At 51.9% G+C, this 57,671-nt stretch carries 52 protein-coding genes (1 of these 52 cut by a window edge); 25 read left to right on the forward strand and 27 right to left on the reverse strand.

Annotated features, from left to right (window positions below; genetic code table 11):
- The first annotated feature begins 70 nt into the window (after window positions 1–70).
- Together H8K47_RS07460 and H8K47_RS07465 are read left to right on the forward strand one after the other, a co-directional pair.
- The gene (locus tag H8K47_RS07460; protein ID WP_186880775.1) at window positions 71–640 is read left to right on the forward strand and encodes an RNA pyrophosphohydrolase; all 570 of its coding nucleotides are present in this window, start codon (window positions 71–73) and stop codon (window positions 638–640) included.
- Between the two features lie 22 nt (window positions 641–662).
- Window positions 663–1,163, forward strand: coding sequence for a CNP1-like family protein (locus tag H8K47_RS07465; RefSeq protein WP_186880776.1), 501 nt, complete (start codon window positions 663–665; stop codon window positions 1,161–1,163).
- Window positions 1,164–1,246: 83 nt separating this feature from the next.
- Here the strand turns inward: H8K47_RS07465 and proB are convergent, their stop codons facing one another.
- The 4 genes from proB to rplU all read right to left on the reverse strand — a co-directional run bounded on the left by proB (window position 1,247) and on the right by rplU (window position 4,599).
- Window positions 1,247–2,389 carry a glutamate 5-kinase gene (gene proB / locus H8K47_RS07470; RefSeq protein WP_186880777.1) on the reverse strand — a complete coding sequence of 381 codons (1,143 nt, stop codon included), beginning with the start codon at window positions 2,387–2,389 and terminating at the stop codon, window positions 1,247–1,249.
- 281 nt (window positions 2,390–2,670) lie between these two features.
- The gene (obgE, locus tag H8K47_RS07475; protein ID WP_186880778.1) at window positions 2,671–3,783 is read right to left on the reverse strand and encodes a GTPase ObgE; all 1,113 of its coding nucleotides are present in this window, start codon (window positions 3,781–3,783) and stop codon (window positions 2,671–2,673) included.
- Between the two features lie 195 nt (window positions 3,784–3,978).
- Entirely contained in the window at window positions 3,979–4,236 is a 258-nt protein-coding gene (gene rpmA, locus H8K47_RS07480; RefSeq protein WP_186880779.1) for a 50S ribosomal protein L27, read from the reverse strand.
- A 51-nt stretch (window positions 4,237–4,287) separates the two neighbouring features.
- Window positions 4,288–4,599, reverse strand: coding sequence for a 50S ribosomal protein L21 (rplU, locus tag H8K47_RS07485; protein WP_162020347.1), 312 nt, complete (start codon window positions 4,597–4,599; stop codon window positions 4,288–4,290).
- Between the two features lie 294 nt (window positions 4,600–4,893).
- Here rplU and ispB point away from each other — a divergent pair, with 294 nt between their 5' ends.
- From ispB to H8K47_RS07520, 7 genes are all read left to right on the forward strand, one after another.
- Entirely contained in the window at window positions 4,894–5,874 is a 981-nt protein-coding gene (gene ispB, locus H8K47_RS07490; protein ID WP_268974765.1) for an octaprenyl diphosphate synthase, read from the forward strand.
- A 227-nt stretch (window positions 5,875–6,101) separates the two neighbouring features.
- Window positions 6,102–7,829, forward strand: a complete 1,728-nt coding sequence (pilB, locus tag H8K47_RS07495) for a type IV-A pilus assembly ATPase PilB (protein ID WP_186880780.1) — start codon at window positions 6,102–6,104, stop codon at window positions 7,827–7,829.
- A gap of 14 nt (window positions 7,830–7,843) precedes the next feature.
- Window positions 7,844–9,070, forward strand: coding sequence for a type II secretion system F family protein (locus tag H8K47_RS07500; RefSeq protein ID WP_186880781.1), 1,227 nt, complete (start codon window positions 7,844–7,846; stop codon window positions 9,068–9,070).
- On the forward strand, window positions 9,070–9,933 hold the full coding sequence (locus tag H8K47_RS07505; protein ID WP_186880782.1) for a prepilin peptidase: 864 nt from the start codon (window positions 9,070–9,072) through the stop codon (window positions 9,931–9,933). Before H8K47_RS07500 ends, H8K47_RS07505 begins: the two co-directional genes overlap by 1 nt.
- Window positions 9,934–9,940: 7 nt before the next feature.
- Window positions 9,941–10,567 (forward strand): dephospho-CoA kinase, encoded by a 627-nt coding sequence (gene coaE / locus H8K47_RS07510; RefSeq protein WP_186880783.1) that lies wholly within the window; start codon window positions 9,941–9,943, stop codon window positions 10,565–10,567.
- A gap of 135 nt (window positions 10,568–10,702) precedes the next feature.
- A complete protein-coding gene (gene zapD, locus H8K47_RS07515; RefSeq protein ID WP_186880784.1) occupies window positions 10,703–11,458 on the forward strand; it encodes a cell division protein ZapD in 756 nt (251 codons plus the stop codon).
- Between the two features lie 27 nt (window positions 11,459–11,485).
- Complete coding sequence (locus H8K47_RS07520) at window positions 11,486–11,662, forward strand: DNA gyrase inhibitor YacG (protein ID WP_186880785.1); 177 nt, start codon at window positions 11,486–11,488, stop codon at window positions 11,660–11,662.
- An 81-nt stretch (window positions 11,663–11,743) separates the two neighbouring features.
- Here H8K47_RS07520 and H8K47_RS07525 read toward each other — a convergent pair whose 3' ends face one another.
- The 7 genes from H8K47_RS07525 to argJ all read right to left on the reverse strand — a co-directional run bounded on the left by H8K47_RS07525 (window position 11,744) and on the right by argJ (window position 19,419).
- On the reverse strand, window positions 11,744–13,303 hold the full coding sequence (locus H8K47_RS07525) for a sigma-54-dependent transcriptional regulator (protein WP_186880786.1): 1,560 nt from the start codon (window positions 13,301–13,303) through the stop codon (window positions 11,744–11,746).
- 17 nt (window positions 13,304–13,320) lie between these two features.
- Window positions 13,321–13,881, reverse strand: a complete 561-nt coding sequence (locus H8K47_RS07530; RefSeq protein ID WP_186880787.1) for a hypothetical protein — start codon at window positions 13,879–13,881, stop codon at window positions 13,321–13,323.
- Window positions 13,878–15,248 (reverse strand): D-amino acid dehydrogenase, encoded by a 1,371-nt coding sequence (locus H8K47_RS07535; protein WP_329604153.1) that lies wholly within the window; start codon window positions 15,246–15,248, stop codon window positions 13,878–13,880. Before H8K47_RS07535 ends, H8K47_RS07530 begins: the two co-directional genes overlap by 4 nt.
- On the reverse strand, window positions 15,229–16,332 hold the full coding sequence (gene alr, locus H8K47_RS07540; protein ID WP_230405080.1) for an alanine racemase: 1,104 nt from the start codon (window positions 16,330–16,332) through the stop codon (window positions 15,229–15,231). The genes H8K47_RS07535 and alr overlap by 20 nt, the downstream gene beginning before the upstream one ends.
- A gap of 537 nt (window positions 16,333–16,869) precedes the next feature.
- The gene (locus tag H8K47_RS07545; protein ID WP_186880789.1) at window positions 16,870–17,298 is read right to left on the reverse strand and encodes an NUDIX domain-containing protein; all 429 of its coding nucleotides are present in this window, start codon (window positions 17,296–17,298) and stop codon (window positions 16,870–16,872) included.
- Complete coding sequence (locus H8K47_RS07550) at window positions 17,291–18,169, reverse strand: ATP-binding protein (RefSeq protein ID WP_186880790.1); 879 nt, start codon at window positions 18,167–18,169, stop codon at window positions 17,291–17,293. Before H8K47_RS07550 ends, H8K47_RS07545 begins: the two co-directional genes overlap by 8 nt.
- 11 nt (window positions 18,170–18,180) lie before the next feature.
- Window positions 18,181–19,419, reverse strand: a complete 1,239-nt coding sequence (argJ, locus tag H8K47_RS07555; protein ID WP_186880791.1) for a bifunctional glutamate N-acetyltransferase/amino-acid acetyltransferase ArgJ — start codon at window positions 19,417–19,419, stop codon at window positions 18,181–18,183.
- Between the two features lie 254 nt (window positions 19,420–19,673).
- On the opposite strand from argJ, the gene H8K47_RS07560 reads away from it, so the two are divergent.
- Both H8K47_RS07560 and H8K47_RS07565 read left to right on the forward strand, forming a co-directional pair.
- Entirely contained in the window at window positions 19,674–21,731 is a 2,058-nt protein-coding gene (locus tag H8K47_RS07560) for a porin family protein (protein ID WP_186880792.1), read from the forward strand.
- Between the two features lie 221 nt (window positions 21,732–21,952).
- Window positions 21,953–22,411: a hypothetical protein gene (locus tag H8K47_RS07565; RefSeq protein WP_186880793.1), complete on the forward strand. Its 459-nt coding sequence runs from the start codon at window positions 21,953–21,955 to the stop codon at window positions 22,409–22,411.
- Window positions 22,412–22,591: 180 nt separating this feature from the next.
- Here the strand turns inward: H8K47_RS07565 and secA are convergent, their stop codons facing one another.
- Complete coding sequence (gene secA, locus H8K47_RS07570) at window positions 22,592–25,348, reverse strand: preprotein translocase subunit SecA (RefSeq protein WP_186880794.1); 2,757 nt, start codon at window positions 25,346–25,348, stop codon at window positions 22,592–22,594.
- A gap of 169 nt (window positions 25,349–25,517) precedes the next feature.
- Complete coding sequence (locus H8K47_RS07575; protein ID WP_186880795.1) at window positions 25,518–26,474, reverse strand: M23 family metallopeptidase; 957 nt, start codon at window positions 26,472–26,474, stop codon at window positions 25,518–25,520.
- Between the two features lie 61 nt (window positions 26,475–26,535).
- Here H8K47_RS07575 and H8K47_RS07580 point away from each other — a divergent pair, with 61 nt between their 5' ends.
- The gene (locus tag H8K47_RS07580; protein ID WP_186880796.1) at window positions 26,536–27,036 is read left to right on the forward strand and encodes a DciA family protein; all 501 of its coding nucleotides are present in this window, start codon (window positions 26,536–26,538) and stop codon (window positions 27,034–27,036) included.
- 37 nt (window positions 27,037–27,073) lie between these two features.
- On the opposite strand, the gene H8K47_RS07585 is transcribed toward H8K47_RS07580, so the two are convergent.
- Entirely contained in the window at window positions 27,074–27,625 is a 552-nt protein-coding gene (locus H8K47_RS07585; protein ID WP_186880797.1) for a cob(I)yrinic acid a,c-diamide adenosyltransferase, read from the reverse strand.
- A gap of 222 nt (window positions 27,626–27,847) precedes the next feature.
- Here H8K47_RS07585 and H8K47_RS07590 point away from each other — a divergent pair, with 222 nt between their 5' ends.
- Window positions 27,848–28,735 carry a LysR substrate-binding domain-containing protein gene (locus tag H8K47_RS07590; protein WP_186880798.1) on the forward strand — a complete coding sequence of 296 codons (888 nt, stop codon included), beginning with the start codon at window positions 27,848–27,850 and terminating at the stop codon, window positions 28,733–28,735.
- On the opposite strand, the gene H8K47_RS07595 is transcribed toward H8K47_RS07590, so the two are convergent.
- From H8K47_RS07595 to H8K47_RS07615, 5 genes are all read right to left on the reverse strand, one after another.
- Complete coding sequence (locus tag H8K47_RS07595; RefSeq protein ID WP_186880799.1) at window positions 28,698–31,010, reverse strand: putative bifunctional diguanylate cyclase/phosphodiesterase; 2,313 nt, start codon at window positions 31,008–31,010, stop codon at window positions 28,698–28,700. The genes H8K47_RS07590 and H8K47_RS07595 overlap by 38 nt on opposite strands.
- A gap of 558 nt (window positions 31,011–31,568) precedes the next feature.
- Window positions 31,569–32,483: an aldo/keto reductase gene (locus tag H8K47_RS07600; protein WP_186880800.1), complete on the reverse strand. Its 915-nt coding sequence runs from the start codon at window positions 32,481–32,483 to the stop codon at window positions 31,569–31,571.
- Window positions 32,480–33,142, reverse strand: coding sequence for a DsbA family protein (locus H8K47_RS07605; RefSeq protein ID WP_186880801.1), 663 nt, complete (start codon window positions 33,140–33,142; stop codon window positions 32,480–32,482). Before H8K47_RS07605 ends, H8K47_RS07600 begins: the two co-directional genes overlap by 4 nt.
- Window positions 33,143–33,221: 79 nt before the next feature.
- Complete coding sequence (locus tag H8K47_RS07610) at window positions 33,222–34,367, reverse strand: anhydro-N-acetylmuramic acid kinase (protein WP_186880802.1); 1,146 nt, start codon at window positions 34,365–34,367, stop codon at window positions 33,222–33,224.
- A gap of 121 nt (window positions 34,368–34,488) precedes the next feature.
- The gene (locus H8K47_RS07615; protein ID WP_186880803.1) at window positions 34,489–35,856 is read right to left on the reverse strand and encodes a M23 family metallopeptidase; all 1,368 of its coding nucleotides are present in this window, start codon (window positions 35,854–35,856) and stop codon (window positions 34,489–34,491) included.
- 325 nt (window positions 35,857–36,181) lie between these two features.
- Here H8K47_RS07615 and tyrS point away from each other — a divergent pair, with 325 nt between their 5' ends.
- The 3 genes from tyrS to H8K47_RS07630 are packed head-to-tail and all read left to right on the forward strand — an operon-like array spanning window position 36,182 to window position 38,490.
- Window positions 36,182–37,363: a tyrosine--tRNA ligase gene (tyrS, locus tag H8K47_RS07620; protein WP_408057864.1), complete on the forward strand. Its 1,182-nt coding sequence runs from the start codon at window positions 36,182–36,184 to the stop codon at window positions 37,361–37,363.
- Window positions 37,360–37,830, forward strand: a complete 471-nt coding sequence (gene dtd, locus H8K47_RS07625) for a D-aminoacyl-tRNA deacylase (RefSeq protein WP_186880805.1) — start codon at window positions 37,360–37,362, stop codon at window positions 37,828–37,830. Before tyrS ends, dtd begins: the two co-directional genes overlap by 4 nt.
- 3 nt (window positions 37,831–37,833) lie before the next feature.
- The gene (locus H8K47_RS07630) at window positions 37,834–38,490 is read left to right on the forward strand and encodes a histidine phosphatase family protein (RefSeq protein ID WP_186880806.1); all 657 of its coding nucleotides are present in this window, start codon (window positions 37,834–37,836) and stop codon (window positions 38,488–38,490) included.
- Between the two features lie 65 nt (window positions 38,491–38,555).
- Here the strand turns inward: H8K47_RS07630 and H8K47_RS07635 are convergent, their stop codons facing one another.
- Window positions 38,556–39,878: an NAD(P)/FAD-dependent oxidoreductase gene (locus H8K47_RS07635; RefSeq protein WP_186880807.1), complete on the reverse strand. Its 1,323-nt coding sequence runs from the start codon at window positions 39,876–39,878 to the stop codon at window positions 38,556–38,558.
- A gap of 322 nt (window positions 39,879–40,200) precedes the next feature.
- Between H8K47_RS07635 and dusB the strand changes: the two genes are divergently transcribed.
- The 6 genes from dusB (at window position 40,201) to ruvB (ending at window position 45,655) form a co-directional block, all read left to right on the forward strand.
- A complete protein-coding gene (dusB, locus tag H8K47_RS07640; RefSeq protein WP_186880808.1) occupies window positions 40,201–41,211 on the forward strand; it encodes a tRNA dihydrouridine synthase DusB in 1,011 nt (336 codons plus the stop codon).
- A gap of 126 nt (window positions 41,212–41,337) precedes the next feature.
- Window positions 41,338–41,571 (forward strand): helix-turn-helix domain-containing protein, encoded by a 234-nt coding sequence (locus H8K47_RS07645; protein ID WP_162021702.1) that lies wholly within the window; start codon window positions 41,338–41,340, stop codon window positions 41,569–41,571.
- Between the two features lie 47 nt (window positions 41,572–41,618).
- The gene (purH, locus tag H8K47_RS07650) at window positions 41,619–43,184 is read left to right on the forward strand and encodes a bifunctional phosphoribosylaminoimidazolecarboxamide formyltransferase/IMP cyclohydrolase (protein WP_186880809.1); all 1,566 of its coding nucleotides are present in this window, start codon (window positions 41,619–41,621) and stop codon (window positions 43,182–43,184) included.
- Window positions 43,185–43,218: 34 nt separating this feature from the next.
- Window positions 43,219–43,761 (forward strand): crossover junction endodeoxyribonuclease RuvC, encoded by a 543-nt coding sequence (gene ruvC, locus H8K47_RS07655; protein ID WP_186880810.1) that lies wholly within the window; start codon window positions 43,219–43,221, stop codon window positions 43,759–43,761.
- A 234-nt stretch (window positions 43,762–43,995) separates the two neighbouring features.
- Window positions 43,996–44,577 carry a Holliday junction branch migration protein RuvA gene (ruvA, locus tag H8K47_RS07660; RefSeq protein WP_186880811.1) on the forward strand — a complete coding sequence of 194 codons (582 nt, stop codon included), beginning with the start codon at window positions 43,996–43,998 and terminating at the stop codon, window positions 44,575–44,577.
- Window positions 44,578–44,614: 37 nt separating this feature from the next.
- Window positions 44,615–45,655: a Holliday junction branch migration DNA helicase RuvB gene (gene ruvB, locus H8K47_RS07665; protein ID WP_162021698.1), complete on the forward strand. Its 1,041-nt coding sequence runs from the start codon at window positions 44,615–44,617 to the stop codon at window positions 45,653–45,655.
- A 255-nt stretch (window positions 45,656–45,910) separates the two neighbouring features.
- Here ruvB and H8K47_RS07670 read toward each other — a convergent pair whose 3' ends face one another.
- Window positions 45,911–46,954 carry a porin gene (locus tag H8K47_RS07670; RefSeq protein WP_186880812.1) on the reverse strand — a complete coding sequence of 348 codons (1,044 nt, stop codon included), beginning with the start codon at window positions 46,952–46,954 and terminating at the stop codon, window positions 45,911–45,913.
- A 306-nt stretch (window positions 46,955–47,260) separates the two neighbouring features.
- Complete coding sequence (locus tag H8K47_RS07675) at window positions 47,261–48,403, reverse strand: porin (protein ID WP_186880813.1); 1,143 nt, start codon at window positions 48,401–48,403, stop codon at window positions 47,261–47,263.
- Window positions 48,404–48,791: 388 nt separating this feature from the next.
- On the opposite strand from H8K47_RS07675, the gene coq7 reads away from it, so the two are divergent.
- Both coq7 and H8K47_RS07685 read left to right on the forward strand, forming a co-directional pair.
- Window positions 48,792–49,424 carry a 2-polyprenyl-3-methyl-6-methoxy-1,4-benzoquinone monooxygenase gene (gene coq7, locus H8K47_RS07680; RefSeq protein WP_186880814.1) on the forward strand — a complete coding sequence of 211 codons (633 nt, stop codon included), beginning with the start codon at window positions 48,792–48,794 and terminating at the stop codon, window positions 49,422–49,424.
- 224 nt (window positions 49,425–49,648) lie between these two features.
- Window positions 49,649–51,304, forward strand: coding sequence for a methyl-accepting chemotaxis protein (locus tag H8K47_RS07685; RefSeq protein ID WP_186880815.1), 1,656 nt, complete (start codon window positions 49,649–49,651; stop codon window positions 51,302–51,304).
- Here the strand turns inward: H8K47_RS07685 and H8K47_RS07690 are convergent.
- On the reverse strand, window positions 51,273–52,550 hold the full coding sequence (locus tag H8K47_RS07690; protein WP_186880816.1) for a putative Na+/H+ antiporter: 1,278 nt from the start codon (window positions 52,548–52,550) through the stop codon (window positions 51,273–51,275). The two genes, H8K47_RS07685 and H8K47_RS07690, sit on opposite strands and share 32 nt — an antisense overlap.
- A gap of 53 nt (window positions 52,551–52,603) precedes the next feature.
- Window positions 52,604–54,889 carry a UvrD-helicase domain-containing protein gene (locus H8K47_RS07695; protein WP_186880817.1) on the reverse strand — a complete coding sequence of 762 codons (2,286 nt, stop codon included), beginning with the start codon at window positions 54,887–54,889 and terminating at the stop codon, window positions 52,604–52,606.
- Between the two features lie 168 nt (window positions 54,890–55,057).
- Between H8K47_RS07695 and H8K47_RS07700 the strand changes: the two genes are divergently transcribed.
- Complete coding sequence (locus tag H8K47_RS07700; RefSeq protein WP_186880818.1) at window positions 55,058–55,789, forward strand: hypothetical protein; 732 nt, start codon at window positions 55,058–55,060, stop codon at window positions 55,787–55,789.
- A 56-nt stretch (window positions 55,790–55,845) separates the two neighbouring features.
- Here the strand turns inward: H8K47_RS07700 and thiE are convergent, their stop codons facing one another.
- The 3 genes in view from thiE to H8K47_RS07715 are tightly spaced (at most 7 nt apart) and all read right to left on the reverse strand, a layout consistent with a single transcriptional unit that may run on beyond the window.
- Complete coding sequence (gene thiE / locus H8K47_RS07705; RefSeq protein ID WP_186880819.1) at window positions 55,846–56,475, reverse strand: thiamine phosphate synthase; 630 nt, start codon at window positions 56,473–56,475, stop codon at window positions 55,846–55,848.
- A gap of 7 nt (window positions 56,476–56,482) precedes the next feature.
- On the reverse strand, window positions 56,483–57,286 hold the full coding sequence (gene thiD, locus H8K47_RS07710) for a bifunctional hydroxymethylpyrimidine kinase/phosphomethylpyrimidine kinase (protein WP_186880820.1): 804 nt from the start codon (window positions 57,284–57,286) through the stop codon (window positions 56,483–56,485).
- Window positions 57,286–57,671, reverse strand: partial view of a thiazole synthase gene (locus H8K47_RS07715; protein ID WP_186880821.1) — the end only. Its footprint extends 409 nt past the window's final position; the window shows 386 of its 795 coding nt (coding positions 410–795); its start codon lies beyond the right edge, outside the window; its stop codon occupies window positions 57,286–57,288. Before H8K47_RS07715 ends, thiD begins: the two co-directional genes overlap by 1 nt.

The raw sequence follows: 57,671 nt of genomic DNA on the forward strand, positions 1-57,671 counted from the left end.
TAAACACCGATTTCAGAACGAGTAAATTGCAAGACCGAGCGGTTAGCCACAGAAAGTTTTGAGGTTAACTATGCTAGACCGTGAAGGCTTCCGCCCTAACGTAGGCATAATTTTGCTGAACGCCAACAATCAAGTCTGGTGGGGAAAGCGTGTGCGCGAGCACTCCTGGCAATTCCCTCAGGGTGGGATTAAGTATGGTGAGTCTCCTGAACAAGCCATGTTTCGCGAGCTGGAAGAAGAAACAGGATTGTTACCTGAGCATGTCAAAATTATAGGCCGCACCCGTGACTGGTTACGCTATGAAGTACCGGATCACTTCATCAAACGTGAAATCCGTGGGCATTATCGCGGGCAAAAGCAAATCTGGTTTTTGCTGCGCATGGTAGGGCGCGATTGCGACGTCAACCTGCGCGCATCCAATCACCCGGAATTTGATGCCTGGCGCTGGCATGAATACTGGGTGCCACTGGATGTGGTGATTGAATTTAAACGTGGCGTGTACCAGCTAGCACTGCAAGAGTTATCACGTTTCATCCACAGACAGGATCACCCCGGAGCGCAGCGTAACCGGCGCAATCAGCATAAAGCTGCCGCAAAATCCCCGGCCCCACAGACCACCGAGTCTGAACAAACGAAATAAAGCCATGCATAAACGATATGTAATGATCTCAGCCTCACTCACGCTGCTCCTGTTGGCAGGTGGCCTGACCAGTACTACAGCACAGGCTGCGGAAGATGAACCTGATAAGGAGTGGCGCGAAGTTGAGGCACAATTACCGGCCGCACCTAAAAATGAAAATCTGTTGCCGTTTTACCAGTCAGGCAGTATGCAGTTTTTCATCGATGCTCCCTCTTTAAGTATCGCCAGTGATGGCACCGTGCGCTATACCTTAGTCGCCAGCAGCAGCGCAGGTGCGCGTAATGTGAGCTATGAAGGCATACGTTGTGCGACCTATGAAAAAAAGCTGTACGCTTTTGGTCGCAGCGATGGTACCTGGTCGCGTAGCCGTCGTGATGAATGGGATAAGATTTCGCAGACAGGTGCCAATAAACAGCATCACAGCTTATTCACCGAGTATTTTTGCGAAGGAAATACCATCGCCGGTAAAGCAAACAGCATACTTGACCGGCTGCGTGGCAAGCGCACGCTGTATGGCCGCTAATCGTTAAGCACGCAGCTTGCGGCGCAATCCGCAATCCGCAAGCTGCAGCTCGGATGACTGGTCACTTCACCAGCGCATCATGTTCAAGCTTCGCTACGTTCGGGTGTGGTCAGCAGCACCAGATTATCACGGTGTATCAGTTCTGGTTCTTCAACAAAGCCAAGTATCCCGGCAATATCCTGCGATGATTTTTGACGAATACGACGTGCATCCGCACTGCCATAATTCGACAAGCCACGCGCAACCGCATTACCCTGCTGATCAACACAAGTCACCACCGCACCACGGCCAAATTCACCACTGACCCCAGTCACACCGATAGGCAACAGGGATTTACCTTCCTTCAGCAGTTTTTGTACAGCACCTGCATCGAGCACAAACTGGCCTGCTGTTTGTAAGTGATCGGCCATCCATTGCTTGCGTGCTGCCAGCGGCGCGCGCTCAGAAACCAGTTGTGTGCCTATCGCCTCGCCCTCTGCCAGGCGTATCAACACGTTTTCTTCACGACCCCAGGCAATCACCGTGTGCGCGCCGGAACTGGCAGCACGCTTGGCTGCCAGTATTTTAGTCAGCATGCCACCACTACCAAGACTGCTGCCTGCACCACCAGCCATCGCCTCCAACGCGATATCACCGGCACGTGCCTGATGTACGAACTCGGCATCCGGCTGCTTGCGGGGATCGGCCGTGTACAAACCCTTTTGGTCGGTCAGGATAATCAGTGCATCGGCTTCGGTCAGATTCGCAACCAGCGCGCCCAGCGTATCGTTATCGCCGAATTTAATTTCATCGGTCACCACCGTATCATTTTCATTAATGATGGGAACGATGCCATAGCCCAGCAGCGTAAATAAGGTCGACCTAGCATTCAGATAGCGCTCACGATCAGCCAGATCCGCATGCGTCAGCAAAATTTGCGCCGTACCTAGCTGATGGACACGGAAACTGCTCTCATAAATTTGCGCCAGTCCCATTTGCCCGACTGCGGCACAAGCCTGTAACTGATGTATGCCAGTCGGACGCTTATCGAAACCCAGCCTTTGCCGACCTTCGGCAATTGCACCGGAACTGACTAAAATAACTTGCTTACCCATTGCGCGCAGTGCAGCGATCTGGGTCGCCCATTTGGCTATTGCAACGCTGTCCAGCCCCTTCCCGTCATTGGTTACCAGCGAAGAACCGACTTTAATAATGATACGTTTTGCTTGTTGAATTACAGATTGCATAGGAAGACCACGACAAAGTAAAAATGCTTGATTGCATTGATTGCGTTGAATGACGAACTGGCGACAATGGCAGAACACGTACACGGACTGCGATGTCGTCCGATTAGCATTACCGAATACACACAATTATACTTTATGTGGAATGAGATAATTAATTCTGAATATTATTTAGAATCAACTGATTAAATTGCGTATAAATACTGATTAATTTCCTTATATACAATCAACACGATCTGCCTGAGCAGACGTAAAAAAGGCCTGAACATTTCAGGCCTTACTTTTTACTCTTCTATCACTTTGAAACGTGGATCATCAGGATCAATCGAGAGTATGCCCTGGGCTTCCTCTTTCATTTTAGTTTCCTGGGAACGCTGTTCCTGGGTACGTTTTTCTTCGAGATGCGCATAGATCGCTGTCACCAGGTCTTCGCAGCCTTCACGACTCAGGGCAGAAATCTCGAATACCGGGCCTTTCCAGGCGAAGCGTTTAATGAAATCCTTAACCTTCTTTTTACGCTCATCTTCGCTCAACACATCCAGCTTATTGAGTACCAGCCAGCGCGGTTTCTCATACAGGCTTTCATCGTATTTGCGCAATTCCTTGATCAAAGCTTTTGCTTCCTTGACCGGATCGACATTCTCATCGAAAGGTGCCAGATCGACGATGTGCAGCAAAATACCGGTACGCTGCAAATGCTTCAAAAACTGTATCCCCAGCCCCGCACCATCTGCCGCACCTTCAATCAGCCCAGGAATATCGGCAATCACGAAACTCTTTTCATGGCTAACGCGTACCATGCCCAGATTCGGATGCAGCGTCGTAAACGGATAATCGGCAATCTTAGGACGCGCATTGGACACCGCAGTAATGAACGTCGATTTACCCGCGTTTGGCATACCAAGCAAACCAACGTCAGCCAATACTTTCAGCTCAAGACGTAATTCGCGGCGCTCACCTTCTTTCCCCTCAGTACGCTGACGTGGCGCACGGTTGGTCGAGGTTTTAAAATGGATATTACCCCAACCACCCTCACCGCCCTTCACCAGCTCTACCTGCTGACCGTGTTCGGTCAGGTCGGCAATTACTTCATCGGTATTACGGTCAGTGATTAAAGTACCAACTGGCATGCGCAGGAAAATATCATCGGCACCTTTACCGTAGCAGTCCGCGCCACGGCCATTTTCACCGTCTTTCGCTTTATGCAGTTTGGAATAGCGGTAATCAACCAGGGTATTAATATTACGGTCAGCAATCGCCCAGATACTGCCACCACGGCCACCATCACCACCATCCGGGCCGCCAAACGGGCGGAATTTTTCGCGGCAAAACGAGGCAACTCCATTACCGCCATCGCCAGCGATCACTTCAATTCTGGCTTCATCAATAAATTTCATGTTAAGCACCTAAAAAAGCTTGTATAAATCTTTGCGACCCGATTGGTGCAACCGATTTATACAGGATCTCTCTGTTTCACTGACACCACTATAGGACTATAGGACAGTTTGTGAAACCATAGAAAAAAAGGCTCTACCAATGGCAGAGCCTATTTATAGTACTGGCTTGCGCCTGATTTTGAATTACTTCAAAACTTAAGCTGCAACAACAATTGCGTACTGGTGCTTGTTTGCACCTTTAGTCGCGAATTGTACTTTGCCGTCAACCAGAGCGAACAAAGTGTGATCTTTGCCCATACCAACATTTTCACCAGCGTGTACACGTGTACCGCGTTGACGAATGATGATACCGCCAGCATTGATAGACTGGCCGCCGTAAACTTTAACGCCTAAGCGTTTTGACTCTGAGTCACGGCCGTTGCGCGTGGTGCCGCCGCCTTTTTTGTGTGCCATTTAATAGCTCCTTGATACAGGTAATAAACAGTAATTCAGCAGAAACTGAGATTAACCGTTGATAGATACGATTTGCAATTCAGTGTAGTTTTGGCGATGGCCTTGACGCTTCTGGTAATGCTTACGACGACGCATTTTGAAAATACGTACTTTGTCGTGACGACCGTGATCTACTACCTTAGCCAGCACCGTAGCACCTGCGACCAATGGAGCACCAAATTTAATGGTTTCACCTGCGCCCAATGCGAGCACTTGATCAATGGTGATTTCGGAGCCAATGTCTGCAGGTATCTGTTCTACTTTAAGTTTTTCACCGGCAACAACTTTATATTGTTTACCGCCGGTTTTTATGACCGCGTACATGGGAAACCTCATCAAATAAATATAGGGAATTTCTTTTTCGCCCCAAAACAAGGTTTGTTTTCGGGAAAACCCCAAATTATACATAGACTTAGCAACAGCGTCAAAAACAATTTGCATATTTTTTCAGCACCGGCATCGTACAGAAAAGCGCTTTTCACTTGTGAAAGATCAAATTTGACGCTATTTCCACGCCTGTAACAGCGCTCTTACTGATTTTACTCATGATGTGAAGAGCAATTTTGGTCACCTCATCGTATAATCTCGGCGTCTAGAATTCTTTAGCAGGATCATCCCTTGTCTGCCTCAGCACAACCCAACCCGATTACCGATGTGATTGCCACGGATATGGTGGCAGTGAATCAAGTGATACGTCAGCAGCTGCATTCTGAAGTTGCACTGGTTAACCAAATTGCCGAATACATCATCAACGCTGGCGGCAAGCGCATCCGTCCGGTGCTGGTATTGCTGATGGCAAACGCTTATGGTTACCAGGGCAAACACCATTTCGACTTAGCAGCTATTGTTGAATTCATACACACCGCCACACTGTTACATGATGATGTAGTTGATGAATCCTCACTGCGTCGTGGGCGCCAGACTGCCAACGCGATGTTTGGCAATGCTGCCTCGGTACTGGTGGGTGATTTTCTGTACTCACGTGCGTTTCAAATGATGGTTTCCATCCAAAGCATGCGCGTTATGCAAATACTGGCGGATGCGACCAATGTGATCGCCGAAGGTGAAGTGTTGCAATTACTCAACATGCATGACCCGGATGTATCCGAAGAACGCTATCTGCAAGTGATACGCTCCAAAACAGCGAAATTGTTTGAGGCAGCCGCCGAAATTGGCGCCTTAATTGCAGGTGCAAATGACGCACAAATCAGTGCGGCTGGTGAATACGGTCGCTCCATCGGTACCGCTTTCCAGCTAATCGATGATGTATTGGATTATTCCGGCAACGCCGACGACATAGGCAAAAATGTCGGTGACGACTTGCGCGAAGGCAAACCAACTCTGCCGCTAATTTATCTGATGAAAAACGGCTCCGATGCGGAACGGCAACTGGTCAGAACTTGTATAGAGCAAGGTGATGAATCTCAGTTCCACGCCATACTGCAGGCCATCACTGAATCTGGCGCGCTCGAATATACACGCAATAAAGCTGTGACTGCCGCCGAGCTTGCAAAGCAAGCTGTGGCAGATTTGCCTGATTCAGCTTACAAATCAGCACTGCTTGCACTCAGCCAGTTTGCGGTCACCCGCAATCATTAAACTACCCATCCCCTGAGGGGTACCCGGCGCCGGACCTCAACGACCGGTGTGGCTTCGTGCTGCCTGAAATACCCGCTATTACCCCTACACCGCTTGAATGTTGCACTGGGCGTCAGGGCGCTTCTCCACATATGTAAAAAAGAGTAGCATCGCTTTACAAATACTGGCTTCAGTTGCATTATCCCTAGGCAACTGATTGTTTTGGCAAACCTTACCGATAAGTCACTATGTCCGCTGTCCCTCCGAACTCTGCTCCCGCGGCCAGCACGCCTGGCCTTGCGCGCGCTTTAATGCAAGGTAACTTATTAAATACCACGCAACTCGACAATGCATTAAAAAAAGCTGCAGCCGATAAATCACCATTTATTGATGCACTGATTTCCAGCGGAGCGATGAGTGCCAAAGATGTTGCCAGTTTTTGTTCTGATACCTTTGGTTACCCTTTACTCGACTTATCTGCCATTAATGAAGAGCTGCTCCCGGAAAAGCTGGTTGATACGAAGCTGATGCTGGCGCAGCGGCTGGTTCCGATAGCCAAAAAAGGCAATAAACTCTCTCTGGCGATTGCCGATCCGACGAATAATTCTGCGCTGGATCAGGTGAAATTTCAAACCAGCCTGGCGCTGGAAATTATCATTGTTCAGCACGATGCACTGAGCAAACTGCTGGAAAAAATCGGTAAAACATCTGAACAAAGCCTGAGTGAGCTGGCAGGTGACGACTTTGAGCTGGATTTTAAAGAAGAAGACCTGAATCAGGCAGCAGCAGATGCGCAAGCCAATGAAGTCGATGACGCACCTATCGTCAAATTTTTGCAAAAAATGCTGGTCGACGCGATCAATATGGGTGCCTCCGATTTGCATTTTGAACCCTTCGAAAAGTTTTATCGCATCCGCTTCCGTATTGATGGCGAACTGCGCGAAATCGCGCAACCACCACTGGCGATTAAAGATAAGCTGTCATCCCGTATCAAGGTCATTTCCAAGCTCGATATTTCGGAGAAACGGGTTCCGCAAGACGGCCGCATGAAGCTGCATCTGAATGCGAACAAATCGATCGATTTCCGTGTAAGTACCTTGCCGACTTTGTTCGGTGAAAAAATTGTGATGCGTATTCTGGATGGGTCGCAGGCGCAGATGGGTATTGATGCCCTGGGCTACGATCCTGATCAGAAAGAAACGCTGCTCAATGCGATTACTCGCCCCTATGGCATGGTGTTAGTGACCGGTCCTACCGGCTCCGGTAAAACAGTCTCTCTGTACACTTGCCTGAATGTGATCAACAAACCTGGTATCAATATCTCGACCGCAGAAGATCCGGCGGAGATCAATTTGCCAGGTGTGAATCAGGTAAACGTCAATGACAAAGCGGGTCTGACCTTTGCTGCAGCACTGAAATCCTTTCTGCGTCAGGATCCTGATGTCATCATGGTGGGTGAGATTCGTGACCTGGAAACTGCGGATATCGCCATCAAGGCAGCGCAAACCGGGCATATGGTTTTTTCCACGCTGCACACCAATGATGCGCCATCCACCCTGACACGTTTGATGAATATGGGGGTTGCCCCGTTTAACATCGCATCTTCGGTCATTCTGATTACTGCACAACGTCTGGCCAGGCGCTTATGCACCTGTAAGCGTCCGGCGACCGTGCTGGACGAAGTTTTGCTGGCCGCCGGCTTCAAAGAAGAAGATCTGGATGGCAGTTGGAAACCCTACGAGCCGGTAGGCTGTGAGCGCTGCAGTGGTACTGGTTATAAAGGCCGGGTTGGTATCTATCAGCTGATGCCAATTTCAGAGTCTATCGAGCGCATTATTCTGGCCAGCGGATCCGCCTTGGATATCGAAGCACAGGCACAAAGCGAAGGCATACGCAATCTGCGCCAGTCAGGTCTGCTCAAAGTCAAACAAGGTCTGACCAGCCTCGAAGAAGTGCTCGGCTGCACCAACGAATAACCGGAGTCCCTTAAATGGCAACAAATCCCCAGAAACCAGCCAAGCAAGTCAAAGAAGTCCTGTATGCCTGGGAAGGCAAGGACAAATTTGGCAAAAAAGTGCAGGGAGAAATGCGCGCTGGTGGCGAGGCAATCGTCAACGCGACCTTGCGCCGCCAGGGCATTCTGGTCACCAAACTCAAGAAAAAAAGCTATAGCTCGGGCAAACGTATTTCCGATGCAGACATCACCTTATTCACACGTCAGTTAGCAACGATGATGAAGGCAGGCGTTCCACTGCTGCAGTCATTTGATATCGTCGCAAAAGGCAATGCGAATCCCTCAGTCTCAAAATTGCTGCAGGATATACGCGGCGATGTGGAAACAGGGACCAGTCTGAATCAGGCTTTCCGCAAATACCCTCTGTACTTTGATCCGCTGTTCTGCAATCTGGTCGGTGCCGGTGAGCAAGCCGGTATTCTGGAAGACTTGCTGACGCGGCTTGCGATTTATAAAGAAAAAACCCAGACCATCAAGAAAAAAATTAAGTCTGCGCTGACCTACCCTATCGCTATTTTGTCGGTTGCGTTCATCGTCACCGCCGTAATCATGATCTGGGTGGTGCCTGCATTTAAAGAAGTCTTCATGAGTTTCGGTGCCGAATTGCCAGCGCCAACCTTGTTTGTCATGGCCTTATCCGACTTCTTTGTGAGTTACTGGTACATTATTTTCGGCGGTCTGTTCGGCGCAATTTACTTTTTCTTCCAAACATGGCGCCGTTCACTGCAAATGCAAAGAGCAATGGACCGCATCTTGTTGCAAGCCCCTATTTTTGGCGCTGTAATCCGCAAAGCGACCATCGCGCGCTGGACCCGAACTTTGTCTACCATGTTTGCGGCCGGTGTGCCGTTGGTTGAGTCGCTGGATTCTGTGGGCGGTGCAGCCGGTAATGCTGTCTATCTCGATGCCACCATTAAAATTCAGACTGAAGTCAGCACCGGTACCAGCCTGACTGTCGCGATGCAAAATGCGAACGTTTTCCCCAGCATGGTCACACAAATGGTGGCGATTGGCGAGGAATCCGGCGCGCTCGACAATATGCTAGGCAAAGTCGCGGACTTCTATGAAGAAGAAGTGGATGAAGCGGTTGCCTCTTTATCGAGCCTGATGGAACCATTAATTATGGTGATTCTGGGCGTATTGATCGGCGGCCTGGTGGTGGCGATGTATTTACCAATTTTCAAACTGGGTTCGGTTATCTGATGCTGCAAGAGATATTTTTTCAACCGGCATCAAACTTGTTCGGTACATTTTGTTTTGCTGTGATCGGTTTACTCACGGGCAGCTTTTTGAATGTGGTGATTTATCGGCTGCCGAAAATGATGCAAAGGCAGTTTGACAATGACCTTGCTGAAGAATTGGGCAAGCAGCCGCCACATACTGATCGCTACAATCTGCTTGTGCCGCGCTCTGCCTGCCCGCATTGCGGGCATCAGATCCGTGCCTGGGAAAATATTCCGGTTGTGAGTTACTTGCTGATAGGCGGTAAATGCACCAGTTGCAAAGCCCCTGTCTCGGCACGCTATCCGATAGTAGAAACAATTACTGGAGCACTGGCGGCGGCGATGGCCTGGCACTTTGGCACCGGCATCGCAGGCATGGCAGCAACCGTTTTCTGTTTTTTCCTGATTACCCTGACGCTGATCGATGCTGACACCCAGTTTCTGCCCGATGATCTGACCTATAGCCTGCTTTGGCTGGGGATGTTACTGAGCCTGACGGGTGTATTCTCTACACCTGCCACATCGATACTGGGAGCTGTCGCAGGCTATCTGTCTTTGTGGCTGGTGTTTCACCTGTATCGCATGCTGACCGGTAAAGAAGGTTTTGGTTACGGTGATTTCAAAATGCTGGCTGCACTTGGTGCCTGGCTGGGCTGGCAAATGCTGCCACTGATTATTCTGCTGTCATCTCTGGTCGGCTCGCTCGTCGGAATCACGCTGATCCTGTTATCAAAGATGGGGTTTGAAACCAAACTCTCCTTCGGCCCGTATCTGGCTATGGCAGGCCTGATTGCGATGCTCTGGGGGCAGCAAATTCTACACGCCTATCTGAGCTACTTATAAACGACTTATGCACCAGGAAAAGTTCAGTCTGGGTCTGACCGGTGGCATAGGCAGTGGCAAGACCACGATTGCCAATGCATTTCAGGCACAGGGCGCCAGCCTGATCGATACCGACCTGATCGCCCACGCACTCACTCAGAAAGATGGTCTGGCCATTCCACAGATACGTGCAGAATTTGGTGATCAGGCAATTTCTATTGATGGCAGTATGGATAGAGCCAGAATGCGCGCATTAGTTTTTAATGACAGCGCCGCCAAACTCAGACTCGAAGCGATCTTACATCCACTGATACGTAGCCAGACCGAGCAGGCAGCCGCGAGCGCTACCGGTGACTATCTGATTTTTGTCGTGCCTCTGCTGTTTGAGTCCGGCAACTGGAGGCAAAGAGTAGACCGTATCCTGGTTATCGATTGTGCGGAAGAAATTCAAATTGCACGCGTCATGCAGCGTAACCAGCTCAGCCGCGAACAAGTCTTGGCCGTCATGCGCAATCAGGCATCACGACAGGAAAGACTGGCAGGTGCAGACGACATTATTCTTAACGAGGAGGCGCTTCATTTGTTGCAACCGCAAATTCTCACTTTGCATCACAATTATTTGCGCCTGGCTGCAAAAAAAACCGTCAATGGCTGAAGGTTGACTGTTGGAGGTATGCTCTCCCACAAAAACAGTTCTTAAAAAACGCACATGGTATTTGTATTTTCTGACAGTATGGTTCAGAATCACGTGGAGCTGAGCTTGGCACATATTTAGAACAGGGATACTATTTTGATTGTTTACGAATACCCTTTCAACGAGCGTATTCGCACGCTATTGCGGTTGGAAGACCTGTACGAAAAATTTAATTTTTTCCTGCACCAGTCAGACCCACTGCAGCATCACGTTGCGCTTGCCACCATTTTTGAAATGCTGGAAGTCGCTGGCCGTGCCGATCTGAAATCAGATTTGCTGCAGGAGCTAGAGCGTCAAAAACATACACTGATCAGTTTTAAATCCAATCCCAATGTGCAGGCTGAAATGTTGGATAAAGTCCTGGACGAAGTCGATCAGGCCAGTTCTGCGCTGATCGCCTGCACCGGAAAGACCGGTCAGCATATCCGCGAAAATGAATGGCTGATGAGCATACGTGGCCGCACCATCATACCGGGTGGTGCCTGTGAATTTGATTTGCCGAGCTACCATGCGTGGCAACAAAATCCGCCGGAAAAACGCTTTGCGGATATTTCTGCCTGGTTTGCGCCGATCGCGCCGCTGTTTACAGCCATCAGCGTGGTATTACGCCTGTTACGCGAATCTGGCACCACCTCAAAAGTCATCGCCCAAACCGGTAGTTACCAACAAATGTTGCAGGGTAAGGTGTACCAACTGTTACGTGTGAATATTCCTCAGGAACTTGGTGCCATCCCTGAAATATCGGCCAACAAATACATGCTGTGGATACGTTATATGAATCAGGATGGTGATATGAAGCCTAAAGCCTCAGAGCACGATATCCCGTTTGATCTGACACTCTGTAACTTCTGATTCCGCACTGATTACGTACTGATTACTATGACCACCTTCGTCAATTGCCCGACTTGTCAGGCAAAAGTCGCCTGGACGCCCGACAGCACATGGCGTCCGTTCTGCTCCGATCGCTGCAAACAAATCGACCTGGGCGCCTGGGCCGAAGAGAAATACACCATCCCCGCCGTCAATCTGCCTGAAGATCCGGATCAGCCGGAATAAAATCACCCTGCATTCTCAATGAATTCAGCCCGTACGGCTCAGTTGCGCTAACCTGCTGCGGCTGAATCTGCCACATACCAGTCAACGCTTGTGCGGAATGCCATATTTCCTGAGCTTGGCCGCTATCGTTGAATGTGAGGTCTGCAAGCGCACTGCCAGCTTACGACTGGAGGGAAAATGCGGATACAGCCGCGTCAACAGGCTCTGCTCAAACTGTTGCAAGGCTAAATCCCAGCTTTCTGTGTCACTGGCGCTGTGCTCATCGGCACTGATACTACCCTCAGCCCAATCCAGATCGGCCGCATCCAGCACACGCTGGTCTGACATAGTAATGGCCCGGAATACCACATTCTGCAATTGACGCACATTACCGCGCCAGTGATTAGCAACCAAGGCGGCACAGGCCGCCGTATTGAGACGACACACCGGTTTTTGGGACTGGGTACAGGCGCGTTCAATGAAATGGCGGGCCAGTGGCAGTATGTCATCCGGACGTTCGCGCAGCGCCGGCATTTCCAGATGTAAGACATTCAGCCGATAAAATAAATCTTCCCGGAACAAGCCTTCCTGTACCATTTTGCGCAAATTGCGATGGGTAGCGCTGATGATGCGTACGTTCACACGTATCTCTTTATCGCCGCCGATACGACGGAATTTGCCGTCATTCAGGAAGCGCAACAGTTTCGCCTGCAAATACAGCGACATTTCCCCGATTTCATCCAGAAAGACCGTGCCGCCATCTGCCATTTCAAACAGGCCGGGCTTGCCGCCTTTTTGTGCACCGGTGAAGGCACCTGACATATAACCAAACAGTTCGCTTTCTGCCAGGCTTTCCGGCAAAGCGGCGCAATTCAGCTCGAGAAAGGGTGCGTTGCTGCGTGCACTGACACCGTGACAGGCCTGCGCCAGCAACTCTTTACCAGTACCGGTTTCACCAGTGATTAGCAAGGGTGCATCGACCACAGCAACTTTGGCAGCGCGGGTTTTCATGGCACGGATTTGTTCTGACTCACCGATGATCAGATCAAAGCCATGGCCCTGCGTATTCTGTAAGGCATGCAATCGCCCGCCTATGCGTGAAGGCGCATGAAAAGTCAGTACTGCACCAACCGAGCGATGCAGTGCGGTACCATCCGGCAGCACAGGCTCGGATACCGGCGTCACATCCATGAAAAACGGCTCACCATGCAGACGTACTTCACGACTGGGTATGCGTAGGCCTGACTGCAACAACTCTTCCTGCAAGCCCTGATCATCCAGTACGTCACTGAGTTTAAGTTGAGCTAACTGCGCTTCACTCAAGCCTGTGACAGCTGCCGCAGCAGCGTTGGCGATCACCAGTCTGGCCTCACTGTCGATCGCCAGTACCGGATCCTCCATCACGGCCATCATGGTGTCGAGATGCAAGCGACGGCGCATACCCGGTAATACGTCGATCACCTGGATTTGCGTCACGCCGCTGATTTGCTGACAAGCCAGCTGCAGTGAGGGCAACATGTCTTTGCTCAGTTCAGGGATATCGATATAGACCTGGGGCGGATCTACCTCAACAGCCACCACATTCAGTCCGCGCTGTGCCAGCACGGCCAGAATTTCATGGGCAATGCCGACCCGGTCCTGAAACTGAATATTGATACGCATGCAGAGACAGCCAGCACTCAGTAAGGTTCAGGAATGTAGCCACGCGGTCTGGCGTGCTGGGTGCGGAATGCGGTGGTGCTGGCCAAGCCGCGCAGACGGCTCAGGTCGAATTGCTCCAACTGTTGCAACACTGCGCGGTTGACCGTCATTTTGACCTGCAACATCAGCAGGTCCACACTTTGCTGGCTTGAACTTCTGGAAGTCTGCACTCCCAACTCAGCGTGCTCAGCATTTTTTTCTGCACGCCGGGCTGCTTTCAGGACTGCACGCTCTTCAGCTTCGACAAAACACCGGTACACATCAGCCAGTGTGATAATGCCGTTACAGTCGCGGCAATGCCAGGCATCTTTATCCTTGGCATCACGTCCGACCAGTCCGTCCTTACTCAAGGTCGATAAGATAGAACGGACCAGACGCGGTGTTTTTCCCGTCGCTTCTGCCAGGCTGCTGATGGTCGCGGCACGTGGCATGACCATCATGACCTGCGCCAGCAACTCAATGGCGGTGTAAAAACGGGTATTCAGATTGGCATCTGCAAACACCTGCGTAGAAGAAAACAATTGTTCAAACTGGCTCATGCCAACTCCTTGGGAACAATGATAGGACGGTTCATGCTGCCGTAACGGTCCATGAATAAACCTTCCGTGGAAATTGCCGGACGTTTTCCAGAAACGATGTCGGCAACGAATTGCCCTGAGCCGCAAGCCATGGTCCAGCCTAAGGTACCATGTCCTGTGTTCAGGAATAAATTGCGGTAAGGCGTAGGGCCAACCACTGGTGTACCATCCGGTGTCATAGGACGAAGACCGGTCCAGAACTCCGCTTTACTGACATCACCACCCGCCGGGAATAAATCACTGACAGAATACTCCAGTGTGGCGCGACGATCAGCCCGTAATTCGAGGTTGTAACCGGTGATTTCTGCGGTTCCGCCAACACGGATGCGGTCGCCCAGACGGGTGATCGCCACTTTATAGGTTTCATCCATCACTGTGGATTCCGGTGCAGCGCTGGCATCGGTAATTGGCACGGTGATCGAATATCCCTTGATTGGATAAACCGGAATCCGTATGCCCAGTTCGCGCAACAGAATAGGTGAATAGCTGCCTAAGGCGAGCACAAAACTGTCTGCTGTCAGTTCACCTTCGGAGGTAATGACTGAACTGACCTGATCGCCGTTATATATCAGACGCTGTATACTCACGCCGTAACGGAATTTCACGCCCAGCCCTTCTGCCAGTTTGGCAAGGTTCTGCGTGAATTTAAAGCAATCGCCCGTTTCATCACCAGGCAGACGCAGCGCACCGACAAATTTTTCCTGTACTTTAGCCAGTGCCGGCTCGACCTTCAGACAACCTGCTTTGTCCAATTTTTCATACTTCACACCATAGCGGTTCAGAATCGCAATATCGGCATCCGCTGCTTCCAGTTGTGCATGATTACGGAACAACTGCAACGTACCCTGAGTGCGCTCGTCATACGAAATTCCGGTATCAGCACGCAGTTGTTGCAATACATCGCGGCTGTATTCAGCCATACGCAGCATGCGTCCCTTGTTCACTTCATAGCGGGAGCTGGTGCAATTCATCAGCATTTGCATGACCCAGCGCCAGGTGTTCAAGTCGAAAGTCGGGCGTATCGCCAGCGGACTATGTTCCATCATCAGCCATTTGATTGCTTTCAGCGGCACGCCGGGACCAGCCCAAGGCGCAGAATAGCCAGGCGATACCTCACCAGCATTGGCAAAACTGGTTTCCAGTGCTGCACCTTGCTGCCGCTCAATCACGGTCACTTCATGACCCGCTTTAGCCAGGTAATAGGCAGTTGCGGTTCCGATCACGCCTGCGCCGAGTACGATTACTTTCATTGTTTTGCTCCTTGATGCCTGTTTTAATAAGTGATGTGTTGTAGATGCTGCTGATTGCTTAGCGGTAAACGCGCTGATAACGGTGGCCCAGACTGGTCAGGATTTCATAGCCTATGGTACCGGCGCGTGCAGCAACCTGATCGACGGTATGACTGGCAGACAGCAAATCCACCAATGCCCCCTCTTGCAGCTCACTGTCGGCAATCGCGGTCACATCCAGCGTAATCGTGTCCATCGATACATTGCCTACCATAGCGACTTCCTGCCCGGCGATATGCGCCACGCCACGATTACTCAGACTGCGCATCCAGCCATCGGCATAACCAACGGCGACAGTCGCGATTTTTGCGCTGTCCCGGCTACGCCAGGTGGAACCGTAACCCACACCGGTATCCGGTGGAATCTCGCGTACCTGAATGATGCGACCTTGCAAATGCGCGACTGCCTGCATAGGATTAGCTTGCCCTGCTACCGGTGCCACCCCGTACAAAGCAGCACCCGGACGCGCCAGATCGAAGTGATAGGCTGCCCCCAGGAATACGCCCGAGGAATTGGCCAGACTTGCCTTCGCCTGCGGCAACAGACTGCGCAAGCCGCTAAACCGCGCTAACTGCGCTGCATTGACAGGATTAGACGCATCCTCGGCACTGACCAGGTGGCTCATCAGGTATTCAACCTGTATGCCTTCCAGGAAAGCTGCATCATTGCGCCAGACGTCCACATCCTGCGCCGACAAGCCCATGCGCGCCATGCCAGTATCGAACTGCACGATGGCAGGCAATGCACGCTGCTGTTGTTTCGCCAGAGCACGCCAGGCCGCTACCTGAGCCAGGCTGTTCAGTACCGGCATGCAGCCGTGTTCGAGGAACTCGGCTTCATACCCGACCGGCGAACCATGCATCACAATCAGACGCGCATCAGACGGCAGATGCGGACGCAAGCTGATCGCTTCTTCCAGATGCGCCACAAAAAAATACCGACATCCGGCCGCATACAAGGCACCCGAGACCGGGATTGCGCCCAGTCCATAGGCATCGGCTTTGACGGCCGCGCCGCATTGCGCCTTACCCAGTTTTTGACTCAGTAAGCGGTAATTGTTTTGCACAGCTTGCAAATCCACCCGCAGCACTGCACCACTTCTTCCCGTCATTTCTTGCATCATTCACGCACTCCATTGCTTGATAGCCGGATGTCTGCGAGCCTTAACCTGTGAGTATCACTGGCGTTTGCCAAAATATTCCAGCCTACGGCTGCATCATCCTTAGTAGAAAGTTTTACTCCACCTAGCAATGCTCATGCCACTGCAAAATAGTCTGCTGATTCAATGACTTACAACACACCAGAAAAAAACTCTGGCAACCAGGTGTATTAAAATCCGTACACCCTGCACTTATTCTTCAATCAAAAGACTGAAGCCCTCCTCTAGAGCGTACGAATTACTGAACAGTGTATCAAATTTAGCACACTGTATCAGTTTCAATACACACCAAAGAAAATCAAGTGCCGATCATCTCAGTCAGGATTAGTTCCGGCAATAAGTAGAACTACGGAGGGAGTTGTATGAATAAGACAGTGCGAACCTGCGGGTTGAGCAAGCGCGATGCAGGCATTTACCGTCATGGCTAAGGCAGGATGAGGGAATGTGAAACAAGCAGCAGACACGGTGAAAACCGTGTCTTCAAGTCAGCGATACTCAGGCTCAGGCGGCCTGTAAATCGTCTTGCAATAAGCCCAGATAACTGAGTAAGGGTATGGTAGCAGGCAACAGAGGTTCTACCGCAACCTGGCCCTGCCAAGCAAAGGCCTGTCCTTCCAGACTTTGCGGCTCACCTTCCCATTGATGGCTGATGAAAAAATGCAGTCTCACATGCGCGTGTGGATAGACATGCTCCACACCACACCAGGGCTGGGCATCGATAATACGTATACCGAGCTCTTCCAGAAATTCACGCTTGAGGGCTGCCAGAATATCCTCGTCAGCCTCAACCTTCCCGCCCGGGAATTCCCAATAGCCTTCGTAAGGCTTGCCGGGCGGACGCTGCGCCAGCAACACATCCCCATCCGGCCGCATCAGAATGCCGACCGCGACATCGACCGGACGTTTCGCTTTCGCTGCAATTTCAGACATGTTTTCTCTCCGCTGACTGTCCTGCGTAATCCCGTGCAAATTGCCACGCCACTCGCCCCGAGCGCGAACCGCGTTGCAAGGCCCAGCGCAAAGCTTCTGGCCTTGCTGCTGCAATCTCTGCCGCATTGCAGCCCAGGCTGCTTAGCCAGTGCGCCACAATCTCCAGGTAATCATCCTGACGGAAGGGATAGAAGGAAACCCACAGACCAAAGCGCTCGGACAAAGAAATTTTTTCTTCCACCGTTTCACCCGGATGCAGGTCACCATCATCGCCGTGACTATAACCTTGGTTATCCGACATTTTTTCCGGCAACAAATGACGCCGGTTCGAGGTCGCGTAAATCAGCACATTGTCAGATGGACCGGTAATACTGCCATCGAGTGCGACTTTCAACGCCTTGTAACCCGCCTCACCCTCTTCGAAAGACAAATCGTCGCAAAAAATAATGAAGCGCTCGTGACGTTCTGCCACCAGGTCGACGATATCCGGCAAATCGGCCAGATCGGCTTTATCGACCTCGATCAGACGCAATCCCTGGTCGGCAAACTGATGCAGACAGGCTTTGATCAGCGATGATTTCCCGGTACCGCGTGCGCCGGTCAGCAAGACATTATTGGCCGGTAGCCCGGACACAAACTGGCGCGTATTCTGCTCTATCTGCTTTTTCTGAGCCGCGATGTTGCACAAATCATCCAGCCGTATCGTGGCCGGATGGCGCACCACCTGCAAATAGCCCACACCGCCGCGCTTACGCCAGCGAAAAGCACTACCCAGCGCCCAGTCTGGCACTGGTGTGGCAGCTGGCAGCAAGGCTTCCAGCCTGGCCAGCACCTGCTCGGCACGATTCAGAAAATGCTCCAATTGCGTCATGTCAGATTGGATCAGGAGCGGTAATCGGCATTGATAGACACATAGTCATGCGATAAATCGCAAGTCCAGACCGTGGCCTGCGCCTCGCCGCGTGCCAGCTTCACGCGTATGGTGATTTCACTTTGCTGCATCACGCGCTGACCATCGGCCTCCTGATAGTCAGGATTGCGTCCGCCGTTTTTGGCAACCCAGACATCATCCAGATACAGATTGAGTTTGCTCACATCCAGATCCGTCACGCCGGCATAACCGATTGCGGCCAGGATACGACCAAGGTTCGGATCGGAAGCAAAGAAGGCCGTCTTAACCAGTGGTGAATGGGCGATCGAATAAGCGATTTTGCGGCATTCCTCAACATCATGGCCTTGTTCTACGGCGATAGTCATGAACTTCGTCGCACCTTCACCGTCACGGATGATCATGTGTGCCAGTTTCTGGGACAGGGCAATCACTGCCTGCGCCAGCTGCTCATATTCCGGGCTGTCGATCTCACTCACTTCCACGCTGCCAGCGCCAGTGGCGATCAGCATGAAAGAGTCATTGGTCGAAGTATCACCATCAATCGTGATGCAGTTAAAGGATTGATCAGCTGCCTGCTTCACCAGATGGTCGAGCACAGCTTGAGATACCTTGGCATCCATCGCCAGGTAGCCCAGCATCGTCGCCATATTAGGCTTGATCATGCCAGCACCTTTGCTGATACCAGTCATGGTCACGGTACGGCCACCGACTTGCACTGTAGCGGACGCAGCCTTAGGCTGAGTGTCGGTCGTCATGATGGATTCTGCGGCACGGAACCAGTTATCTTCCTGCAGATTGGCAATCGCCTGCGGCAAGCCAGCCACCAGGCGGTCTACCGGCAACTGTTCCAAAATGACGCCGGTAGAAAACGGCAGTATCTGGGAGGCTTCACAGCCCAGCAATTCGGCCAGTGCGGCACAGGTTTTATTTGCTGCCGCCAGCCCGGCATCACCGGTGCCGGCATTCGCATTTCCAGTATTGACGACTAACGCACGGATAGGACCAGAGGCCATGTGGAGGCTTTCCAGATGGGCCTTGGCTACCTGCACTGGTGCTGCGCAAAAACGGTTAGTTGTGAACACGCCTGCGACAGTCGCGGTTGGCGCCAGTTCCATGACCAGCACATCCTTACGATTGGCTTTACGAATGCCAGCCTCAGCATGTCCAAGACGGATACCTGCGACCGGTTTCAGATCAGCAGCAACGGGGATAGGGGAATTGACGGCCATGTTTTTTCCTAGCGATGAAATCAAGCCGACATTGTAGGGCATTTTGTTGCGCTGCGAAGCCTGAGTTCATATGCAGCAAACAAGAAAATCAGCCTCGTCACTCACCCATGCACAGACCTGCACCAACCAGCAAGGAAAGCTTGGATTTGGGAACTTCAGCGTCCCACACAGGGTCAGAGATTTTGTTATTTTATCACCTCAATAAAACGCTTACTTTTCTGAACTCAGGCTCATTCAATTTCACCGGTATATCTATGAAGCTGCAGATTCACTCTGTCAAAAAACATCAACACCTGTGCCTGACTTTGCTGGCATTAGTCACACAGGCCTGCCTGTTGCCCGCGCAGGCGGATGATATGGCCAGTGTAACCCGCACTGAAACCGCTGCTGCAGACAAAAACAATGCCGTCACGCAGGCCGAAGATGGCTTTGGTAATCAGGCCGGGAAAGAATCCATCGGTATCTACAGCGACAGCAATGTACGTGGCTTCTCCCCTGGCAAGGCAGGGAATCTGCGGATAGAAGGGATGTACTTTGATAAGCGTGCCTATCTCGGCCATTTACTGCTGGATGGGTCCAAAGTCAGGATAGGCACTACCGTCACGGGTTATCCCTTTCCGGCGCCAACCGGCATCGTCGATTATCAATTGCGCAAAGCAGGTGATCAGGCTGAATACAGTTATTCTGTGGAGTTAGAAAACTCGATGCGCGGCGCTGGTGACCGCGCGCTTGATGTCAACGCACTGCTGCCGCTGACCGCAGCGGATGCACGCGTCAAAATGGGCCTATCGGTAGCGGCTTCGGCCTATAAAGAGCTGACCCCGCAACACGAAGCATCGTATTACCGTTCAGCGGCTATTGTGGGTCGCATACGCAGTGCTGATCAGGGTGATACCGCATTTGAACTGCTACCGTTTTACAGCCACGATCAGGTACCGTATGAAACGCCACACAGCTATTGGCTGCTACCCGATGGCAAACTGCCACCCGCAGCAAGCTACCACTTCGCGAACAAATCCGCGATGAAGGCTGACTGGATGCGCGGTCACGGTCACTCCCGTACCCTGGGTCTGATTTATCAACAACAGTTGCCAGGGCAGTGGCTGTTCAAAGGCAGTCTGATCCGTTCCGCGGCTGATTATCCCCGATCAGAAACGCATGTGATCGAACAATTGTCCGGCAATCGCTGGCAAAACAGCTATTACTCAGAAAAAAACGTGACTAAGCAGGCAGACAGTGTAGAACTGAGGCTCAGTAAAACCCTGCAGCATGAAGACAGCAGGCAGCAGTTTCATCTGGTCTGGCGTGGACGGCGCAGCGAACAACGCTATGGCGGAGAAGCCTATGCCGACCTTGGAACCGTCGAGTTCCGCCAACAATATGCCGAACTGACATTGCCCACGACGGCCCCTGATTTCTCATATAGCGAACGTTCGCTGGACCGCGTCAGGCAAAGTAATCTGGGACTGGCCTATGAATACCAGAATGCCCTTGCCACGTTAAATCTGGGTCTGATGAAGTCTTACTATGACAAACAGACCTGGACCGGCACGGCACAGGAACGCAGCTTTGTGCGCATGCAGGATCAACCACTGCTAAGCTACTGGAATCTCAGTCTGGCCTTAGGTGCTGGCTATTCGCTGTATGGCGGACAAACTCAGGGACTGGAAGAAAGTGGTGTGGCGCCAGTCAGTGCAAGCAACCGTTTTGCCGCACTGCCCGCCATCCATACCTCGCAAAAAGATGCTGGTCTGCGTTGGAAATGGCAGCAGGGAGAGCGCAGTCTGAATGCGGTGTTGGGCTATTTTGAAGTCAGCAAGCCACACTATGGATTCAATAGCCAACAACTGTATGCGCAGACCGGACAAGTGCAGCACCGTGGACTGGAAGGCAGTATTGCCGGGAATCTGACGCCACATCTGAATCTGGTGATGGCCGCGGTTTATCTGGATGCGCGCGTCACTCAACCACTCAGCAATACCGCCAGCGTCAGACCGGTTGCCAGCGTGCCGCTGGAAGTGCGCAGCTATCTGGAATACAGCCCGCCTCAATTACCGAATAGTTCAGCCGATCTGGGGCTGCAGTACAGTGGCCCACAAACGAGCTCAGAATCCAGTGGCAGCCGGCTCGATAAAAAAATCCTGGTACAACTGGGCTTGCGTCATCAACTGGACTGGGGCAACGCCAAGCTGCAATTGCGCTTTCAGGTCAGTAATCTGTTTAACCGTGATACCTGGGAAGTGGACAGCGATAACACCTTCATCCCGGGACGCCCCCGCAGCTGGCGCCTGATCATGACGCTGACGCATTGAGATCAGTTTGGCTACAAAGCTGATTTAATTCTGACGGATGAGGGATAGACATGTAAGTCTGAAACGGCTTATCAAGGATCGGCTGTTTTAAGCTATCGAGAGATTGAGGCATTCTTTTGCAACATATATGTCCTGTCATTCAGGTGCAACATTTGTTCTTCAATTGTTATTTTCATGCTTAAATCCGGCAAAACGTCATTCAAACTATTTCTATCATTAATATGCGTCTTTCAATTCTACCTATACTTCTTCTGACAGCCTGTTCTAACGTACCTGTAACGCACCCTGATCTTCCTGGAAAAATCGCTGTCGAGATAGTTTGTTCACAATTACCTACTACTGAAGCCAAAGCACGACTAGAACGTGCATGGAAGAAGTGCTATGTAGGACCGGAATTACAAGAAATGACACTCATGGTTGGAAAGGTACCCTTAACTGTCCCAGTTGGTTCGACTGGAACTACCCAAGTCATTAATGAAGGCGCCGACGACAAAGGAACCCTGAGCGTACTGCTGCCCAATGGAAAAAGAGTTTTGTATGCTCAGTTTTCTAGTTCCAAAAACTGTCCAAGCCTAATTGCCATTGACAGTGGTCCTGCGCTATGGATATTGGCTGCGAAAAACACTGGTACCTGGCTACAAGATCCAAATGCTCCGGGTCCATTTTCAAACTGTAAATAATGTACTGAACAGCCATCACTCCGAACAACTAAAGCGTATCGAAAAAAATTTACAATTAATCAGTCCACTGTGATTTGTTCATACTCGTCACGCACTAACTAATTATCACAAAAATCAAAATACAAAAAAGGGCGGAACCTGTCCGCCCTTTTTGCTACTCACTTTTCACCGCCAACTGGCTCAGGCCAGCTTACCGTGACATTGTTTGTACTTCTTACCGCTGCCGCACGGGCAAGGATCGTTGCGGCCTATCTTCAGGCCCAGTGTCACCTCCGGTTCACCGTCTGTCAGTGCCGGTGGTGCCAGCATCTCTTCCGGTGACGCGTTGGCATCAAAATCAGCATGACGGTAAGACACGTTCTCTACCTGAGCCTGCGCCATCTGCTGTTCCGCCGCTTCGATTTCCTCGCGCGACTGTATGCGTACTGTGACGACCGTACGTATCACTTCGCTCTTGATCTGATCCAGCATCTGGGCGAACAGTTCAAACGCTTCACGTTTGTATTCCTGCTTAGGATTTTTCTGTGCATAGCCACGCAGATGGATGCCCTGACGCAAATGGTCGAGTGCAGCCAGATGCTCACGCCAGTGATTATCGATACTTTGCAACATCACACTGCGTTCAAAACCGGCGAAGGACTCTTTGCCGACCAACTCCACCTTGGCATCGTAGTTCGTGTTCACGACCTGCAGCACGCGCTCCAGTATGTCGTCGTCGGTCAGGTCAGCCTCGTCAGCCAGCATCTTACTCAGATTCAGATGGATGTCCCACTCGGCAGCCAGCACGGATTCCAAACCGGCGATATCCCATTGTTCTTCCACCGATTCTTCTGGCACATAAGTGCGCACAACATCATTGAACATACCATGACGCAGCGACGTCATCATCTCTGTCATATCATGCGCTTCGAGTAACTCGTTACGCTGCTGGTAAATGACTTTACGCTGATCGTTGGCGACGTCATCGTATTCCAGCAATTGCTTACGGATGTCGAAGTTACGTGCTTCTACTTTACGTTGCGCTGACTCGATAGAACGGGTCACCATACCGGCTTCGATCGGTTCACCTTGCGGCATGTTCAGGCGGTCCATGATCGCCCTGACCCGGTCACCGGCAAAAATACGCAGCAACTGATCATCCAGCGACAGATAGAAACGGCTGGAACCTGGATCACCCTGACGACCGGAACGACCACGCAACTGGTTATCGACGCGGCGCGATTCATGGCGTTCGGTACCGATAATGTGCAAGCCACCAGCTGCCACCACCTGGTCATGCAGCGACTGCCATTCATTGCGCAATTTATCGGACTGGATCTGTTTCTCAGCATCAGAGAATGCGGCATTCGCCTCTATCATCTGCACCTGTTTACCGACATTACCACCGAGTACGATATCAGTACCACGACCTGCCATATTGGTGGCGATAGTGATGGCCTGAGGACGACCTGCCTGAGCCACGATTTCCGCTTCGCGTGCATGCTGCTTGGCGTTCAGCACATTGTGCGGCAGCTTCGCTTTAGTCAGAATACCGGACAACAATTCGGAATTCTCGATCGATGTAGTACCCACCAGCACAGGCTGGCCACGGGTATAGCAATCCTGAATATCGTTCAGCATTGCACCGTATTTTTCTTCCGACGTTTTATATACCTGATCCTGGCGGTCTTTACGCTGGGATGGACGGTTAGGTGGAATGACTACGGTTTCGAGACCATAGATTTCCTGGAACTCATAGGCTTCGGTATCGGCAGTACCGGTCATACCGGACAGCTTACCGTACATACGGAAGTAGTTCTGGAAAGTGATCGAGGCCAGCGTCTGGTTCTCGTTCTGGATACGTACGCCCTCTTTCGCTTCAACCGCCTGATGCAGGCCATCCGACCAGCGGCGTCCTGTCATCATACGGCCGGTGAATTCATCCACAATCACGATTTCGCCATCCTGCACCACATAGTGCTGGTCTTTGAAGTACAGTGCCTGTGCGCGCAAAGCGGCGTACAGATGGTGAATCAGGGTGATGTGTGCAGGATCATACAGCGATGCGCCTTCCGGCAGCAGGCCCATCTGGGTCAGAATTTTTTCAGCTTTTTCGTGGCCGGCTTCAGTCAGCAGAACCTGATGCGTTTTTTCATCCTTGGTGTAATCGCCGGGAACTTCAACCACGCCTTTACCGTCGGGCGTTTCTTCACCTATCTGCAAAGTCAGCAGCTTAGGCACTTCATTCATCTGGTAATACAGTTCAGTATGGTTTTCTGCCTGACCGGAGATAATCAGCGGTGTACGTGCTTCATCGATGAGAATCGAGTCAACTTCATCGACCACTGCAAAGTTGAGGCTACGCTGTACGCGGTCCTTGGCTTCAAACACCATGTTATCGCGCAGATAGTCAAAACCGAATTCGTTATTGGTACCGTAGGTAATATCGGAACCATACGCATTTTGCTTGGCGTCGTGATCCAGTTGCGCCAGGTTGGTACCGGTAGTCAGACCCAGCCAGCCATACAGTTTGCCCATGGATTCCGCATCGCGCTGTGCCAGGTAATCATTCACTGTCACCACATGCACGCCCTTACCAGACAAGGCATTGAGGTAAATCGGCAGCGTTGCCATCAGGGTTTTACCTTCGCCGGTACCCATTTCAGCGATTTTACCGTAATGCAGAGTCATACCACCGATCAGTTGCACATCGAAGTGGCGCATTTTCAATACGCGCTTACTCGCTTCGCGGCAAACTGCAAATGCTTCTACCAACAAACTATCTAAAGTTTCGCCCTTTGCAACGCGCGCTTTGAATTCAGCAGTCTTGGCCTGTAAGGCCTCGTCCGACAGAGTTTCCAGCTGAGGTTCCAATGCGTTGATCTCACGCACCGTCTTTTGGTATTGCTTCAAAAGCCGTTGATTACGGCTGCCGAATATCTTGGTCAGGAATGACATGCTATGAACGGAAAGTTAAATTCTGAAAAACGCCGCGGCAAAAAATTGCTTGCACAGCAACAATATGGATAACTCACGATTTTACCATGTGACACCCCCTTGACCAGTAAACACTGATCAAAACTCTGTCACATATACGGAGTTGGTGACTAAATACACAAAAACAAGCTTATTTCTGATCAAGTTTCGCCAGATTTGCCTGATTTGCGCCCGCCGACAGGAATTTATGCGGGTTTTGTGGAACATCTTTCACCCTGACTTCAAAGTGCAGATGGGCGCCCGTTGAACGGCCAGTCGAACCGATATCAGCCACATGCTGACCACGCTTCACAATGTCACCGAGCTTGACGTAGATTTTGGAAGTATGCGCGTAACGGGTGATCAGCTCGCCGCCATGGTCAATTTCCAGCATATTGCCAAACTGAGGATGATACTCAGCTGCGATCACCACGCCACCGGCAGCGGCCAGAATCGGCGTGCCGGTCGGTGCGGAGAAATCTATTCCCTCATGAAATGCACTGCGTCCGGTAAACGGATCTACGCGCCAGCCAAAGCCGGAGGCGTTATAAGCCACGTTCACAGGCTGGGTAGTGGGTAATAACTTAGACTGAATTTTAAAGGCCATCAGCTTGGTTTCCACCACATTCATATAGTCTGAGCGATGTTCGATATCGCTTGCCAAGACATCCAATGCGGCCTGTAATTCCTTCATATCCAGCTCTGCGGAAGGCGATTTCAATATTTCAGGACCACCACGTCCAGGCGCTTCTTTGAAATTAAATTCTTCCGGTTTGACGCCAGCCAGGCCTTGCACCCGCTCGCCAAGTGCATCCAGACGTACCAACTGCGCCTGCATTTCCCCCAGTCGTGCAGCCATGGCTGCCAGGTTTTCTTTCAGATAGCGTTCTTTTGCGTCCGGATCATGCGCCAGACTGACACTGGCAGGTAACAAATTGCGCAGTAACGGCACATCGGCACTGGCCAGACGCAAAGTCAGCGCTGCCATCAGGGCGCCACACACACAGGTAATGAGCAAAAAGCCAAGCGTCGCGAGTATCAGATGATGTGAGCTCAAGGTCACCGACTTGGCCTGAGTGAAGCGAGAATGCATCAATATTATTTGCATCAATACGGTCCTCAGAAATCAGGTACTGAATGGTCAGGCGCTTTGTGTTATGGTGTCGCGCATGTCAACACCAACAAAAAATCCAGCGCGTATTTTTATCCATCGGGGCCGGCCTCAACAGAAAGTCAGCGGTGCCGCAGACTATTTGCGTCTGAACGACAAGATGGCGATGTTGTTACCGACGATACAGCGCAATCTGCGCCTGAAGCAGGATTGCCAACACATCCTGCCACGCATGTTCGACAGCTGCGAGGTCTTACAATTACAGGATGAGGTATTAACGCTGGCAGCACCGAATGCGGCGCTTGCCACCAAACTCAAGCAATCGGGCACGAAATTGCAAACTTGCCTACAAGAACGAGGCTGGCAGGTTAACGCAATCCGTATCAAAGTACAAGTAAAACGCGTAGTCGAAAAACCGACACCGGTCAAACAGATCAGTTTATCCAACCACGCACTCCATGCATTGACAGAGCTGGAACAAACACTGGAAAAGAGCAAGCACAATAGCGATCTGCATGCTGCGTTAGCGCGCATGATAGCGCGCCACCAGAATAAGTAATCAAGTCATACTGCAAATACTTAAACTGCCAGGGCAATCAACGTTCGCGCTCTTTTTCCCACAACACGTCACTGCCGCCTGCATAGCGGTTCAGCACGCGCGACAACACGAATAACAAATCTGATAAACGGTTCATGTACTGACGTGGATGATCATTCAGTATCTCCGCCTTACCGACACTGACAATCGCCCGTTCCGCACGACGACACACGGTACGGCATACATGTGCGATCGCCGCGGCGCGCGAGCCACCAGGCAAAATAAAATCCTTCAACGGCGGCAGATCGGCATTATACTTTTCCAGCAAGGCATCCAGTCTGGCAACCTGCGCATCGGTAATCATGGTGTAGCCAGGTATACAGAGTTCTCCGCCCATATCAAACAGATCGTGCTGGATAGAGAACAGCTCTTGCTTCATCGTTTCAGGAATATCCTCACACAACAACACACCGATGTGCGAATTCAGCTCATCCACATCACCCATCGCATGCACGCGCAAGGCATCTTTATCGACCCGGGTTCCATCTCCGAGGCCAGTTGTTCCCGCATCGCCGGTACGCGTCGCAATTTTTGAAAGTCGGTTGCCCATATCGAATAATATTTGGTAAGAAGTCGCAGAGGATAAGCCAAAAAACAGAATAACGCATCATAATAGACCCCTTATGCAATATGGCTTTCGCTCCGGCTGTGTTTGCTGTCATCGTATCAGGCGATCCGCAGCAGACATGGCAGTACTTCAGATTTCGCAGATTTAGCAGCCCCGGACCATCGCAGACCAGCGGTGCAGCTGCCGGGGTAGTGAGGATACAGAATGGCAACACGATTACCGCCCGTACATGCATTATCAGCCTTTGAAGCTGCAGCCCGCTTTGGCTCCTTCGCGGTCGCCGCTGAAGAATTGTGCATTACGCCTTCCGCTTTGTCTCATCGCATCCGTTTATTGGAGGAGCACTTATGCGAACGCGTGTTTGTGCGTGAAGGTCGCAGCGTGACACTGACTGAATTTGGGCGCCGCTATCTGGATGTCGTGCGCGCTGCCTTGCGTACCTTGTCAGAATTCCCGCTGCCGCATAAAGCGGCCCAGCATCAGCAACGCATCAAGGTCACTGTACCGCCCACGTTTGCGCGCTATATGTTTATGCCCCGCCTGGCGGAATTTTCCAGTCAGTATCCGGATATCGAAGTCGAAGTCTATTTGTTCGTACCGCTGTATGACCTCAGCTTGTCTGAGAGCGACGTGGAAATTCGCTTCGGTGCCGGCGAATACCCGAATCTGGTGACCAAAAAACTGTTTGTTGAACCCAGCTTTACCGTGGCCAGCCCGGCCTACCTGAAAACCATTCCACCCCTGCGCACACCAGCCGACCTCAAGCACGCACGCTTGCTGCGCTCGGCACTCGAGCCATGGCAGCCTTGGTTCGAAGTGGCGGGACTGGACTGGGCCGAACCGACACACGGTTTGCGGGTAGATGATCTGGGGCTGTTACTGGAAGCAGTCAAACACGGTCACGGTGTAGGTTTGACACGCCAGCATTTTGCGCAAGAAATGATACAAAGCGGAGACGTCGTCAGACTGTTCGATACCCAGCTGGCCTCACCACCGCATGCCTATTATCTCGTGCATGAAGCACAACCCAGCCTGCGACCGGAAGTGGAATTATTTATTCAGTGGATGCTAACGACTTTTCAGGCGCACTAAGCGCAGACATGGATGACTGCAGCACCACTTTGCGCTGCAAGTCTATCCAGGCATCGAGTGGCATGGGTCGGCCAAATAAATAACCTTGCATGGAGCTGCAACCATTAGTGATCAGGAAATCAGCCTGATCTCTGGTTTCCACACCTTCTGCGACGACCCGCAAGCCCAGGTGCTCTGCCATTGATAACATAGACTGCACAATGGCGGTATCGTTTTTATCTCCGGGCGTATCCTGTACAAAACTCTTATCGATTTTCAATTCGTATAAAGGCAGTTTTTTTAAATATGAAAAACTCGAATACCCGGTACCGAAGTCATCAATAGAAAAACGTATCCCCAGCCTGGTCAGTTCCAGCATACGCGCTATCGTGTCGTGCAAATTGTCGATCAATAAGCCTTCCGTGACTTCGAAAATCAGGTGATGCGGGTCCGCCTGGGTCTCAGCCAACACCGTACGGACTTTGTCGACAAAATCCGGCTGACGAAACTGTCTGGGACTGACATTCACGGACAACGACAACTGGAACCCCGCTCCGGCTAACTGATTCAGCGCCAGACACCCTTGACGCAGCACCCAGTCACCAAGCCGGATGATCATGCCAGATTCTTCTGCCACCGGGATAAAAATCGCGGGAGAAATCGGTCCGCGCTGAGGATGATGCCAGCGCATCAACAATTCACCACCGACCGGCGTGCCCAGCCGGTCAACCTGGGACTGTATATACATCTGCAACTGCCCGCCATCCATCGCCTGACTCAGTTCGCGCTCCATCGTCAGGCGCAATTCAATTTCCGACTGCATCCCGGTTTCGAAAAAAACGACCTGATTACGACCACCTGATTTTGCGCGGTACATCGCAGTATCTGCTTCACGCAAAATATCATCGGCAGTCTGATTTTCGCGCGGCAGCAGAGTCACGCCCGTACTGCAGGTAGAACTGTATTGCAAGCCGTCGATCTCGAACAACTGCATCATCGCGAGCCGGATTTTTTCCGCCACATGCAAGGCCATGTGCGCACCGGTGCGTACATCATCACTCAGATTCGCCAGCAATACGACAAATTCATCGCCGCTGATACGTGCAACGGTATCGACCTCGCGCAAGGTAAGCAACAGGCGTTGCGTGACTTGCTTCAGCAAGGCGTCCCCCACCACATGGCCGCGCGCATCATTGATGAGCTTAAAATTGTCCAGATCGATATAGAGTACTGCGCTGACCATGCCGCTGCGATGCGCAGCCTGCAACAGCGATTGCAGACGGTCATGCAACAGTCGACGGTTCGGCAATCCGGTCAGTACGTCAAAATAAGCCAGCCGCTGGATATACTCTTCTGATTTTTTGCGCTCACTGATATCGCGCCCCGTCACCACCCAGTGGGTATACACCCCTTCGTCATTTGCCAGAGGAATGATGTCTGCCTCCAGCCAGAATTCGTGACCAGCGATGGTATATACAATCATCTCCACATGTACAGCTTCCAGCTGACGCACGGAATAGCGTATACGTTCCAGCTCTTCTACCTGAGTATTCGGACCCGCCAAAAAGTCAGGTTTTTTTCCTAACACCTCCAGGCTGTCATAGCCAGTGTGGCGCTCAAACGCGTCATTGACCAACACGATGCGTAGGTAATGACTGGTATCCGGCGCGTAAGTATCGGCCAGTATCATCACAATATCGTTCAGACGCGCAACGGCAGCTACGGTCAGACGCAGCTCTTCGTTAGCAGCACGTAGAGATTCCTGCTCCTGCTGCAAACTGGCACTTACTTTCTGTTGTGCCTCCAACGCATATTCCAGCCTGTGTATCAGCACATTGCAAGTGACAGTCATGAGTGCGCTGATAAACGTAAAATTGACTGTGATAATAATCCAGCGTAGCAGCGCATGATTCTCGAAGCCCAGCAGCTGCAGGTTCGCATCGCCGAAGTACCCAACCAACAATAAAGAGGCGGAAGCCAGCAGCAAGGCATACACGGTTTCGCGTAAGGGAAACAAGAAAGAACAAATGACAGGAAATGCCAGCAAATAAATCAGGCCAGTAATGCCTATCTTGAGCAAAAACCAGATGCCCAGCAAATAGATCAGCGCCAGAAAATGGAGAGCGCGAGTCCTGAAACTCAGCTCACGCAAAAAAATCAGTACCGCGACCCAAACCAGCGCCAGCAAGTCAACCGCGACTATCGACCACAAACCTTCGGTCACGGCTAAGGCAATGCTAGGTATCGCTGCTGTGAGTCCCAAACCCAGACCTGCTAATAAAATTGCAGACAGCATCTGATCACGCCACGTACGTGTGCCTGAGCCATCAAGCCCGAATGATAGATAGCGACGATAACAGTATTGAAAAACAGTCACAACTCTGTCCTTCTCTGATCCTTGCTTGCCCGGCGGCGGAAATTGGCGAAAGCGTCAGCGCTGCTGGACTGACACTGAGCGAATGACATAAAAACTGACAAATTACTAACTACATCTGTTTTAGGACTGTGCTGACTGCGCACTGGTCGTACAGCAAGAGCAGGTCATCTCAGTCCCAGGCTTGATCCCTGATCAGACATCAAGCCCTGAGACCTTTCGCCCGATACGATTGCGTGATTGCAAACAGCCTGCCGCTAACCACTCAGGCCGGTAGGGCTGATCCGTATATTCCCGGCAGACACCATTTAACACAAGCAATCTTGTGTGTTTATCCATTGACGCTTCTCTTGCTCAGGTTATACCAAGCATTTCATTTTAAACAGGAAAAATTTGCAGATGATGTCAGCTGTTTTTTTCATCTGTTTTTCCCATTTATTTTTTATTTATTTTTTTCAATTATTGCGCGGCTGTTGAGCATCATGGCAAAGCATGGCCCGCCGCTGCCGTCCACAACGCAAACCAGTCTGGCCTGCTCAGCGTGTGGTTACAGGCCTGAACTGCCTGTTGTAAGGCCTGTACCCGTCCAGATCCGGTCAGCACCAGCGGTTTCGACGGATGTTGCAGCACCCAGCTTAAAGCAATAACACTGGCAGGCAGACCGGAGGCGGCAGACTGACGTTGCAATTCGTTTTGCACCCGGGCGACCTGTGCATTAGGTGCAGGTTGCTGAAACAGCGTACCGCCACCCAAAGCCGACCAGATCATCGGTGCGATGCGCAAACGCTGACACTGATCCAGCGTGCCATCATGTAGCGCCTGCTGCTGCAATACCGATAATTCCAGCTGATTTGTCACCAACGGGACGCGCGCTGCAAGTAAATCAAACTGAGCAGCCGTGAAATTCGATACTCCGAAATGACGCACCTTGCCGCTTTGCTGTAAGTGAAGGAAGGCCCCGGCGATTTCATCGGCATCCATCAGGGGATCGGGACGATGGATCAGTAACAGGTCAAGCTGTTTTATCCCCATTGCCTGCAGGCTGTTTTCAGCCGAAGCGATAATGTGCGCGCGACTGGTATCGTAGTGATGCACCGTATGCGCCGGGCGATGAGGCGATGGCAGGCAGATACCGCATTTACTCACAAAGCGAAAAGCAGATTTCAGTTCCGGTGCGGCGTTCAGCGCTTCGCCTAACAAGGTCTCACTCTGGTAGTCGCCGTAAATATCCGCCTGATCGATGGTATTGATGCCCAGTTCCAGCGCCTGCTGCAGGAAACGGACGCGCTGAGCCGGTGTCATCTGCCACTCTGCCAGCCGCCATAAACCGAGGACGATGCGTGAAAACACGGGTCCCTGCGGTGCTACCTCTGCTTGCGGCATTCGCTGGCTCATGACTGTCTCACCTGCGCTATCGTCTCCAGGATTTGCTCAGCCTGGGTATAGCCCGAGGTCAGCATATGTAAAGCCTCATCATGCACCATCAGCAAAGCCGGAAAACCGCGCACCCCCCATTGCTGACATTGACGGAATTCTTCCTGAACCGTTGCCATCGCCACTGGCGAAGCCAGCGTTTCGGCAAAACTGAGCTGATCATAGTCAGCGCCCTGACCGATCTGATTGATGCTGCGCACACAGACTTCCGTCAACACCTGCGCTTTCGTCACGTCGCGGCCTTCGGCATAAAACGCATGCTGAATTGCCCTGAATACTTGCAGCAATTCGCGGCCACTCAAATGATCAGCGACCAGCTTGGCGGTCACCACGGCGCGACAGGCAGGCTCGGTGTCATACACAAAATCGGCTTGTGCCATGGCCTGATCAGAAAACGGCAAACCACTGACCAGCGCGACCTGACGCCAGTGTTCCATGATGGTGCTGCGTTTTTCTGCACTCAGTATCTCTGTTTCATAAGCCCGCAAACCACCGGTCATGATATCCAGTTCAGCCTCAGGCAACGCATTGAGTACCTGCTCCAGTTCCGGACCGAAGCCGTAACACCAGGAACACATCGGGTCGGCGATATAGAGTAGTTGCAAGGGTTCTTGTGTCATATCCTGTTGTATCTTTCAATATGGTGGCGGTGAATTCATTACGCTGCTGGCAATTGTAAAGGATGCTGCCCAGGCATGCTCAGGCTGGGTACAGCGCACCCAGGATGCGCAAGCCCCGGGCCCCGGTCACTGCCGGCAAATTACCCGGCAGGCGCAGGCAGAACTGGCGTGCCAGCCAGGCAAATGCAAGTGCCTCCACCCGTTCCGGTGCCACGCCCAGTGCACTCGTACTGTGCACTTGTGCACTGCTGCCAAACAGCGCCAGATAATGTCGCATCTGCTGCATCAAATGGCGGTTGTAAGCACCTCCGCCGCAGACATACAGCGCGTCGCAGGCGGGACTCTGCGCGAGGCTGGCCATAATGATGGTCTGTGCAGTGTAGGCACACAGCGTAGCCTGCACGTCTGCTGCCGCTAATTGCCTAAAGTCTTGCAATTGCAGACGCAACCACTCAGCATGAAACAAGTCGCGACCGGTGCTCTTAGGCGCAGGCAGTTGCAGATAAGGCTCCTGCAGCAAGCGATCCAGCAAAGCCTGACACACTTGCCCGCTGGCGGCCCAGGTACCATCGGCATCATAGTCATGTCCCAGATGCTGTCGTATCCAGCCATCCATCAGCACATTGCCGGGGCCGGTATCAAAGCCACTCACTGCACCATCGGAACCCAGCACACTGATATTGCTGATACCACCGATGTTCACCACCACGCGCTGGTGCGCAGATGAACCGAATATCGCCTGATGAAAAGCCGGGACCAAGGGTGCGCCCTGTCCGCCTGCAGCCAGATCACGGCTGCGGAAATCAGCAATCACATCCAGCCCGCTGAGTTCGGCCAGCAAGGCCGGATGATTGGTCTGACGGGTCCAGCCCAGTTCAGGCCGGTGTCGTATGGTTTGTCCATGCACGCCTATCGCCTGTACGGTCTGCCCCGGAGCCAGTCGGCACAAATCGGCCACGCAGGCCGCATACACTTGCGCCAGACGCTGTGCCAGCGCAGCTTCGCGCTCGATTTCATTGTCACCAGGCTGCTGCAATTGCATGGCAGCCTGCTGTAAGGCAGCGTCAAATGGCTGGTAAGCAGTCGCCAGTATTTGCATCGTCGCCCCATCCGGCGCAAACTGCACCATCACGCCATCAACGCCATCGAGGCTGGTGCCTGACATCAGTCCGATATAGGTATTCGGATCGGTATTCTGATGAGTATCCCGATTCAAAGATTGCATAAGGCCTCAAGAGTACTTAAGAATAAAAATATGCTGCGTGCAAGGCTGACCGGCACGCATCAGCTTGAAAAAAAAGGCCGAACCTCTCGGTCCGGCCTGATCATGTTTGGCATTACGCAGATCAGCGCGACGCCAGCTTCATCGTTTCAGCCAGGCGTTCAGGGCGCAGCAAATTGAAGCGATGCTGCATATCACCGGCCACGGCTTTGAAGCGAGGCATGTCTGCACCAGCCAGTGGCGGCGCATCCGGCACGATCACAGACATAGGATCGCGCGGCTCGTTATTGACGCGGAATTCATAATGCAGATGTGGTCCGGTCGACCAGCCGGTAGACCCCACATAACCGATCACTTCACCCTGGCTGACGCGGCTGCCTTTACGGATACCCGCAGCAAAACGGCTCATGTGTGCATAGGCTGTCGTGTAATTCGAATGATGACGCACCACCACTAAATTACCGTAACCGCCGCTGGGGCCGACCGAATCGATCACGCCATCAGCGGTAGCACGGATAGGCGTGCCGCTGACCGCAGCGAAATCCACACCTTTATGCTGCTTCCATTGACCTGAAATAGGATGGACACGCATAGAGAATCCCGAAGAAACACGGGTAAATTCTAAAGGCGATTTCAGGAAAGCTTTTTTGAGTGACTTGCCGTCAAAGGTGTAATAGCCACCCTGCCCGCCCGCTTCATCAAACCATACCGATTGATACGTTTTACCTGCATTTTTGAATTCACCGGCCAGCACGCGACCAGTGCGTATCAGTTGCCCGTTTTGCCAGAAGCTTTCATAGACCACGTTGAACTGATCACCACGCTGCAAGCGACGGAAATCAATATTGGTTTCAAACATGCTCACGATCTGGGAAGAAATCGCATCAGAAATGTGCGCCTCATCGGTAGCGGCAAACAGCGAGGAACGGATATTACCGGATGCCATTTCAATCCGGCGCTCCAGCTGGGCTGTGCTGTCGCTGGCACTGAAATGTCCGTCCGCATTACGCCTGACTTCCAGGTTACGCGCCGGTTTATCCGGGCCATCAGAGACCGTGGTTTGCAACCATTCAAGGTCGCCGTCTTCATTGGTTTTGACACGTATGGTTTTATCTGCGCGTAACTGCAACAGCGTACGGGCAACCGGATCGGTCTTGATAAACTTGTCCGCGTCCTGATCATCCACCCCAAGGCGTAACAACAGGCCACTCAGGGTATCACCACGTCGCACGACATCTTCACGCACATACTGATGTTCAACGGCAGCAATCGCTGCGATTTGCTCATCGAGTGACGGTAAAGGTAAAACCTGGGTAATTTTTTTAACCGGAAGATCGGCTGCATCAGGCGCCAGCGGGGCTACTGCGGTTGCACCTACGGCACATACGGCAAAGAAAAAAGCAGTGACGCTCACCACTCGGGAAACACGGGACGAACCGAACAACAGTCTGCTGCCAGTAGCCACACGAAGTAATTTATCTGTAGGACGCATGCAATAAGTTAAAATTGACTGTTTTATAGAAAATTCGAGGTCGTTGCCGCCGTCGGCTTTGCGAAATTTGCAAAATAATGAAAGCGGCTGACAAAGTAAAGACGGGATTATAAATCAATAGTCTGCACAAAATACGGCAAAATACCGAGTTTATCCCCACCCAGAATTTGACAAAAAGCTGATTATGGATTCAGAAGCGCAGCCATGACCAGCGGTGTTACAAAAAATTTGATGTAAATTAATTATGACTTCTACAGCTAATCCAACTCCAGTTTCCAGCACACCCAATCAGGTTCTGCCTTTGTCCGATGCGGTTCAGCACGCAATGGCTGTAACCAAGCGCGGTGTGGATGAATTACTCATCGAATCTGAATTTGCGCAAAAACTGGCGCGCAGCGAACAAAGTGGTGTTCCTTTAAGAATTAAACTCGGTCTGGACCCAACCGCTCCTGACTTGCATCTGGGCCACACCGTGGTGCTGAATAAGATGCGTCAGTTGCAAGATCTGGGCCACACTGTGATTTTCCTGATCGGTGATTTCACCTCCATGATCGGCGATCCTTCCGGACGCAATGCCACCCGTCCGCCTCTGACCCGTGAGCAAATTGAGGACAATGCGCAGACTTACTTTAAACAAGCAAGCCTGGTGCTGGATGCCTCCAAAACCGAAATCCGTTATAACTCTGAATGGTGCGATCCGCTCGGTGCGCGCGGCATGATACAACTGTCGTCGAAGTACACCGTGGCACGCATGATGGAGCGTGACGACTTCACTAAGCGTTTCAAAGCAGGCACACCGATTTCTGTGCATGAATTCCTGTATCCATTAATGCAGGGCTATGATTCGGTCGCACTGAAATCCGATCTGGAACTGGGTGGTACCGATCAGAAATTCAATTTGCTGGTTGGTCGTGAACTGCAAAAAGATTATGGGCAAGAGCCGCAATGTATTTTGACCATGCCTTTGCTGGAAGGTCTGGATGGCGTTGAAAAAATGTCCAAATCCAAAAATAACTACATTGCGATCACCGAACCGGCCAACACCATGTTCGCCAAAGTGATGAGTATTTCCGATGAAATGATGTGGAAATACTATGACCTGCTCTCGTTCACCTCCATAGAGCAAATCGCAGGCTACAAAAAAGCCGTGGCAGAAGGCCAGAATCCGCGCGACATCAAAGTCGCACTGGCTCAGGAAATCGTGGCACGCTTCCATAGCAAGCAAGCCGGTGAAGATGCGCTGGCGGATTTCGTGAACCGTTCCAAAGGCGGCATTCCGGACGATATTCCTGAAGTCAGCCTGAGCGGTGCACCGGTCGGCATAGGTCAGTTACTGAAACAAGCCAATCTGTGTGCATCAACCTCGGAAGCACTGCGTATGGTAGAACAAGGTGGCGTGCGCATCGACAGCGTCGTGATCAGCGACAAAGGCTTGAAAGTCGAGGCCGGCACGTTTGTGCTGCAGGTTGGCAAGCGTAAGTTTGCACGTGTCACCCTCAGCGCATGATCGCGCTGTTACAAAGAGTCAGTCATGCCAGCGTGGTGGTCGATGGCCACACGCTGGGCAGCATCAATGCCGGTCTGATGGTATTGCTGTGCGCCGAACGTGGCGATACACGCAAAGAAGCTGATGCATTATTGACTAAGTTGTTGAGTTACCGGGTATTCAGCGATGCAGCTGGCAAAATGAATCTGAGTATCCGCGATACCCAGGGCGGCTTGCTGCTGGTACCGCAGTTCACGCTGGCGGCCGATACTCAGTCTGGCACCCGCCCCTCTTTCACACCCGCAGCACCGCCTGACGTGGCACAGGAATTGTTTGATTACTTCGTGGACCAGACGCGCAGCCAGCACGCACAGGTGCACACCGGCCGCTTCGGCGCTGACATGAAGGTATCGCTCACGAATGACGGGCCAGTCACCTTTTGGCTGGAAACCAAACGTGCACCGGCTAACAACGCAACAACTTCCTGAGCCATGACAGAAATTCTTTTGATACGCCATGGCGAAACGGCCTGGAATGCGGTGAAACGCCTGCAAGGCCATCTGGATATTCCACTCAATGCGGAAGGCCGGCGTCAGGCCAAGGCATTAGCGGCTGCCTTACAAAATGAGAAGCTGGACGCCATTATAGCCAGTGACTTACAAAGAGCCGTGCAAACTGCCGGTGAGATCGCACGCCTGCAGGGGCTGAGCACACGCACAGATCCAGGATTGCGCGAACGCTGTTTTGGTGGTTTTGAAGGTGAGCTGTATAGCGAACTGCCGCATAAGTACCCTGAAGAACATGCAGCCTGGCGCGCACATGATCCGGATGCAGAATTTCCACCCGGCGAAAATGCGGGTGAAACCATACGTCGCTTTCATCAGCGCGTGATGGAACATATTCTGCATTATGCACGTCAGTTCGACGGCAAAAAAATCGCCATCGTCGCGCATGGCGGCGTATTGGAATGCGCGTATCGCGCCGCGAAACAACTACCACTCGATGCACCACGTGAAGTCACGATTTATAACGCCAGCATCAACCGTTTTATTTATCAGGACGGTCAAATCAGCATATTACAGTGGGGCGACATCGCCCATCTGGATGCGGCTGATGCGCTGGATGAGATCAATCAGACGCAAACCTGACCTGGCTGCCGCAGCAGCCAAATAAATCTGCTGCGGCACGCCTCCATTCGTTATTCACTATTCGCTTAGTGTAATTTGATACGTGGATTTCTGACCCGGTCTATGGTTTCGGCCCAGGTCGACAACCAGGTATGAAACAGACCGTTCACCGCGACCTGATGGTGCTTATGCAGTGACCAGTACATCCACTTCGCGAGCGTCCCCTCAATAAATACAGAACCACTGGCGATGGCGCCCATCAGACTGCCTACCGTACTGTAATTGCCCAGCGAGACCAGTGAGCCATGATCCTTATATTGAAAATTAAGTAAGGATTTGCCTTGTAACTGACGCTCCAGCGAACGCGCCAACAAACTGGCTTGCTGATGCGCACTCTGCGCCCGTGGCGGTACATTCGGCAGCCCTTCTCCTTGCGGACAGGCGCAACAATCGCCAATCGCGAAAATCGCAGGATCACGACTGCTTTGCAATTGCGGATTCACCACCAGCTGATTCAGGCGATTCGTCTCCAATCCATCCAGATCTTTCAGGAATTCGGGCGCTTTAATCCCGGCTGCCCACACCACGATACTGCTGGGCAGTACTTTGCCACTCACCATGTGCACACCGGTTTTGCTGACTTGCTGCACTTGTTCATTGCTGTGTATTTCTATCGCCATACCGCGCAATTCACGCGCGACTGCATCTGACAAACGTTCCGGCAGCATTTGCAGTAAGCGTGGCGCAGCATCGACGATGGCGATCTTGATTTCTTTTTCCGGATGAAAATTGCGCAAGCCGTAGCTGGACAAAATACTGGTGGTCATATGCAGCTCAGCCGCGAGTTCTACACCGGTCGCACCACCACCGATGATAGTCACCGTGAAGCGCCCCTCACCAGCTGACCTGGAGGTCGCCTGCGCACGCAGACAGCTGTTAATCAGTTTTTCATGGAAGCGCTGTGCAGCGGGCAGCGAGTCGAGCATAATGCAATGTTCACGCACGCCAGGTGTGCCAAAGTCATTGGTCTGGCTACCTAGCGCCAGCACCAGCGTGTCATAAGGAATCGCTTGCCGCGGCAAGAGCTCTTCACCGTTCTCGTCCTGCACCGGTGCCAGAAAAATTTCCTTGCTCCGGCGCGACAACCCTTCCATACGGCCTAGCCGGAAAGTAAAGTGATTACTCCTGGCCAGCGCAAAATACTCACGCTCATCCGCATGACTGTCCAGCGTACCGGCAGCCACCTGATGCAATAAGGGCTTCCACACATGGGTGCGGCTGGCATCAACCAGCGTGATATCTGCCTTACCACTTTTTCCTAAACGCTTACCGAGACGGACTGCCAGCTCCAAACCTCCGGCACCACCACCGACGATGGTAATTCTGGGTAAAGATGCGGTTACGTGCATAGTGCCTCCTGATGTCAATATTGATTCCTGAGATCACTGCAAACACCCGTTCGCCAGCAACTGTCAGACAGCTCAGGAATCCATACTTCTCACCGGAAAGAAATAGCTCAGTGACCAAACAGCGCAAATCCATGAACAAAGTATACACAGTTTTGACGATAGACGTCGCACCAGGCCAGATGCAGAAACGCCCTAAAAAAAGGCAATGAAAAATGATTATTTGTCACAATAAATAAAGCCTGCCATACAAGCTGTTTTTGCTAATTATTTAGGCAGCTTTCAGGTAGAATAGCGCTTCTTCAAAATTCCCCTCAGATTCATCGTGCAAATCGGACCTTATCTCCTGCGAAATAACTTATTTGTTGCTCCTATGGCTGGCGTAACAGACAGACCTTTTCGCCAGTTATGCAAAGAGCTGGGTGCCGGTTACGCTGTATCAGAAATGGCGGCATCGAATCCTAAATTATGGGAAACCGAAAAATCCACCCGCCGCACTAACCATGAAGGTGAGATGGAACCCAAGGCGGTGCAGATCGCCGGTGCCGATCCGCACATGCTGGCCGACTGTGCGCGCTACAACGTAGATAAAGGCGCGCAGATCATCGACATCAATATGGGGTGCCCGGTCAAAAAAGTCTGTAACGCCTGGTGTGGATCTGCCTTATTGCAGCATGAAAGCCTGGTTGGACAAATTCTCGATGCGGTCGTCAGTGCGGTCGACGTACCGGTCACGCTGAAGTTTCGTACCGGCTGGGACAGAGCCAATAAAAATGCCTTGTCGATAGCACGCATGGCGGAATCAGCTGGCATACAAATGCTGACGCTGCATGGCAGAACGCGGGCCGATGCTTATAAGGGTGACGCGGAATACGACACTATTGCGCAAGTTAAGTCGACAGTCGGGATTCCGGTCGTGGCCAATGGCGATATCACCACACCGGAAAAGGCACGCTTTGTACTGGAATACACCGGCGCCGATGCCATCATGATAGGCCGGGCCGCTCAAGGTCGTCCCTGGATCTTCCGCGAAGTGGCGCATTTTCTGCAAACCGGCGAGCATCTGCCGCCACCGATGATCACTGAAGTCAGACAACTGATGCTGCATCATCTGCAGGCGCATTATGCATTTTACGGTGAGTACCTGGGCGTCCGGACTGCGCGTAAGCATATAGGCTGGTATGTACAGAATCTGGTCGGCGGCGAGGAATTCCGGCAGCAAATGAATCTGCTGACCGACTGCGAAGAGCAACTGGCAGCCGTTGGTCATTTTTTTGATTGCATGGCGGGGGAACGGTTACAATACTGCCCCTTTGAAGAAAAACTGGCGGCTTAATCAGCATGGGTAGCATTCGTTAGCATGAAGTAGCAACGAGCAACACCCATTGCGTTTTTTGCTGCTACCCGCAGCCACAAAACGCCGCCCTGCATAAACACACTGAACGAACTGAATAAAAACAGCATGAGCAAAGATAGTATCCAAGACGCCGTTCACAAAAATCTGGAAAAGTATTTCCGTGATCTGGGCGAACAACCTGCCTCCAATATCTATGACATGGTGGTACTGGCCGTAGAAAAACCCATGTTAGAAATGGTGATGTCACGCGCGTCCAGCAACCAGTCCCAGGCCGCTGATATGTTAGGCATTAACCGTAACACCCTGCGCAAAAAACTGCAGCAACACGGTTTGCTCTAGGATAGCTCAGCAGACTGACACCGATTTCCTCACTCTCAAAACTTATCATGATCAAACAAGCCCTCATATCCGTCTCCGACAAGACCGGTGTGCTCGATTTTGCACGTGAATTGTCAGCACTCGGTGTCAGACTGCTGTCGACTGGCGGTACCGCCAAACTGCTGGCTGACAATGGCCTGCCTGTCACCGAAGTCGCAGACTACACCGGCTTTCCGGAAATGCTGGATGGCCGTGTGAAGACCCTGCATCCGAAAGTACATGGCGGCATCCTGGCCAGACGCGATCTGCCTGAACACGTAGCCGCGCTGGAACAGCATGGCATCCCGACCATAGACATGGTGGTGGTGAATCTGTATCCATTCCAGCAAACTGTCGCTAAGGCAGAATGCTCGCTGGAAGACGCGATTGAGAATATCGATATCGGTGGCCCGACCATGCTGCGCTCTTCGGCCAAGAATCACAAAGACGTGACTGTGATCGTTGACCCAAGTGATTACAGCATCGTGCTGGCTGAAATGAAGGCTAACGCGAATGTCGTCAGCTATGACACCAACTTCACACTGGCTAAAAAAGTATTCGCCCACACCGCGCAATACGACGGTGCGATCACCAATTACCTGACCAGCCTAGCAGAAGACAAGGCCCATGCGACACGCAGTGCCTATCCGCAAACCCTGAATCTGCATTTCGAAAAAGTGCAGGAAATGCGCTACGGTGAAAACCCGCATCAGTCCGCCTCTTTCTACCGCGATCTGAAAGCAGTGGATGGCGCGCTGGCCAACTACACGCAGTTGCAAGGTAAGGAACTGTCATACAACAATATCGCCGATGCAGATGCGGCCTGGGAATGCGTCAAATCCTTCCAGGGCACAGCCTGCGTCATTGTTAAGCATGCGAATCCATGTGGCGTCGCGCTCGGCGCCGATGCACTGGAAGCGTATAGCAAGGCTTTGCAGACTGACCCGACCTCGGCATTTGGCGGCATCATTGCCTTCAACAGCGAACTCGATGGCAAAGCTGCGGAAGCCGTCGCTAAACAATTTGTTGAAGTGCTGATCGCGCCTTCCTTTACTACCGAAGCAAAAGCGATTTTCGCAGCTAAACAAAACGTACGTCTGCTGGAAATTCCTTTGGGCGGCGGCGTCAATCAGTACGACCTGAAACGCGTAGGCGGTGGTCTGCTGGTACAGGCACCGGATGCGAAAAACGTCTTGCAGGAAGAGCTGCGTGTCGTTTCTAAACTGCAGCCTACACCGCAGCAAATGGCAGACATGATGTTCGCCTGGCGTGTCGCTAAATTCGTCAAATCGAATGCCATCGTCTTCTGTGGCAATGGCATGACGCTGGGTGTCGGCGCCGGTCAGATGAGCCGTATTGATTCTGCCCGCATCGCCTCGATTAAGGCACAAAATGCCGGTCTGACTTTAAGTGGCTCCGCGGTCGCGTCTGACGCCTTCTTCCCATTCCGTGATGGTCTGGATGTGGTGGTGGATGCCGGTGCAACTTGTGTGATCCATCCGGGTGGCTCTATGCGCGATCAGGAAGTCATCGATGCAGCAGATGAACGCGGCGTCGTGATGGTCTATACTGGCACGCGTCATTTCCGTCATTAACAGTATGCCTTGCTCTTCGCAGGGCAAGGCCAGCATGAAAATATTAGGCATAGACCCCGGCCTGCGTACCACAGGTTTCGGGGTCATCCACAAACAGGGGCAGAAGCTGACGTATATCGCTTCCGGCACCATCAAAACCGTTGAAGGCTCTTTGCCGGAACGGCTCAAGACTATCCTCTCCGGCGTTTCCGAAATCGTGCACACCTATCAGCCCGATTGTGCGGCAATAGAAAAGGTCTTCGTCAACGTCAATCCACAATCCACACTCTTGCTGGGTCAGGCACGTGGCGCTGCGATCTGCGCGCTGGTGGCGGCCGATCTGGCAGTGGCTGAATACACTGCCTTACAGGTGAAGCAAGGCGTGGTTGGCCAGGGGCGTGCCAGCAAAGAACAGGTACAGGATATGGTGCAAAGGCTGCTGATGCTGTCCGGCACACCGAGCCCGGATGCCGCCGATGCGCTAGGTGTCGCGATTTGTCACGCCCATAGCGGTGACGCCTTAGCCACACTGGGTGCGATCGCACCAGAACTGGCGAAACGCGGTCTGCGCGTCAAAGCCGGACGTCTGATAGGCTGATCAGGCTTTGTGTTCTGAAAGCGCAGACTGAATATTCATGCGCCTTACCAAGGTAAAATGACCTGACAGCCTTATTCCGTAAGGACTATCCATGCCACACAGCTTTTTCCGTTGTATCTGACTGCGTTGCTGTGTTGAAAGCTGCTAAGCGATGGAAAATCCCGTCTGCACCCTCCTCAAGCAAGACAGAATCGTTTACTATCACTGCTTATTCATACAGTATGAAAGTCCGGCATGATAGGTCGCATCGCAGGTACCCTGATCGAAAAAAATCCCCCTCAGCTGCTGATAGATTGTCAGGGCGTCGGCTATGAAGTTGATGTGCCGATGAGCACCTTCTACCATTTGCCGCCTTTGGGAGAGAAAGTGGTACTGCTGACGCATCTGGCGATACGGGAAGATGCGCATATACTGTTTGGTTTCGGCAGCGCCGAAGAACGCGCCACCTTCCGCCAGTTAATCAAAATCTCCGGCGTCGGCGCACGTACCGCCTTGTCTATCCTGTCCGGCATGTCGGTTGCAGATCTGGCGCAGGCCGTCAGCATGCAGGAAGCGGGTCGCCTGACACGTGTCCCAGGCATAGGCAAGAAAACCGCTGAGCGCTTGCTGCTGGAACTGAAAGGCAAACTGGGCGCTGACCTTTTCTCTGCCGCGGAAGCCAGCCCTGGTGGCGATCACAGTGCGGACATACTGAACGCGCTGCTGGCACTCGGCTACTCAGACAAAGAAGCACGCCTTGCACTCAAAGCGGTCCCCAAAGACAGTGGCGTTTCCGATGGCATTAAACTAGCTTTAAAAGCCTTATCCAAAGCCTGAACCAAGCACCTGAAGCACGCCAGACCGGAAGCCCATCATGAGTATACAAACCGATAATCTGTCTATCGACTTTTCTGAGCCGCGCCTGATCGCTGCCACCCCTGTGTCGCAACAGGAAGAAGCGATAGAACGCGCCTTACGCCCTAAGCAGCTCGATGAATATGTGGGGCAGGAAAAAATCCGCGGTCAGCTCGAGATTTTTATTACGGCGGCACGCCAGCGTCAGGAAGCGCTCGATCACACTTTATTATTTGGCCCGCCGGGTCTGGGTAAAACCACGCTGGCCCACATCATTGCGCGTGAAATGGGCGTCAATCTGCGCCAGACTTCAGGACCGGTGCTGGAGCGTGCCGGGGATCTGGCGGCACTGCTGACCAATCTGGAAGCCAATGATGTGTTGTTCATCGACGAAATACACCGGCTATCTCCGGTGGTCGAAGAGATTCTGTATCCCGCGCTGGAGGATTACCAGATCGACATTATGATCGGCGAAGGACCGGCTGCGCGTTCAGTCAAGCTGGATCTGCAACCGTTCACGCTGGTCGGTGCTACCACCCGCGCCGGCATGCTAACCAACCCGCTGCGCGACCGTTTCGGCATCGTGGCGCGACTGGAATTTTATACCGCTGATGAATTGACGCGCATCGTGACGCGCTCAGCCGCCCTGCTGAATGCGCCGATACAGGAAGACGGCGCGCGTGAAATCGCGAACCGAGCGCGCGGCACACCGCGTATCGCCAACCGTTTATTGCGTCGGGTCAGGGATTATGCAGAAGTCAAAGGCAATGGTGAAATCACCAAAGCGATTGCTGACGCGGCATTGCGTATGCTGGATGTGGATCAGGCTGGTTTTGATCTGATGGACAGAAAGCTGCTGGAAGCAATCTTATTCAAATTTGGCGGCGGCCCGGTTGGGCTTGATAACGTGGCAGCTGCAATAGGTGAAGAACGCGACACGATAGAAGATGTGCTCGAACCCTATCTGATCCAGCAAGGCTATTTGCAGCGCACCCCACGCGGACGCATTGCGACAGCACTGGCTTACCAGCATTTTGGTGTGGCCATGCCCGCCTCTTAATTCGCTGTACGTTTGTGTCACCGCCTGGTCGATCGCTTAGATATTGGCCTGGTTTTACTGTGGGGACATCTGATTTGCCCCCCTCCTTACACCGGATCAACACTTTGTCTGAACCCAGGTGCATGCCAGACTATTTGCGATACTGAAACCTACACTCATACACACCTGTCAGTTTCACAAACTGCAAAACAAAAAGCACCCTAAGGTGCTTTTTGTTTTTGATCTTCTCAACAGCAAGCTTACGCTTGCAGATGATTAGAATGCGTGACGGATACCAACGTTGAACAAGCGTTCTGTAGCGCCGATACCGGAAGCGATACCACCAGCATTGACTTTAGCATCGTTTTTCAGACGGGAAACCGATGTGTACAGGTTAGTACGCTTGGACAGGGAGTGTGTGTAGCCCAGAGCGAACTGGTTAGAGCCATTATCGCTGCTAACTACGTCATTTTTAACCATAGTCAGGGAAGAAATCACTGCGCCTGCTGCGCTAACAGGAACTGTTACACCAACGCTCCACAGTTTGTAAGCAACGCTGTTGTTGTCAGTTTTAATCTTAGCGAAAGACAAAGCACCTTTTGCTGCGCCGAAGTCGTATGTCGCACCAACGAATGCTGTTTTAGTTGCATTTACAACCGCAGCTGTATCATTCTCAGTATGATAAGCACCAGCTACCAACAATGGGCCAGCAGCATAAGAACCGGATACACCGATACCACGACCTTTACCGATATCACCAGCTTGCTCACCAGCAGTGTAAGCCAGGGAACCTGTGAAACCACTCAGGTTGTTGGTCGTGTAGTTGATCGTATTGTTAGAACGTGGGTTAGTTGCGAACACCAGATTACCCAAGCCAGTTGCACTGGTGCTGTCAGTTGCGGAACCACCGATGATGCCTGTGCCGAATGGATCGATAGAATCCACTACATCAAATACTGGCTTGTTTTGACGACCAACTTGAACCGCGCCGAAATCACCGGACAGACCAACCCATGCTGCGCGACCGAATGCCAGACCGCCTTGAGCAGATGCGCCTGTATCCGCTTGTACGCCCATTTCCAGTTTGAAGTTAGCTTTCAAACCATTGCCCAGATCTTCAGAGCCTTTGAAGCCCAGACGGGAACCGGATTGCACACCGCTGTCCAGCGAGTAGATATTGCCTTTGCCTTTAGAATACTGGCCATTGTTTTCTGCATTGAAAGCCATATCCAGAACACCGTACACGGTAACGGAAGATTGTGCTTGTGCGGAACCTGCTGCAGCAGCCAGAACGGCCAGAGCGATCAAGGATTTTTTCATTTCTTTTTTCTCCAAAGGATTTTGAGATAAACCTAATTTTGCAGCTGCATCGCCAAAAACTGAAACACCAGCACCAGCGATACAATTGCCTAAAAACTGCTAATTCTGAAAACTGTTTTACGTATTTGACCAAATTTTGCTTATAAGCCACAAGCAGAATCGCTACTTTTAGCCAAACTAAGCAAGAAATTGTCTCAAATTGACAACAACAATTGCATAAAACACAGCATTTTCTTCATAGACTAGCATTCTGGGGCAAAAAAAGAAAAAGCCGCGAAACGCGGCTTTTTCTGATCTGGATCGAGGTCAGAATGCGTGTAACAGACCGACTGCCGTACGACCTGCACGTGAACTACCGGTATTTACCCCGATGATGCCCAGCGCCAGTGAGGTATCCTGAATTGCCGCCGAACCTGCTTTAGCGTAAGTCACGGAAGCATAGGCGGTGGTACGTTTGCTGAAAGCATATTTCGCCAAGGCGATGTACTGATCTGCCTTCCCTTCAAAATCACCCGAACGCTTGGTATTGTAATAAGCGCCAGTCAGCGTAATCTGGTCGGACACAAAATAGTCTGCACCCAGACCAATCACCGCAATTTTACGGTTATTCGCGTTACCGAACGGAGCAATCACGATATTGCCATCCACCACACTGTGTGAATAAGTACCACGCAAGGCCAAGGTCGGTATGACCTTGTATTTAGCACCAGCTGCCCAGCTGGTCAGCGTTGCGGCATTCGAGACATCTTTCATTTTGGCATAGGCGATCGCTGCACCATTGGTACCATCGGTAAAGAAACCCGACAAACCAGCATAGGAGCTGGCACTGTTATCACCTGCTTTCTCACCAAAGCCATACATCAGTGCACCACCAAAGCCAGACACCAGCGGGGAAACATATTTAATCGAGTTATTTTGCCTTAAGGCAGAACCACCCTGATTCGTACCGAAGCCACCATAAAAACCGCCAGAATTCATCCCGCTGAACATAATGTTAGGATTGGTTCCCGCATGGGCCAGGCTCATAGGATCTGCCAGACCGACAGAATCCACACCCAGAATATTATTGCGGCCCAGTGTCACGGCACCAAAATCGCCGGAAATGCCAACCCAGGACAAGCGGTCAAACAACGAGGTGTTATTGCCAGCCTGCGTAAAGCTATTGCCACCAAAGCCGGCACCAGCCGCACCGGTATCATTGGCCAAGGTGCCTTCCAGATTAAAATTGGCTTTCAAACCACCGCCCAAATCTTCAGAGCCCTTAATCCCCCAGCGTGAAGTCAGTAACTGACCTGCATCTACGGAAAACTTCCCGCCACCATTTGCTGCCTGATTCGTGTTGTAAACCGCCGCTGCATCGATAATACCGTACAGGGTTACTGAGGACTGGGCTTGCGCCGCAGAAGCGAACATACCGAGAACAGCTAATGCGAGTACTGATTTTTTCATTGTCTAAGTCTCCAAATAGGTTGGTCAGTCGGGCATACAGACATAGCTCTGCAATTGGCTATTTAGTCTGGGGGATAGTACAAACACTTCGAAATATCGCTGCTTGAAGTTGAACTCCATTGAACCAAAGCAAATGCGTTTGGGCAAAGAGAATTTGTGAACGACCGTTTTTATACAAATTTTATGTGGTTGACAGACAACAATTTGTTGGTAAAACCTGGAATTTCAGCGGTTTTATTCAGAAAACACATCAATAATTTTAATTTTAATAAGCATTTAAGCCGCATCAAGAAAACAAGCAATAAGTGATCACGACCAGTGGCGTTATCAACGCTTGGATTACAATAAGCTCTCCATTGAGCCATCAGTTTTCAGCAAGGACAGCAATATGCCATTTCCCTCCACCGACCGCCTGATCCTGGGTTTAGACCGGGCTTTACGTACTGTTTCTGCCCAAACCAGAAGTTCGCGTCCTGATCCGGATGCAGGCATGGCGGAGGCCGTGCTCAGCGAAGCCGAAAAAAAACATAGCGCAGGTTTAATGCGCGTTAACCACGTAGGTGAAATCTGCGCCCAGGCACTGTACGACGCACAAGCGGCATACTCGCATGCACCGGAAGTGGCTCGCCAGCTGGCACACTCTTGCATAGAGGAAGAAGACCATCTGGCCTGGACCGCACGCCGTCTGAGAGAACTCAACTCCAGGCCCAGTCTGCTCAATCCCCTATGGTATGCCGGTGCCTATACCTGCGGTGTGATTGCGGCTAAATGTGGCGATGCAGCCAGCCTCGGATTTGTGGTCGAAACAGAACGACAGGTAGAAGCCCACCTGGAGGGACATCTGAGGGAGTTGCCAGTTGCCGATGTACGCTCACGCGCGATTGTCGATCAAATGCGTGTCGACGAAATCGCACACGGCGCTGCAGCGCAACACCTGGGTGCAATAGCAATACCGCTGCCAGTCAGACTGGGAATGAAGGCGATGGCTAAAATTATGACCAGCACCGCTTACTACGTCTGAAGCGGAACAGATCTGCATAGATCTCTTTCAGTTTAAAATATTTCCTCAAGGAACTTTTTGTCAATTTGTGATCTAATCGCGCTTCTTTTCAGCAGACACACTGTATAGCCAGGTAGTAAGTTTGGGGACCGAATATTTCTTCCGCTACCCGAGCTTACATGTTCTATGCTGAAACATATCTGGCGCGGTTGACTGCTCGTTTCCGCGCCTACAGCGGAGGTTTTATGCGCACAAATTTGCCAGTGACTGGTCGTGAAATAGTGATGAAAGATGGATGTTCCATCGTTTCCAAGACCGATCTGAAGGGAAAAATCACTTACTGTAATCCTTATTTCGTGGAGCTTAGCGGCTTTGACGAAAACGAACTGCTCGGCGCGCCACATAATATTGTGCGCCATCCTGATATGCCGGAAGAAGCATTCGCTGATCTGTGGGACACCGTTAAACGCGGCATTCCATGGACCGGACTGGTCAAAAACCGCTGTAAGAACGGCGATCACTACTGGGTCAATGCGAATGTCACCCCCATCATTGAACATGGCACAGTGGTCGGATATATGTCGGTTCGCACGAAACCGGAACGTGCTGCGATCGATGCCGCCAGTCAGCTCTATCAACGCATGCGTGCAGGTCGCGAAACCAGTCTGTTGCTGCGTGAAGGTCGCTTGTTATCCAATACTTTCAGTGGCCGCATCGTACGCAGCTTAAGGCTTGAGGCCAAAACCAGACTCGCATTGGGCATGAGTCTGACTTTGCTTTCCCTGTTGAGCTGGGGTAGCTTACATATCGCAGACCACGGCGCGGGTTGGGCTAATATCAGCGCCCTGATCGCCAGCGCGGTGTTGGTGATCTATCAATGGGTGGTGATCCACGTCAAGTTACTCAATCCCGTTGGTATTGCAGTCAGTGCAGCCAGAGCTATCGCAGGTGGCGATCTGACCCGAGAAATACCACGTGGCGACGATACAGAAATGGGGCAGTTATTGCAGGCGCTGCGGCAAATGAACATCAATCTGGTGTCCGTGATCAATGATGTGCACCTGAATGCCAGCGCCATTTCTACCGGGACGCGGGAAATAGCCGATGCCAACATGGATTTATCGGGTCGCACCGAGTCGCAGGCGTCCAGCCTGGAACAGACTGCATCCAGCATGGAGCAATTCGCGGAAACGGTACGCCAGAATTCTGACCACGCGGCACAAGCCAATACACTGGCAGAAACCACCTCTGCGGTGGCTCAACAGGGTGGCGCGATGGTGAGCCAGGTTGGCGATACCATGCAAGAAATCAGTAGTTCAGCGCGTAAGATAGAAAGCATCATCAGTCTGATCGATGGTATCGCTTTCCAGACCAATATCCTCGCACTGAATGCGGCCGTTGAAGCAGCGCGTGCCGGTGAACAGGGGCGCGGCTTCGCGGTTGTCGCCAGCGAAGTCAGAAATCTGGCGCAGCGCTCAGCCAGCGCGGCCAAGGAAATCAAAGACTTGATTGATGATTCGGTCCATAAAGTCGAACAAGGCAATCAGTTAGTTCAGGATACGTCGGCCACTATGCATAACTTAGTACAATCCGTGCAGCACGTAAACGCCGTTATTCACGAAATCACCATCGCCAGCAGAGAGCAAAAAGAGAGTGTGGAACAAATGAACAGCGCGGTGGCCCACATGGATGAAATGACCCAGCAAAATGCGGCCATGGTGGAGGAAGCCGCCGCCTCGGCAGGGAATTTAGCTGATCAGACCCTGCGTTTGCAGCAAGCCATCAGCGTCTTTACGCTGAGCCGTGCAGGCAAATCCACACAGTCAGCGTCAGTACCGGGACAGGCTGCAACCAGGCAGCCATCCCCTGCTAAAAGAAGCGGAAACAAACAGCTGCGATAGCGGTTGGTATCAGCGCTGACAAGAATAAGCCGCCCGGGCTAATGGCATTTTCATGAAAGTAGTCTTTCAGGATGGCATACCCGGCCGGATTGGGCGCGTTAGCTATCACAGTTAAACCTCCGCCCGTCACCGCTCCAGCCACCAGCGCATACTTTGCACTGTCCGATAAGCCGTTGACCAGTGAGCCAAGATAAGTCAGCGCCGCATTATCGGTAATCGCCGTCAACCCGGTCGCACCGAAAAATAATACTGTCGTATTCATCCCGGCCAAGATCGGCTGCAACCACCATTCCTGTTTGCCGCCCAAGACCACCAGACCAGCCAGAAAGAATGCTACCAACAAACCCTCACGCAGCATCAGGCGGTCCTGAAATTGCTGATAGGCTTCAGTAAAGCCCAGGAAAAACAAGAACAAGCCCAAAAACACGACCGGATAATGCGCAAACCAGACAGTCGTCGCCAGAAACAGAAAGTGGATCGCGACTACACTCAGCGGAATGCTGGTCTTCGTACCCTGTTCAACGCTGTCATTGCTGCCAGTCTGATCCAAAGCACACAGCTCACGACGGAAAAACACAGTCAGCCATAGGGCATTCACAAAAACCGCAATCGCTGCGCGCCAGCCAAAATTCTGCATCATGAAGGCGATATCCCAGCCCCATTTTTCTGCCACCATCAGCACCGGTGGTGCCGCAAAAGAAGTCAGCACACCACCTATAGACACATTGACGAACAAAACACCAAGTGTCATGTACTTCATTTTTTCCGGTATCGCTTTAGAAAAAAAACGATCACGTAACATCAGTGCAGCCAGCGTCATTGCAGCCGGTTCCGTAATAAATGAACCGAATAAGGGTACCAGCGACAGGCACAAAAAATACGAAGCGATCTGCGAATTAAGCGGCATTACACGTGCTATTCGGGACACCATACTTTGCACAAACCACAATACCGGTCGGGTACCCGCGATCACCAGAATCACGAATACAAATAGGGGCTCGGTGAAATTCTGTGCTTCCAGATAATGGATCGCTGCTTTCTGATCTGTCATGGCTGAAATCAGCAAGACCAGCACGCAGGCCCAGAAGCCAAATACCACCTCGACCTCACCCAGCAAATGCCAGAGTCCGGCATGGTGCTGACTCTGGTGTGCCAGATGCAGAAAATATTTGGTGGAAAAAGTATGTAATACGGCCAGTGCAAAAATACCGGCCGCACAATACTGCAGCATTAACTCGGTGTTCATCCAGACTCCTTATGCAGTTGAAGATGGCACACAGAGCCTGCGCTCTGTGGCCTTCAGATTTTTTCCAGCTTGGCGATACTCAGGTCCAGTAACTTCATCCCGAATTTGCCAAAATTAATATGAGCACGCGCATTCGTACCGCTGCCCTCAATATTGACGATCACACCTTCGCCAAACTTCGCGTGTTCGACGTTTTGACCAACCCGCCAGCTCTGCTGCGCAGAAGTCTGGCTGAAATTCTGTGCAATCTGATTCACACCAGCCATGGGTACCTCATCCCAGGCAGATTTTTTTTGCCCGAACCAGCTGGGTTGCACCTTGGGTGACAACCATTTGATTGACTCATCCGGTAACTCATCAAAGAAGCGAGAGCGCATGTTGTAGCGGGTCTGACCATGCAACATACGGGTCTGTGAAAAGCTCAGATACAGACGTTTGCGCGCACGCGTGATCGCCACATACATCAGGCGTCGTTCCTCTTCCAGCCCAGCCTCTTCCTGTGCGCTGTTCTCATGCGGGAATAATCCCTCTTCCAACCCGGTGATAAAGACTGCATCAAATTCCAGCCCTTTGGCCGAATGCACCGTCATTAACTGCATAGCATCCTGACCAGCCTGGGCCTGATTATCACCCGCTTCCAGCGAGGCATGCGACAAGAACGCTGACAGCGGTGACATCACTGTCGGCAACGCAGCATCGGCATCGATAATGACATCGTTAGCACCATTGGTGAGCAAAACCGGCTGTCTGACGGCCGGACCTGTGAACGCAGGCGCCTCTTTATTGAAGCCCTCTTCCGAAACAAATAAGACTGCCGCATTCACCAGCTGCTCTAAGTTTTCTATGCGGTCAGCGCCTTCTTTTTCGGTTTGATAGTGCACCAGCAACTGGCTCATATCTAACACCACCCTGACCATTTCTGGCAAAGGTAAATTTTGTGTTTCAAAGCGTGCACCTTCAATCAGACGCACAAAATTGGCCAGTGCCGATCCGGCCTTGCCAGCCACATGCGGAACTGCTGCATACAGCGAGATATGGTGCAGTCTGGCTGCATCCTGCAATTGCTCGATGGAGCGCGCTCCTATGCCACGGGTAGGGAAATTCACCACCCGCAAGAAAGCCGAATCATTATGCGGATTGTCCATCAACTGCAGATAGGCAATCGCATGCTTGATTTCAGCGCGCTCGAAGAAGCGCTGACCACCATAAACGCGATACGGAATATTCGCCGTAAATAAGGCATGCTCAATCACACGGGATTGCGCATTGGAGCGATACAAGATGGCGATCTCACTGCGCGCTGAGCCTTCACGGATCAGGTTTTTCGCTTCATCGATGATCCAGTTGGCTTCCTGAATATCGCTGCTGGCTTCCATCACGCGCACCGGTTCACCGTGTCCGGCATCGGTACGCAGATTTTTACCCAGACGTTTGCTGTTATTCGCAATCAGAATATTTGCGCTATCCAGAATATGACCATGCGAACGGTAGTTTTGTTCCAGCTTAATCAGATTTTGTACTTCAAATTCACGCTCAAACGCCGTCATATTACCCACGTTCGCGCCACGAAAGGCATAGATACTCTGATCATCATCACCAACGGCAAATACCGCATTTGGACGCCGGTTACCGGCGCCGGCCATCAGTTTCAGCCATTTATATTGCAGGTCATTGGTATCCTGAAACTCGTCGACCAGTATATGACGGAAGCGCTCCTGATAATGCTCACGCAGTGGCTGATTGCGACTCAGCAATTCGTAAGTGCGCAACAGCAGTTCGGCAAAATCGACCACGCCTTCACGCTGACATTGCGCATCATATAAATCATACAGCCCGACCATCTTGCGATTGAAATCATCGCTGGCATCCACCTGCGCCGCTCGTAAGCCCTGATCTTTGGCGCTATTGATAAAGTACATCAGGGTCTTGGGTGGGAATTTTTCATCATCGATATGATTCGCTTTCAATAAGCGCTTAATGAACGACAACTGATCGCCCGAATCAAGTATCTGAAAGGTCTGCGGCAACCCGGCATCACGGTGATGTGCGCGTAATAAGCGGTTACATAAGCCGTGGAAAGTACCTATCCACATACCGCGCGTATTGATCGGCAACATAGCCGACAAGCGCGTTTGCATTTCTTTCGCTGCTTTATTGGTAAAAGTCACAGCGAGTATGCCGCCCGGCGAGATCTGTCCGGTCTGGATCAGCCAGGCAATACGCGTGGTCAGAACACGGGTCTTACCAGACCCGGCACCAGCAAGAATAAGCGCCGACTGCGCCGGCAAAGTCACAGCCGCGAGCTGCTCAGGATTCAGGTTATGGAGTAAATTTTGCATACCCCGATTATACGTTCAGAACGCAGACACTGGACATATACACAGCTGAATTCGCACGTGAATCTGTCATGGCAAGTACCTGAACACGGATCCGCATGACGCGTGTTTGTGATCGCGTGCGGAAAATTGCATAATAAGCACCCACCCTTATCTCACCGGATTTTCACTATGCGTCGTTTGCTTTCTACCATCTTATTGAGCAGTGCTGCCCTGTTGTCTGCTAACCATGCGTACGCAATGACTATCCTCAGGCTGGATACCAATCTGATCCTATATGGGAAAGTGCTACCTGAAGACCTGGCGCCATTTCGTCAAGAGATATCACGCTCACCAGTAAAGCATGTAGTACTGGCAGAAAGCCCTGGCGGAGATTTACGTTCAGCTTACGGCATCGCTGACCTGATCCGTAAAAATCATCTGAACACCTCAGTCAAAGGATTTTGCGTCTCCTCCTGCGCCATTATGTTTATGGCAGGTGAACAGCGTCAGATTATTGAGGAAAAAACCTATAAAAAAACCATCCTGGGTTTTCATGCTCCTCACAATAAAGAAACCAAGGAAATCGCGGTGGATGGCGTACCCAGATTGCGTGAGTATTTATTGAAAACCAGCGGTGGCAAGTTCCCGCCAGAGTTGCTCGATAAAGCCATGAATATTCGGGATGCTTCAGATATGCTGATTTTCTACTATCCTGAAGAAGGCAAGCAAAGCGTCTGGTTCTGCCCTGCCAATGCGCGTCCACGTCCAAAAGGATGCGAGAAACTGGACGGTGACGCACTCAGTGCCGGCATCATCACCACGCTGGCGCGACTGGATGTGTCTACGCTGGATCCAAAGCCTGAAGCAGAAAAACCCGCTGAAGAAAAAGCAGATCCTATCGAAAAAAGCGTGGAAAAATAAAGTTGACTGCCACCGGTAGTTACATCTGCTCAGTCTGTTCAGCCTGAGCAGTCAGTTCACACATACAAATCAGCCAAAGCGCGCGCCGCAGCTTGCGGATCGCGCTCAAAATACACACTGCTGATGACCGCGACCATTTCCGCACCGCGCGCGACCAGCGGTTTACAGTTTTCCAGCGTCATGCCACCGATTACAACGCGCGGCACACCCAGTCCAGCGGCCTCTGTGACGATGTCGGGCGAGGTTGAGACTTCATATTTTTTGATGCGGGACGGATAAAACCCACCAAAAGCCACATAGCTGGCACCGGCCTCTGCCGCCTGCTGCGCACGCGCCAAATCGCCATAGCAAGAAGCACCAAGAATTTTTTTTGCCCCTAGTGCCTGACGCGCAGCCTGCACCTGCATATCGGTACCGCCTACATGCAAGCCATCGGCATCTATCGTCTGACATAACTCCAGGTGGTCATTCACGATGAAGGGGACGGCGTAAGAGCGGCATAGCTGCAGCAATTCGCTGGCCTGCTGCATTCTAAGCACAGGGTTGGCCGTTTTATGCCGGTATTGCACCAGCGCGGTGCCACCTCGCAAGGCTTGTTCTGTCACGCTGACTAACTGCCGGGTGTCATCCCAATCCGGGGTGACGAGATAGAGGCCACGCAGGCCAGCTTGTGATTCCTGAATCATGAAATTCTCATTCAATGTCTATAAAAGTACGCTGTGGAATGCGCTGCCCGGCACCAACAGCAAACGCGTGCTGCAGGCAGCGCTGGGTATAGCTTTGCGCCCGATCGAGCGCGACCTCCAGCGTTTGACCATGCGCGAGTTGAGCCGCAATCGCAGCCGCCAGCGTACAACCACTGCCATGAAACTCGCCCGCCAGCCTTTCCCACTGCCATTCGCGCGCCATGCTGCCACCGCGCTCCATCCAGTAGTTGTGTACCAGGCGATCATTACCATGCCCGCCCTTGAGTAACACATCGGCAGCATGCGTTGGCATCCATGTCGCCAGTTGCGCTCGCCAGTCATTTGCGCTGGTACCGGACAAACGTGCCAGCTCGGGCAAATTCGGCGTAATCAGCGTAGCTTGTTGTAGCAAGGCTTGCAGTGTAAGCACTGCATCGTCGACGCTGAGTGCATCGCCACGACCGCTGCCCAGTACAGTATCCAATACCACAGGCAAGTCAGGCTGTGCATGCCTCAATTGCGCCAACTCTTCCGCTAAAACATCGGCTAACATACGATTGCCGATGATGCCCAGTTTCACCGCGTCAAAGCGATAGGCATGCAGCAAAGTTCGCAACTGCGCTAAGACGATATCGATCGCTACCGGATGCACGCCATAAACCCGATCATGATCCTGCACCGTCAGTGCCGTAATGATGGGCATGGCATGCGCACCCTGAGCGGCAATCGCTTCGATATCTGCCTGTATACCTGCACCACCACAGGGGTCATGGCCAGCCAGCACCAGAACCAGCGGCCGCTGGACAGCCATCAGCTCACCACCCGTCCGCTCATAGGAGACGATGGTGACGCCACAAATTGACGTGGCATGCGCCCAGCCAGATAGGCCTCGCGACCGGCCTGTACCGCCAGTCCCATCGCATGCGCCATACGAACCGGGTCTTGTGCTGCGGCGATGGCAGAATTCATTAACACGCCATCACACCCCAGTTCCATCGCAATCGCCGCATCCGATGCGGTACCAACACCGGCGTCGACCAGCACCGGCACGCTGGATTGCGCGATGATCAGCGATAAGTTCCAGGGATTGAGTATGCCCATGCCGGAACCGATCAATGACGCCAGCGGCATCACAGCGACACAGCCTATGTCTTCCAACATTTTTGCCTGGATAGGATCATCGCTGCAATACACCA

Source organism: Cognatundibacterium rugosum (assembly GCF_014284365.1).
Lineage (GTDB): Bacteria > Pseudomonadota > Gammaproteobacteria > Burkholderiales > Burkholderiaceae_D > Undibacterium > Undibacterium rugosum.

What these genes read in the sequence shown, in the direction of transcription:
- H8K47_RS07670 (WP_186880812.1), bottom strand. Translation starts at nt 46,954, where the DNA reads ATGAAAAAATCCTTGATCGCTCTGGCCGTTCTGGCTGCTGCAGCAGGT.
- ruvB (WP_162021698.1), top strand. Translation starts at nt 44,615, where the DNA reads ATGAGTATACAAACCGATAATCTGTCTATCGACTTTTCTGAGCCGCGC.
- tyrS (WP_408057864.1), top strand. Translation starts at nt 36,182, where the DNA reads ATGGCTGTAACCAAGCGCGGTGTGGATGAATTACTCATCGAATCTGAA.
- H8K47_RS07610 (WP_186880802.1), bottom strand. Translation starts at nt 34,367, where the DNA reads ATGCAATCTTTGAATCGGGATACTCATCAGAATACCGATCCGAATACC.
- H8K47_RS07525 (WP_186880786.1), bottom strand. Translation starts at nt 13,303, where the DNA reads ATGCGTATCAATATTCAGTTTCAGGACCGGGTCGGCATTGCCCATGAA.
- thiE (WP_186880819.1), bottom strand. Translation starts at nt 56,475, where the DNA reads ATGATTCAGGAATCACAAGCTGGCCTGCGTGGCCTCTATCTCGTCACC.
- H8K47_RS07685 (WP_186880815.1), top strand. Translation starts at nt 49,649, where the DNA reads ATGCGCACAAATTTGCCAGTGACTGGTCGTGAAATAGTGATGAAAGAT.
- ruvA (WP_186880811.1), top strand. Translation starts at nt 43,996, where the DNA reads ATGATAGGTCGCATCGCAGGTACCCTGATCGAAAAAAATCCCCCTCAG.
- H8K47_RS07530 (WP_186880787.1), bottom strand. Translation starts at nt 13,881, where the DNA reads ATGAGCCAGTTTGAACAATTGTTTTCTTCTACGCAGGTGTTTGCAGAT.
- H8K47_RS07575 (WP_186880795.1), bottom strand. Translation starts at nt 26,474, where the DNA reads ATGCAAATAATATTGATGCATTCTCGCTTCACTCAGGCCAAGTCGGTG.
- H8K47_RS07550 (WP_186880790.1), bottom strand. Translation starts at nt 18,169, where the DNA reads ATGACGCAATTGGAGCATTTTCTGAATCGTGCCGAGCAGGTGCTGGCC.
- argJ (WP_186880791.1), bottom strand. Translation starts at nt 19,419, where the DNA reads ATGGCCGTCAATTCCCCTATCCCCGTTGCTGCTGATCTGAAACCGGTC.
- H8K47_RS07600 (WP_186880800.1), bottom strand. Translation starts at nt 32,483, where the DNA reads ATGAGCCAGCGAATGCCGCAAGCAGAGGTAGCACCGCAGGGACCCGTG.
- thiD (WP_186880820.1), bottom strand. Translation starts at nt 57,286, where the DNA reads ATGGCTGTCCAGCGGCCGCTGGTTCTGGTGCTGGCTGGCCATGACCCC.
- H8K47_RS07560 (WP_186880792.1), top strand. Translation starts at nt 19,674, where the DNA reads ATGAAGCTGCAGATTCACTCTGTCAAAAAACATCAACACCTGTGCCTG.
- dtd (WP_186880805.1), top strand. Translation starts at nt 37,360, where the DNA reads ATGATCGCGCTGTTACAAAGAGTCAGTCATGCCAGCGTGGTGGTCGAT.
- rpmA (WP_186880779.1), bottom strand. Translation starts at nt 4,236, where the DNA reads ATGGCACACAAAAAAGGCGGCGGCACCACGCGCAACGGCCGTGACTCA.
- H8K47_RS07690 (WP_186880816.1), bottom strand. Translation starts at nt 52,550, where the DNA reads ATGAACACCGAGTTAATGCTGCAGTATTGTGCGGCCGGTATTTTTGCA.
- secA (WP_186880794.1), bottom strand. Translation starts at nt 25,348, where the DNA reads ATGTCATTCCTGACCAAGATATTCGGCAGCCGTAATCAACGGCTTTTG.
- rplU (WP_162020347.1), bottom strand. Translation starts at nt 4,599, where the DNA reads ATGTACGCGGTCATAAAAACCGGCGGTAAACAATATAAAGTTGTTGCC.
- obgE (WP_186880778.1), bottom strand. Translation starts at nt 3,783, where the DNA reads ATGAAATTTATTGATGAAGCCAGAATTGAAGTGATCGCTGGCGATGGC.
- coaE (WP_186880783.1), top strand. Translation starts at nt 9,941, where the DNA reads ATGCACCAGGAAAAGTTCAGTCTGGGTCTGACCGGTGGCATAGGCAGT.
- H8K47_RS07465 (WP_186880776.1), top strand. Translation starts at nt 663, where the DNA reads ATGATCTCAGCCTCACTCACGCTGCTCCTGTTGGCAGGTGGCCTGACC.
- coq7 (WP_186880814.1), top strand. Translation starts at nt 48,792, where the DNA reads ATGCCATTTCCCTCCACCGACCGCCTGATCCTGGGTTTAGACCGGGCT.
- H8K47_RS07505 (WP_186880782.1), top strand. Translation starts at nt 9,070, where the DNA reads ATGCTGCAAGAGATATTTTTTCAACCGGCATCAAACTTGTTCGGTACA.
- H8K47_RS07675 (WP_186880813.1), bottom strand. Translation starts at nt 48,403, where the DNA reads ATGAAAAAATCAGTACTCGCATTAGCTGTTCTCGGTATGTTCGCTTCT.
- H8K47_RS07615 (WP_186880803.1), bottom strand. Translation starts at nt 35,856, where the DNA reads ATGCGTCCTACAGATAAATTACTTCGTGTGGCTACTGGCAGCAGACTG.
- pilB (WP_186880780.1), top strand. Translation starts at nt 6,102, where the DNA reads ATGTCCGCTGTCCCTCCGAACTCTGCTCCCGCGGCCAGCACGCCTGGC.
- H8K47_RS07630 (WP_186880806.1), top strand. Translation starts at nt 37,834, where the DNA reads ATGACAGAAATTCTTTTGATACGCCATGGCGAAACGGCCTGGAATGCG.
- proB (WP_186880777.1), bottom strand. Translation starts at nt 2,389, where the DNA reads ATGCAATCTGTAATTCAACAAGCAAAACGTATCATTATTAAAGTCGGT.
- H8K47_RS07580 (WP_186880796.1), top strand. Translation starts at nt 26,536, where the DNA reads ATGTCAACACCAACAAAAAATCCAGCGCGTATTTTTATCCATCGGGGC.
- H8K47_RS07545 (WP_186880789.1), bottom strand. Translation starts at nt 17,298, where the DNA reads ATGTCTGAAATTGCAGCGAAAGCGAAACGTCCGGTCGATGTCGCGGTC.
- purH (WP_186880809.1), top strand. Translation starts at nt 41,619, where the DNA reads ATGATCAAACAAGCCCTCATATCCGTCTCCGACAAGACCGGTGTGCTC.
- ruvC (WP_186880810.1), top strand. Translation starts at nt 43,219, where the DNA reads ATGAAAATATTAGGCATAGACCCCGGCCTGCGTACCACAGGTTTCGGG.
- H8K47_RS07460 (WP_186880775.1), top strand. Translation starts at nt 71, where the DNA reads ATGCTAGACCGTGAAGGCTTCCGCCCTAACGTAGGCATAATTTTGCTG.
- H8K47_RS07700 (WP_186880818.1), top strand. Translation starts at nt 55,058, where the DNA reads ATGCGTCGTTTGCTTTCTACCATCTTATTGAGCAGTGCTGCCCTGTTG.
- H8K47_RS07585 (WP_186880797.1), bottom strand. Translation starts at nt 27,625, where the DNA reads ATGGGCAACCGACTTTCAAAAATTGCGACGCGTACCGGCGATGCGGGA.
- alr (WP_230405080.1), bottom strand. Translation starts at nt 16,332, where the DNA reads ATGATGCAAGAAATGACGGGAAGAAGTGGTGCAGTGCTGCGGGTGGAT.
- H8K47_RS07605 (WP_186880801.1), bottom strand. Translation starts at nt 33,142, where the DNA reads ATGACACAAGAACCCTTGCAACTACTCTATATCGCCGACCCGATGTGT.
- H8K47_RS07595 (WP_186880799.1), bottom strand. Translation starts at nt 31,010, where the DNA reads ATGCTGTCTGCAATTTTATTAGCAGGTCTGGGTTTGGGACTCACAGCA.
- H8K47_RS07500 (WP_186880781.1), top strand. Translation starts at nt 7,844, where the DNA reads ATGGCAACAAATCCCCAGAAACCAGCCAAGCAAGTCAAAGAAGTCCTG.
- H8K47_RS07695 (WP_186880817.1), bottom strand. Translation starts at nt 54,889, where the DNA reads ATGCAAAATTTACTCCATAACCTGAATCCTGAGCAGCTCGCGGCTGTG.
- H8K47_RS07635 (WP_186880807.1), bottom strand. Translation starts at nt 39,878, where the DNA reads ATGCACGTAACCGCATCTTTACCCAGAATTACCATCGTCGGTGGTGGT.
- H8K47_RS07520 (WP_186880785.1), top strand. Translation starts at nt 11,486, where the DNA reads ATGACCACCTTCGTCAATTGCCCGACTTGTCAGGCAAAAGTCGCCTGG.
- H8K47_RS07645 (WP_162021702.1), top strand. Translation starts at nt 41,338, where the DNA reads ATGAGCAAAGATAGTATCCAAGACGCCGTTCACAAAAATCTGGAAAAG.
- H8K47_RS07590 (WP_186880798.1), top strand. Translation starts at nt 27,848, where the DNA reads ATGGCAACACGATTACCGCCCGTACATGCATTATCAGCCTTTGAAGCT.
- H8K47_RS07565 (WP_186880793.1), top strand. Translation starts at nt 21,953, where the DNA reads ATGCGTCTTTCAATTCTACCTATACTTCTTCTGACAGCCTGTTCTAAC.